Origin of the sequence: Bacillus cereus group sp. RP43, from assembly GCF_040459645.1 — a bacterium.
GTDB lineage: Bacteria > Bacillota > Bacilli > Bacillales > Bacillaceae_G > Bacillus_A > Bacillus_A mycoides_C.
The window spans coordinates 4,324,016-4,381,686 of sequence record NZ_JARVHQ010000001.1; the positions used below are offsets into that span (position 1 = coordinate 4,324,016).

The following is a 57,671-nucleotide window of genomic DNA, read 5'->3' on the forward strand; positions in this document are numbered from 1 at the left end:
CATGTCGAAACGTTTTGCATCTATTCCTGCAAGTAAGCTATCCCATTGCGTTTCTTTAAATACAGGTTTTACACCTAAACGTTTTGCAACTTCCTCTGCTAATTCAACGTCAAATCCAGTTAATTTATCGTTTGTATCGTGGAACGTAAATGGTGGATATGTACCTTCTGTACCAATTACAAGCTCACCGCTTTGTTTTATCTTCTGTAATGCGTCTTGACTAGCTGTATCTTTTTTCTCTTCTTTACCGCAGCCCGCTACAATCCCAATCGCTAAAGTAGTTACTGCAAGCACTGAAAATAATTTTTTCATGATAGTAGTCCTCCAAGTATTCTGATAGGAATTTAAAAACTATATTGATTGTATGCAATTTCGAACAATTTTTCAATGAAAATGTTCTTATTTAGTTTATCCTTTTTCTTCATAATCAAACAAAATGGCAAAACACTGCTACATACAAAAAATAAGTAACATTTTTAAATATAGCATTTATAAAGAAAAAGGTAAAACAATACTTACTTATTTATAAGTTTAAAAAAAGAACTTGCGAAAATCGCAAGTTCTTCTAAAAATTAAGCGCTCTGGTTTCCTTCCATTTGCGTTTTGTACATATCGTAATAACGCCCGCGCTTTTTCATTAATTCGTCATGAGAGCCTTTTTCCAAAATCGTTCCTCTATCAAGCACAATAATTTGATCAGCGCTCTTAATTGTTGAAAGGCGATGAGCGATAATAAACGTCGTTCGTCCTTTCTTCACAACTTCTAGTGCTTGTTGAATCATCGCTTCTGTCTCTGTATCAATGCTGGAAGTCGCTTCATCTAAAATTAAAATTGCCGGATCAAAAGCAAGTGCCCTAGCAAACGATATAAGCTGACGTTCTCCGGTTGAAAGTGTACTTCCTTTCTCCGTAATTTTTTCATCTATATTGTTCGCAAACCTTTCCGCACCAACATCACGTAACGCCTTTACAATGCGATCTTTTGAAATTTTTTCATTTTCTAAGCTTACATTGGATGCAACTGTCCCGCTAAATAAAAACGGATCTTGCAGTACAATCCCCATATGTTCACGAGTTGCTTGTTTCGGCATCTCTGTTACATCGTGACCATCAATCGTAAGCTTCCCTTTTTGAAATTCATAAAACTGAAAGAGCACATTCATAATGGAACTTTTTCCTGATCCAGTATGACCAACAAGTGCCACTGTCTCCCCTTGTTTCGCTTCAAAAGAAATATTTTTTAATACTTCATCTTTTCCATTATAAGAAAACGAAACATTATCGAATTTCACATTTCCGGTTAAGCGAGGCATACGTTCTTCTTCTACTGCCTCTCCTTTTTCCTCTAGCAATTCAAAGACACGCTCTGATGCAACACGCGCTTGCTCTAAGTTTGCAAGTTGGTTCACCATATTCGTAATTGGCGAGAATAATCTCGTTAAATAATCAACGAAAGCATATAGTATCCCTAGAGAAAGGATGCCAGAAGCACTTAATGAAGCACCACCGAAATACCAAATTACACCTGTAAAAGCGATATTTCTTAATACAGACACTAAATTATGCGAAGTTGCTGCATTTAAATTTAAAATTTTATTTTGATATTTAAAATAATCACCATTGAGTTCTTCAAATTCCTTCTTCGTTTCACGCTCTTGACGAAATGCTTGAATAATTGGCATCCCTTGAATCGATTCATTCACTGTTCCATTAATATCCGATAAACGAGAACGCATTTTATGATTGTATACAGACGCATACTTTCTATACATAATCGCCCAAATAATTAAAATTGGGATGATAAGTAAACATAGCGCCGCCAGTTTTACATCAAGTAAAAATAATGCAGCGAAAATCCCGATAATATAAATAATACTGGAAATGAATGTCGCAAGTACTGTTACATATAAATCACGAATTGCCTCTGTATCATTCGTTACCCGCGAAACAATTTTCCCTGCTGGTAAATGATCGAAATAACGAATTGGCAACGTTTGTATATGAGAAAAAACATCCTCCCTCATAATTTGAATAATTTTGTTTGCTGCCTTCTGTAAGAAGAACTGCTTTCCGTATGCAAATAATGATACGACTACTAATAAAGCGAAATATCCACCACCGAGTAGTAATAGTCGGTTTATTTCTGGTTTATAAAACGCAAATACTTCTTCTTTCGTTAAGGCTTTCGCTTTATACACTTGCACTGCCTTACCACTTTGTACTGTAAGCATATCCCCCTTAACAGAACGAGTTCCTTCAAGCGTTATTTTATTCGGTACAAAATAGTATTGAAAACCGACTTGAATTACTCGGACTTCTTTCCCTTTTCGCTCACCTTCCTCAAAGCGATCACTTCGCTTATAAAAGACGCCATTATATGAAACAGCATCCTCACTCTTCTCTGCTTCATACCAAGGTCTCTCTATTCCAACGATATGCTCATCAATCATCGTTTTTGCGACGAAAGGACCCGCGAGTTCTGCAATAACAAAAACAAATAGCATCGCCATCGCTGCAAAAATCGGACCTTTCACTTTCATCGCATATTGAAACAATCGTTTTGAAACACTCATATTTTCACCCCACTATCCGCGCTTTCACTTTCACCTTGTTGTCTGTCGAACTGTTCTGCATACCAGCCACCATTTCGAATGAGCGCTTCATGCGAACCTTCTTCAATAACTTCACCGTTATCCATAACGAGAATCCAATCCGCGTGCTGTACCGCTGACAAACGATGCGTCGTGATAATCGTCGTCTTCCCGCTTCTTTCTGTTCGTATATTTTCAATAATCGCCGCTTCAGTTCGAGCATCAACAGCTGATAAAGAATCGTCCAAAATTAAAATTTCTGGATTTTGAATAACAGCCCTTGCAATTGAAATCCTTTGCTTTTGTCCACCTGATAAAGAAACACCTTTCTCTCCAACGAGCGTTTCTAAACCTTCTGGTAAAAACTCTAAATCCTTTTTAAACGCAGCTATTTCGATCGCTTTTTCAAGCTCTTCTTCAGTCGCTTCTCTGTTTCCAAATAAAATATTTTCCTTCGCTGTTTTTGAGAACAAAATGTGTTCCTGAGGTACATACCCAATCCAGCCAAGTACGTTATCATTTGGAATTTTATCTAGCTTCACATCAGAAACTGCAATATCACCTTCCCCAAGTGGATATTGACGAAGAAGCTGACGAACAAGCGTCGTTTTCCCACTTCCTGTTTTCCCAACAACTCCAAGGGTCTCTCCTTGTTTTAATGAGAACGAAACATTTTTTAAATTTGTTTCAATTGATGAAGGATATGAAAAAGTAACGTTATCGAACTGAATGTAATCTGGCTCTTGTACAACCTTTGGATCTTTCGGATTCTTTACATCCGGTTCATAAGCTAACGTTTCATTTACACGATCTAACGAAGCATTTCCTCTTTGCATAACATTAATCAATTCCCCAATTGCAAACATTGGCCAAATCATCATCCCTAAATAGACGTTAAAAGAAACGAGCTCACCAAGTGTCACCTTTGATTGGAATACGAGATATGCACCGTACACTAAACCGATTAAATAACTAAGACCGACGAGCATTTTCACAGTCGGCTGGAATAATGCATCGATTCTTGCTACTCTCATATTTTTCTCGTATACGTCATCTCCTAAATGATGAAACCTTTCTTGATCAGCGTTCTCCTGTACGTATGCACGAATAACGCGTACACCCGCAATTGATTCAAGCACTTTATCGTTCATATCTCCGAACGCATCTTGCGCGACTGTAAATCGTTCATGCAATTTCTTTCCGTATATATTCATTGCAAACGCCATAATCGGAAGCGGTATAAGCGCAGCAAATGTTAGCTGCCAACTAATTGAAAAGCCCATCATACAAACGATTGTAAGCATATATAGACTAGAATCAACGAGTGTTAATATACCAAAACCAGCTGTCATGGAAATTGCTTTTAAATCATTTGTCGCTCTCGCCATTAAATCGCCAGTACGATTTTTTTGATAAAACGTCGGTGTCATCTTAAGTAAATGCCCCATAAATTTTGAACGCATCGTTTTCTCAAGTACGAACGCACCGCCAAATAGTTGGTGCTGCCAAATGAAAGTAAGTACATACCCACCAATTGTTACCCCAAGTAAAATAAAAATATATTGCATAATCGCCTCGTTCGTTAAGGCTCCTGTTTTAATATTATCAATTGTAACTCCTAATACTTTCGGAGGAATTACCTCTATCACGTTTACAATTAAAAGTACCCCAATTGCGATACTATACCTTTTCCAATGCTCTCTAAAAAACCAGCTTAACTTTAGTAATACTGAAAACAATATAACCTCTCCTTTCTCGTTCTCGTTTGATTCACATTTCTTTATCCGCTATCCAAACCCATCACATTTACATTTCGTAAGCCATACAATCTCATCACATTTTTCCACCTTCCAAATTCTGATTTTTTATAGTAACAAGGAAAATAAACAAAAAAAAGCATACCGCCGCTTGACGATATGCAATAGAATGCATAAAAGCGTACGTTACGATATACGCAACATACGCTTCTCATAAGACAAAAAGGTCCTATATATCCGCACGGGTTGCGTAATGATATGAATGTTTTCCGTCATTTAACAGAGCTAAGCCCATTACATTTACGATTACAATCATTACGCACACCCCCTTCATTTATTTTCCATTTATAATCTTACAACTTTATTGAGTATTCTGTCAATTATTTTTTTCGCTTTAGAATAAAATAATCTTTTATCACAAAAAATGAAAGTGATGCATTCTACTTATAATTCAGTTTGAAATAAGGGAATCTTCTGTAAGAAAGGGCATACAAAATAAAAAAATAATAAGAAATCGTTTTCACAAACATTTCATTTGAAAAATATTATCAAACCACCTACAATCACCTTATACTCACTCTTACAAGTTGCTATTTTAGGAGGACTAATCATGACAACTAGCAATACGTACAAATTTTATTTAAACGGAGAATGGAGAGAAAGCTCTTCTGGTCAAACAATCGAAATTCCATCTCCATACTTACACGAAGTAATTGGTCAAGTACAAGCAATTACTCGCGGAGAAGTAGATGAAGCAATTGCATCTGCAAAAGAAGCTCAAAAACCATGGGCTGATGCTTCTCTACAAGATCGCGCAAAATATTTATATAAATGGGCTGATGAGCTCGTAAATATGCAAGATGAAATTGCCGATATCATTATGAAAGAAGTCGGTAAAGGCTATAAAGATGCGCAAAAAGAAGTCGTTCGTACAGCTGACTTGATTCGTTACACAGTTGACGAAGCACTTCACATGCACGGAGAAAGCATGATGGGCGATAGCTTCCCTGGTGGATCTAAATCTAAACTTGCGATTATTCAGCGCGCACCACTTGGTGTTGTATTAGCAATCGCACCGTTTAACTACCCAGTAAACTTATCTGCTGCAAAACTTGCACCAGCACTTATTATGGGTAACGCTGTTATCTTCAAACCAGCAACTCAAGGTGCTATTAGCGGTATTAAAATGGTTGAAGCACTTCATAAAGCAGGCCTACCAAAAGGTCTTGTAAACGTAGCTACAGGACGCGGTTCTGTAATTGGTGACTACTTAGTAGAACATCCTGGCGTAAATATGGTATCGTTCACAGGTGGTACAAATACAGGTAAACATTTAGCGAAAAAAGCTGCAATGATTCCACTTGTATTAGAACTTGGTGGTAAAGACCCTGGTATCGTTTGTGAAGATGCAGACTTACAAGAAGCTGCAAAGCATATCGTAAGCGGTGCATTCTCTTACTCAGGTCAACGTTGTACAGCTATTAAGCGTGTACTTGTGCACGAAAATGTAGCAGATGAACTAGCAGGCTTATTAAAAGAGCAAGTAGCAGAACTATCAGTTGGATCTCCAGAACAAAACAGCACAATCGTTCCATTAATCGACGACAAATCTGCTGACTTCGTTCAAGGTTTAATTGACGATGCTGCTGAAAAAGGTGCAACAATCGTTATCGGTAACAAACGTGAGCGTAACTTAATTTACCCAACATTAATCGACCACGTAACAGAAGAAATGAAAGTTGCTTGGGAAGAGCCATTCGGCCCAATCCTTCCAATCATCCGTGTTTCTTCTGATGAACAAGCGATTGAAATTGCTAACAAATCAGAGTTCGGCTTACAAGCAAGTGTCTTCACAAAAGACATTAACAAAGCATTTGCAATTGCTAACAAGATCGACACTGGCTCTGTTCAAATTAACGGACGCACAGAGCGCGGCCCTGACCACTTCCCATTCATCGGTGTAAAAGGTTCAGGTATGGGCGCACAAGGTATTCGTAAGAGCCTTGAGTCTATGACTCGTCAAAAAGTAACTGTATTAAACTTAGTTTAATCTTATATGTAGAAGCTGATCTAGTTTTAGATCAGCTTCTTTTTATTTCACGAGTTGTTTTTCCATAGGTAAATTCACACATTCTACAGAAATTTGATACCCTAACCACCGCTCAGCAATATGTTCAAATGATGAGACAGAGCCTGTTGTAAAAAATCGATGCTTCGGATTAAGATTGTCAGACAAAATTCCTTTGTGCTGTAAAATTGTGCTTAACTCTATCGCTGTTTCTTCTGCAGAACTAATAATCGTCACAGCCTCTCCTAACTCCTTTTTTATATAGGACTCTAAAAGTGGATAATGCGTACACCCAAGAATTAACGTATCTATATCTTCTTTCGTTAATGGCAGTAAAGCCTGTTTCACTTGCTGCGTTACATATGCTGTATCTTCTAATTGATTTTCTACAACTGTAGCTAAAGTCGGACATGCATGACTATGCACTTCCAAATGTGTATCAAGCTCGTGTAATGCTTTTTCGTACATATTAGATTTTATCGTACCTACAGTTCCAATTACCCCGATTTTCCCTTTCTTTGTCACTTTAATTGCAGCTCTTGCTCCCGGATGTATAACGCCAATAACTGGAATGGAAAGTGCTCCTTGCAAATCAGTCAATGCAGCAGCTGCACCAGTATTACATGCTACAACTAGAGCTTTTAACGGAAACTGTTTGAGGAACTCAACCATTTCAAATATGAAAGATTGTACCTCCTCTACACTTCTTGGCCCATACGGACAACGCTCATTATCACCGATATAGTAAATGCTCTCTTTAGGCAATTGACGCATAATTTCACTCGCAACTGTTAATCCTCCAACCCCTGAATCTAGTACACCTATTACGGAATTTTGATTACATGCAGACATATACTTCATCCCCCTTCTCAATCTTCTAGCGCCGTAAACATTTATTATATTATGAAAATTTAAACATTGTACAATAATCCCTCTCCTTTTTAATCACGAACTCTTCTCTATAATCTGATTATTACTATATCCATTGACGTATAAAAATACATTTGTTACTCTTAAACATGTTAATTTAATACATAAATCCTCATTCGTATCTCGGTGAGGTAGAGGTTGCAATCATTAAGAGTATCATTTCAGGAGATGTAGTGGCATTGACGAATGAATGAGAAAGGAATGGTTGCCGAAGTAAGATGTGTCCACCATGCACGCTTGCTGGGTCTGCATTTAATAAGTGCAGAACTGTCACAAACGTTTCGTTTGTGGAGAGCTATCGAGAGGTATGTCGTGGGTTTCTTATAAGATAGAAAGCATGTAGCGGCAAATTACGTGCTTTTTTTGTTTTGTTTGGAACTTCTCTTCCCTACCGCGGAAGACATACATATCTCCTCGCTTGACTTGGTTATACTAACTTTGGAGGTATTTTCTATGCAACAAAAAAAATGGGGCTTTTGGGTACTAACAGCTTTCGTTGTCGGTAACATGGTTGGCGCTGGTATTTTCATGGTGCCAAGTACGTTAGCACAAACAGCAAGCCCGCTCGGTGTCACTTTAGCTTGGTTAACAACAGGGTTTGGTGTTTTAATGCTAGCTCTTGTTTTCGGTAATTTAGCAATTCGTCGTCCTGATTTAACGACAGGACCACAAAGTCATGCATATGCTTTATTCTCAACACCAAAAAGAAAGAAAATGGCTGGTTTCAGCATGGTGTGGGGATACTGGGTTGCAAACTGGGCAAGTAACGTTGCCATTATCACATCTTTTGCGGGATATTTATCACTCTTCTTCCCGATTATGAAAGATACACGTCTATTGTTTTCAATCGGCTCTTTCGATATAGAAGTTGGAAAACTAATTACATTTACTATTTGTTCTGTCTTACTATGGGGCACACATTTAATTTTAACAAACGGTGTAAGCGGAGCTGGGAAGCTAAACTTCTTAGCAACAACAACGAAAGTAACTGGATTCCTTCTATTCATTGTTGTTACGTTATTTGCGTTCGAGGCTTCAAAGTTTGGACAATGGTATACACCAATGATCGATAAAGAAGGTGTATCACACGGTCTCCTTTCACAAGTAAATTTAGCTGCTCTTACAACACTTTGGGCATTTATTGGGATTGAATCAGCCGTTCTTTTATCAAACCGAGCTACTTCTCCCAAAACGGTAAAACGGGCGACTGTTGCTGGTTTACTAATAACCGTTGCAATTTATTTAGGAATTACAATTTTAACAATGGGTGTACTTCACGTTGATAAATTACAAGCTTCTGAACGTCCATTAGCAGATGCATTAAACGCTGCAATGGGTCACGGCGGCGGGAAACTTATGGCATTACTTGCTCTTACTTCCCTATTCGGTTCAATATTAGGCTGGATTTTATTAAGCTCAGAAGTGCCTTATCAAGCAGCAAAAGAAGGTTTCTTCCCTTCCTTCTTCGCAAAAACAAACAAAAAAGGAAGTCCAATTCATTCACTACGATTAACAAACATTATGTCGCAAGTGTTCTTATTCTCAACATTATCAGGAACAATTGCGGAAGCTTATACATTCGTTATTACAGTGTCAACTTTAGCCTACCTCATTCCATATCTCGTTTCACCAATCTTCCAGTTAAAACTAGTCGCAACTGGTGAAACATACAAAAATGAAATGCGGGCAAGAATTATGGATGGTGTAGTCGCAGTTATCGCACTTTGCTATGCACTATGGGTTATTAAAACAGGCGCATCCGATATTAAAACATTCCTTCTCGGAATTGGTTTATTCGTAATTGGCTTTGCCTTCTATCCATTAATGAATCGTGATCAGAAAAAAAATAAAGAAAAGAAAAACGAGCAAGTTGCATAACGCAATTTGCTCGTTTTTTGCTTAATAAAACATATATAATAGAAAAAAGAGGTGAAAAACATGTCAATCGAATCACTATGGAGCTCTCGCTTTCAACAACATATTCAAAATGCCATCACATACTTTGCACGTATGATTAACGGTTTACTATATAGTTTCATCTTCGTCTCATGTGTAGGTGCATATTATTACGCCAAGTTTCTTAAAACGGATCCTTCTAAAGGAATATCTCTATTGCTTATTACAATCGTCTTAACAGTGATTATAACGAGATGCCCAATACGTACATTTATTCAAAAGCCCGATGCTGTCTATTTACTAGCACTAGAAGAGAAATTAACTTCTTATTTTAAAAAATCTCTTCTATATAATTACATCATTCAGCTTTTCCCATTATTATTTACGTTCCTTATTCTCGTACCACTTGCCATGCAATCATTACAATTGACTGTACCTTTTCTATGTACAATCTTTATCGTTTTAATGATTACGAAAGCTTGGAACATGTACATACACTGGATGTGGCGTGATAGTTATGAAAAAAACATATGGCTTATCATTCGTATTGCTTGTAACGCCCTTATCATTTACATGCTATTTTATACTGCAAATGTAATTGTATTAGGCGGATTACTCTTACTTCTTGCTTTCCTACTTCTATATACGAAGAAACAGCCCACAAAGCGAATACCGTGGGAATACATAATTGAGCAAGAAGAAAAAATGGACATACGCTTTTATCAATTCGCTAGCATCTTTACCGATGTTCCGCAGCTAAAAAAACAAGTAAACGGCAGAAAATGGCTTACAAATTGGATCGAACCTTTACTACATAAAAAACAAGCTACTTTCTTCTATTTACATACACTATCGTTTTTACGTGGGAATGATTATTTCGGTATATATATTCGCTTAAGTATTATCGGTTCCTTTATCGTATATTTCGTACCGAATCTATATGTAAAAGGTGCTACTACTTACATCGTCCTATACATGATCTCTATGCAGCTTCGTTCTCTGTGGAAATATTTTTCGGGAAATATTATCGTGGCATTATATCCAATTGATACTGAAGAACGAATGAGGCAATTTCTTAGCTTAATTTTCATATTGCTAAGTATTCAACTCATTGTATTTTCAAGTGTTATACTCATTGCTACAGGACAATTACTACATGCTTTGATTATTATGGTAATCGGTGTACTTTGGATAAGGTTTATTATTGTACCAAAAACGAAGAAACGCATTTCTTCATTTTAGAGAAAAAGAGGCTGCACATAACAGCCTCTTTTTCTCGTCCTAAAATTTCTAATCACTTTTCGTAGGCATTTCTCATATAGTGAAAATGACTATACAATTCCTACCCATACGTTAAATAATGATTTACACATATGTAAATAAAAATAGATGGGAGCCTTATTATGAACAATAATCCACCTTCAACGCCATCACACGATTCAGAAGAACATAGCCGTGAAATTTCACTGCAAACATTACGTGTCATCGGACTCATCGTCCTCATTAGTGGTTATATCCTCGTCGCTCTCTCAGAAGTAGGTGAACTGAAAAATTTATTAACTAATCCTAACGCTAATCCTGACTTAGCTGAAGTGGATCCGTTTTAAAAATGATATAAAAAGCGAGTCCCAGTATAACTGGTTCGCTTTTTATATAGTTTTATCCAATCTGAGAAACCTCCCTCTCATCCTCATACTTCTCTTTCCCTATCGCCTTCATAAATAATAAAATACTGCTCATACCAACTATGAAATAGAGCACACTCATTCCCCAAGAGGCAATAAATGAACCTAACATAACACCTAATGCACCATTCATTTTTGCCACTTGAAAAACCATTCCGTTAATCGCCATATAAGAACCTCGCGCCTCATTTGGCACCATATCTGCCATTATGGATTGACGAACCGGTACATACATCATCTCTCCTACAGTTTGGAAAAGCCCCGCAATTAATAAAATCCATAAGCTATTGCTCGTTCCGAGTATTGTAAATCCAATCGTGTAAATGAATAAACCTACATATAAAATTTTCAAATCGTTGAAGCTTTTCAGCATTTTAATAAGAAGCGCTGTACATAACACAACTAAAATTGTATTCTCTGCCGATATCCAGCTGAGCATTCGAATACCTGTTAAATCGAATGTAAAACCATTCCCGAAGAAAAAGTGCACCGTTTCAAATTCCTTCTGTAAACGTATCCCTAAATAATTATTAATTTGAAACTCTAACGATAGTGTACATATACTTGCTGCACAAAAAATTAAAAACGCTCGGTCTTTCATCACGATTTTATAACTATCCGCCATATCCTTTAATACGTTTTTCTTCTCTACAGTTTTTCGCGCCACATACACTTCTTCCATATATATAGCCATGACATATAAAGTAATGACCGCAACAGCCGTTAATACGATAAACAATTGTAATCTATAGTTTTCAAATAGTAATCCGCCAAATATCGCTCCAATTGCAATGGATAAGTTAATAGCCCAGTAGTTAATGCTGTACATGACCTTTCGATTTTCAGGTGTACTCACATCGATTAACATCGCCTCGGTTGCTGGATTCATAAGTCCAGATCCTAAACTGTTCACTAGCATAAATAAAAATGTTAACCACGGTGAATCTACATAATCTGAGTTCGCAATTCCCATACAAGCAATGGAAACGACTTGTATACTTTGGCCGATAATCATCACTTTTTTACGACCGAGTCGATCTCCAATATATCCACCGTATAAACCAATTACTAATGAAGCTATTACATTAATTAGTAGTAAAGCACCAGCCATGGCACTACCTAACTTTATTGAAAAATAAATTGCCATAAACGGAAAAATCATCGTTGATACCGCTCGTGTTAAAAACGAAGTTATAATTCTAATTTTTATATTTCGGTGCATACTCCAAAATCCCATTGTTTCCTCCTCCTTATGCTTATTCATTTTACTTTGAAAAAGAGGAAGAAAAAGGTTAGAATATTCTAAAGAGTTTCCCCTTTTATTATAGAAGGAAGTGTATACATATGAAAATTATGGACTATTACATTAGACTAAGGTTCCATGCACAAGATCAACAACATATACGAAATAGCTTACAAGAATTAGCGAATATTTTATATTGCAGTCCGAAAAACGTAAAAATTTTATTAAAGAAAATGAGTGCGGAGCAATTAATTCGCTGGACTCCAGGACGAGGACGCGGGAATAAAACGGAAATTATATTTGCGCATAGTTTCCTAGAAGCAATTGAATCCTATACAGATGAACTGTTAGCGCAAGAAAAATTAAAAGATGTCTTTCTTCTTTTAAAAGAGCCACTGCCTCCCGCACTTCATAAAAATATTGAAGGTAAACTCCATCATCATTTTGGCTATGAACCTTCAAATGATATGTATGATATATTAAAAATCCCCATATCACGAAAAGTAATGCCGCTAGATCCGGCTTTTGTGGCTGTCACAACAGAGAGCCATCTTACTAGTCAAATTTTTGATACGTTAGTCGTTTATAACGATGTTACTGAAAGAATGGAACCACACGTTGCGCATACGTGGGAATTAAGTGAAGACGGGCTTACGTGGACCTTTCATTTACGAAAAGATATACATTTTCATAACGAAACTGTTCTAACTTCTACAGATGTACAATTTTCATTTGAAAGACTAAAGCAAGTTCAATCTCCTTTCGAATGGTTAACAGAAGAAATTGTCCAAATTGAAACACCATCACCAATGCAAATTCGATTCCATTTAGCAAAACCGAATTTATTTTTCTTACATTATGTGAGTTCCATGCAACTTGCAATTTTACCGCGTGATGCTAGTATCCAGAATCATCACTACATAGGTACTGGACCTTTCAAACTTGCTCATTACTCTGAAGATAATATCGTACTTGAAGCTTTCACTCATTATTTTAAAGAGCGAGCTTTACTAGACCGTATTGAGTTTTGGCGTATTCCAGATCATGTACAAATCGATGCTGATTATGAACTACCTAATGAAGAGGAAAATGAAAGGCATGATATACAAATAGAAGAAATAGGTTGTATTTATGCTAGCTTCAACTTTACAAAACCCGGTCCCCACCATGACATTTACTTTCGTAAAGCTTGGAGAGAAATATATGACGTTGAAACGATACTTCGTAACATAGAAGGCAGACGAACAATTGCTGCATCGAGCTTTTTCCCTGAAAGAAGTCGCCAAGTTCCTAAAAGGTCCTACTCGCTTGAAAAAGCGAAAGAGTATTTAAAAAAGAGCACATATAATGGAGAAACAATCCATATATACTTCTTCGCATTTAAAGATAGTGCAAACGACGCACATTTCCTAAAAGAACGGTGTGAAAGTTTAGGTATACAAGTAGAACTTCACCCATTTCTCGTTTCAGATTATACGAATCGTTCTATCGATAAACACGCCAATATTATTTTAATGGGAGAAGTATTTGCTGCCGATCATGAAATTGCATTTTTAAATGTATTTAAAAATAAAAGTTGCTTCGTAAATCGGTTCATGGACCCGCACTATGCAAAACAAATTAATTGTTTACTTGATACCTTTTTATTAGAAGACAATAAAGAAAAACGGTATAAGCTCATGTATGAGATCGAAGAGTTTTTACAAGCAGAGCACATCATTTTATTTAACTATCACGTTTTAAAAAGAAAAACATATCCCTCTTCTCTAAAAAATGTAACAATTGATTCATTCGGTTGGGCAAATTTTGCGAAGTTATGGATACAGCCATCCCCGCATTAAAATGTGTAATTTTTTATAAAAGGAGAAGAACCATGAAAAGCAACCTAGAAAAAAGACTTTCCTTTCTATACACAGGTGAATTATTTTCAGTCATTACTTTTATTTTTACAAGCTACTTAATTAATTATGCTTATCCTACATTATATTTATATTCCCTATATTCTTTTTGGGTCTCATTTCTTCTTTTAGAGTTTCTCTTACTACAAGGAACGGTTTACTGGTATGTAAAGTGGAAAAGACTAAAAAAAGAAAAAACATCTGTTACGCCTATTTGGATCATTCAATATTTAAAAAGACTAAAAAAGATAAATATAGGATTGATTATCACAGGCCTTGGTATGTTTATTATTGATTTTTTAATTTGGTATCCCCATTTACCTTTAGGCGGGCTATCATTCGCCCTATTTATTTATGTTTTTGCATTATTTGAGTATATTAACTATTATCATATTCAGCTTTCATATGATAACACCTCTGATATTAAATATTTGATAAAATCAAAAAAACTAAAACAGTCCTGTATGAGTAAAGATTTTCAACGTATTTCATAAAATATTAGATTCCGCTTATGAAGACTTTAAACCAATAAGAATTAAGCCATTTTCACGAATGTAAAAGAAGGTATTACATCCTTAGTAATACCTTCTTTTACATTTTTAAAGAGGAACCTTCTTGCGCACAAAGATGCAAACTATTATTTAATTACTTCATCCAAATGATTTTTCAAGTTTAATAAGTATTGCTCTATATCCGGATTCTTCACCACATCATAACAAGCAAAACTCTTTAACGGACTCATACCGATAAACTTCTGCACACGGTGTAAATGGCTAAGCGTTGATTCTAGGCTTTCTCCTTCAAAGAACTTCGTCTTATCTCCGAATGCTTTTTCAGGTGCATTCCAAGTTGTAGAAAACATATACTTCTTCTCTTTTAATAAACCACCTGTTCCATATTCATCTGCACCTTTAAAGAACAAACCATATTCATATACTTCATCCATATACGTTTTAAATAATCCAGGAACACTAAACCAATAAATTGGTGTTTGATAAATCACAACATCAGCCCATAAAAACTTATCTTGTTCTTCTTTAATATTGTAGCCATCTTGAATCGTTGTTGTTTTCACATGATGATTCTCACTTAATACAGTTACCATATAATCAACTAACGTCCTATTTAATCGTCCTTCTTTCGTACCGTATTTTTCATGTCCATTTATAATAAAAATATTTTTCATCGCTTTTCTCTCCCCTATATGATCTACTCTTCAGCTATTAAGCCGAGTTGCTGTTTCAGCGTAAGATTATCTTCTAAATGCCAATCTTCCGTTATCTTTCCGTCTTTCACATGTAAAATATCAATTGCAAAAAAATTGATTTTCTTATCATTATGAGTTCCTGTAAAAGAAAGACGAGCCGTTACTTTATCACCAGCAACTAATAAATCTTCAATCTCGCAATGTATATCAGGAACGACTTTACGAAAATTTTGTGCCGCAAATTTTAATCCTTCAGTGCCTTGTGGGCGGCCTTTCGGCAACGTATTATCGAAGAAATTTCCCGTAACAGTCTGCGGAATAAGCTCCTCTTTACCTGTATCCCAAAATGCATAAAAACGCTGAGCTGCATGCACGATTTCTGTCGCCTCCTTTTTATTTAGTGAAGGATCAATTGTCATTGCTTTTGGCTGTGGCATTTCTTTTAATAACTGGATTTCCGTTTTTTGTTCCCCGCCGCATGCTACAAGAACAATACAAATGACAAAAAAACTAAGGAACATAAATAACTTTTTTATACTCATGGAAATCACCTCCTTCTCATATAAACCCTTTGTATTTCGTATTGCTATTGTATATGCACTAACTTCCTTTATGGAAGTAGTGATATTTTTTTCATATAGTTACCAAAAGTATAGTTTTGTGATACTATAAAGCAAATTCATTCAAAAAAATTTTATGGAGGCTAGTTCCATGAACAACATAGATCCAGTTGAATTAACGAAAGGCTTACCTGGTATACCTTGTCCTATCGCTAAAACGCTTGACGTAATTAGTACAAAATGGACGTTTTTAATCATTCGTGACCTTCTTATCGAAGGAACTTTACGCTTTAGTGATTTACAAAAATCAATGGATGGGATTAGTCCAAAAACTTTATCGCTTCGCCTAAAAGAATTGGAAACGCAAGGGATTATAACGCGAAAAGTATACCCAGAGGTTCCGCCTCGCGTAGAGTACACGTTAACGGATAAAGGAAAGCAATTAGAGGGGATATTTATTGAATTAAAGCGGTTTGGATTAAGTTTATAAACGAAAAGCCCCTTACCATAAAAATAGTAAGAGGCTTTTCGTTATTCACTACATTACTTCGCAAAACTTTGAGCTAGCTGTTTCTCTCTCCACATAAATGTAATGCCGAGACCAACGATTAAAACAACACCTGAAAATGCATATGGATAATTAATGTTTATATCAAATAATATTCCGCCCATCGCTGGTCCTGCAATATTCCCTAAACTCGTATACGTTGAGTTCATACCAGCAACGAATCCTTGCTCTTTACCAGCTGCTTTTGATAAAAATGTCGTTAAAGCTGGACGAAGTAAGTCAAATGCTAGGAAAATAAAACAAGTAACAAGGAGCACACTCCAATAATTAAAGACTATAGTTGAAACAAATGCTAACACTGCGCCTACAATTAAACATATTTGAATTAACACTTTTTCGCCGAATATGTCGACCAATTTGCCAAACATAAATACTTGCACAACTACCCCAAAGATTGAGCTAATTGTAATAATGGCAGCAATATCTTTCGGCGCGAAACCAAATTTATGATCAGAGAACAGGCTAAACACAGTTTCATATGCTGATAATCCAAATGCGAGTACAAATACAATAATAAATGCGATTGCATACATTGGATTTAATGATTTCTTTAAATCCCCGATAAAACTTGATTCTTTCGTATTAGCGGAAATCTCTGCAAGCTCCTCTTTCGTTAAAGGCTCTTTCAAAATAAAGATCGAAATCACACATGCTATAAAGGCAATCACTGCTGCCACAAAGAAAGGTACACGTATACCGTATTCTGCAATAAACCCGCCGATTCCAGGCCCTATAATAAATCCAGTGCTAATAGCTGCTGAAAGATAGCCCATCGCCTTTGGACGTTCCTGAATCGATGTAATATCCGCAACATATGCTGTAACACCCGGCATAATAAACGCAGCACTAATTCCGCCTAACACCCTTGCTACATAAAGCATCCACACATCTTTTCCTAATCCAAAAAGAAGCTCTGAAACACCAAAAATAAATAATCCAATGATTATCATTTTCTTCCTACCGTAAAGATCGACCCACCGGCCTGTAATAGGTGAAGTAATAAGCTGAGCCATTGCAAATACTGCAACGAGATAGCCCATCGTCTTTCCTGTTAAATTCATATCATTCATAAAGGACGGCATAACCGGAATAATTAACCCAATCCCTAAAAAAGCGATAAATATATTACTCAAAAGAATGATCAATACCATCTTTTGTTCTTTTATCGGTTTCTTCAATTTTTAACACCTCTTCCCGTAAGTTCCTCTCAAAAAATAACGCCCAAGAAGCTTTTTCTTTATCCTGCTATTTGTGGGCTACTACTGAGTGAAGATCACCCCACTCATTAGAATTTCACTCTATCCTTCCACACATACATAAATACAGGGTGAATGACTATCATTCAGTTTTTCGCAGAAATGAACCTACCTTTTCAGACAGGTTCATCTTACTATTTCTTTATATGTAGTGCATGTGTTAAAAAATCTAGTACTTCTGCCTTTTGCAAGCCCACTTGCTCGTCATCTTTATGATCATATAAATAAACTTGTTCCGCTGCTGATTCAACAAGAGCAATAAATAACTTCGCTGTTCTCTCTGCATGAACCGAATCACGAATTTCACCAGCTTCTTTTGCTTCACTTAAAAATTCACTTAGCCACATATAAAGAGGCTCATATACAGCTTCCCATTCTTTTATATGTTCAGTTGATGCAAGGCCCGCATACATTAATGCTTGTATTTCACGATATTCAGCTATAAAGTTAAATACCGCATCTATTACTTGCTCAACTTTACTTGAAAAAGGTGAATCGTTCTGTACTTTTTCTTTCACTGCAAGTATCATCTTCTCAACCATCACTTCTGCTATTGCAGGCATAACAGCTAACTTAGAAGGAAAATATAAATAGAACGTTCCTTGCGCAATGCCAGCCAATTTCACGATATCAGAAATCTTCGTTTTTTCAACGCCCTTTTCCTGAAATACTTCAATAGCTGCATAGACAATTCTTTCTTTTTTATTCATCATCTAAACCCTTTCACACGCGTATTGAATGACTGTCACTCATTTTATAAAATAACTAGCTGTACTGTCAATTATAGTGCACTTTTCATAATAAAAATCTCCCAACAAATCGTTAGGAGATTCAACTTTAATATCATTTTCTTATGAAAGAGCCTTTAATCCCGTAACTCCACATACGATAAGAGCTACACTAATCAAACGTGCCTTACTTTTCGATTCACCAAACAGAAACATATTTAATAAAACTGCGCCTGCTGTTCCAATGCCAATCCAAACCGCATAAGCCACACTTACTTGTAAGAACAAGAAAGATGTGTATAAAAATGCGAAGGAAGTTGCAAATCCACCTATATAAATCGCTCCATTTGCTAACGTCTTATCTTTACTATACATTTTAAGGCCTATCACACCGACTATTTCACTAATTGCAGCACAAAATACGAAAAACCAACCCATTTTTAAGCAGCTCCTTCCATAGCTTCTTCCACAGTCTCTGCTTTATTATCAGCCAATTTTAAACCGATAACGCCTGCTACAACCATCACAATGAAGAATAATTTTCCTAAACTAAAACTTCCACCGAAAAGAAAAACATCCATTAAGAAAGTTCCTACAGTACCAGCCCCAGCAAACACCGCATATACTGTCCCTGTCGCAAGATGTTCACACGCTTTAGAAAGGAAGTGAAAATCAACAGCGATAACTCCTACAATAATGACCCAATGCCACCAAGTATGAGCTGTATTAAAACCAAACACCCAAAAGACTTCAAAAATACATGTTAATATGACATATAACCAAGCTTTATTTTTCATATCTCTCACCTTCTATTACTTAATGACTGACCGTCAGTCATTTTTAATTAAAAAAATATAATCTCACGCTAACTACTATTTAAAAAAACAATATCATCCTCATTTATCCTTATATTTGTTCCGTTATTAAGCTAACTACATATAAAAGTTGCTTATCTACACCCTTTCACAGAAAAAATGACTGAATGTCATTCATAAATATTCTACATGACCAATTGATAAAGTGTCAACACCCGGATTCTATTAACCCAAAAATATTTTAAATTTCTTAAATTCACATGTATATTTCTTAATAATCTGTCAATAATGGTAGTAACAAAATATTTTCTCCATTCCCCCTTGGAGATCCCTTTGAATCGAGCAGTTGCTTTTAGCTAACTGCTCTTTTTTAATTTATCGGCACATTATAATAAAATACTCATAGATAAATTCCAAAACAAAGACCTGTACTCCCTTTTCAACATGCAACAAAGAACGAAATATTTTGTACGCTATTTACTTTCCAACGAGTCTTTGTATGCAATAATTTTATTTTCAAGCATCTTCTCTGTAATTACTAAGTTTTCTCTTTGAGTTTGAATGGATTTTTTATGATCTTCTAAAAGTTGTAAACGAGCTTCCATTGTGTGCTCCCCTTCTGTATATAATCTAGCGTATTCTCTTATTTTCGCTATCGGCATTTGTGTTTGTTTTAACTTCATTACAAACTGCAACCACTTTATATGTGACTCTGCATACAATCTATTCCCATTTGCATCGCGATTTGCAATTAATATATTCTCCTTTTCATAATAACGTAATGTATGTGTGCTCACTCCTAATAATTTAGCTACCTCGCTAATTGTGTACATAACCATACTCCCTCCGCACGCCATTTATTCTCATATATTTTACTGCCTTATCCAAATTATAAAAAACATTTGACTTAGAGTATACTCTAACAAATACAATCTAACCATAATAAATTAATTTAAATTTAGGAGGCTCTTATATGAAATATACTGTTATTACTGGTGCTAGTTCAGGAATTGGCTATGAATCCGCTTTAGCCTTTGCATCTCGCGGAAAAAATTTAATACTTGTAGCTCGAAGACAAGAAGAATTAGACGGATTAAAATTGAAAATTAACGAAATGCATCCAGAGTTGGATGTTGTCATTCGAAGAACTGATTTATCCGTCACTGAAAACGTTTATAAACTTTATGAAAGCCTACAAACTTTTCAAATTGAAACGTGGATTAACAACGCAGGTTTTGGTAATTTCGCCTCAATTGCTGAACAAAATTTAAACAAGATAGAAACGATGTTGCATGTAAATATAGAAGCACTAACAATACTATCTTCCCTTTTCGTTCGAGATTATTCAATGACCGAAGGAACACAGCTTATTAACGTTTCATCGGGCGGTGGATACACGATTGTTGCTAATGCTGTTACGTACTGTGCTACGAAGTTTTATGTAAGTGCATTTACAGAAGGGCTGTCTCACGAACTGAAAGAACAAGGGGCAAAAATGCAAGCAAAAGTTTTAGCTCCTGCTGCAACTGAAACAGAATTTGCGAAACGCTCATTTGACATTGATGAGTTCCAATACGATAATGTTGTACCGAAATTCCACACCGCAAAACAAATGGCACAATTTATGCTCGACCTTTATGATAACGATAAAGTTGTAGGGCTTGTCGACGGTTTTACGTATAACTATGAACTTAGAGATCCGCTTTATAATTTTGCAGTAAGACAAACGAATTCAAATTCTTAACAACTTCTCATTTCTGACTAAAATATAGATACCCACTATTTCTTAAATAATAGTGGGCCTTTTTTCTCTCTAAAAATTTCATCCAACATACCGTATCATCGCCACCTCATCACAATAATCAACTTTTGGACAATGTCTACAATCAATCCACACTTTTTCTGGTAATGCTTCTCTATTCACAAAATCAAACCCGCACTTTTGAAAAAATTCCGTTTCATATGTTAAAGAAATTACCCTGTTCACTTTTATCTTTGCCGCCTCATTCATTACATAATTCACTAACTTACGCCCTATCCCTTTTCCTGCATATGTATGCGAAACTACTAACGATCGTACTTCTGCAAGATCCTCTCCTAACACGTGTAAACCAGCAACTCCAACGACTTCCTCTCCTTCTTTCATAACATATAAACATTGTAAATATTGATAGAGAGACAAAAGAGAACGCGGCAAAACAACTCCTTCTTTTGCATACATTTCAATGAGATTATAAATTTCTTTCACATCACTTGTAACCGCATTAAAGATTTTCATATTATATCCCCTTGCCCCCAGAATTAATATTTATAACATTACATGAATTTTAATTCATAATTTCATATAATAATACCTCTCTCTTTTCTCTCCGTCAATCACTTTTCTGAATTTTATCCCGCATTAACGGGCAGTAAGACTCCCACCTCAAAATTCGGCTGAAGCAAAGAAGTTAGGTGGGAGATCAACTGCCCGTAAACGCCCGATTGGTGAAGACTAATAATCAGTGGGGGATGAACAAAACCCCCACTGATTAAAGTTTCACTTGATACAAACAAAAAACCAAGCAACTTAATCGATGCTCGGTTCCTCATTTCGTATCGGCAATACCGTCGAATATTTAATTTCACGAAGTGCTAAACTCGTCTGTATACGTGTAATACCAAGCTTATTCAGCTTTCTGATAAACTGCTCCAGTTCCTTACGATCACGATTTGCAACCTTTAATAAATAATCATACTCTCCTGTTAAACAGTGACATTCTAACACTTCCGGCATCGCTTCTAATTCTTTTTCCAACACTTCCAGCTTATCTGATTGATGAATATTCGTACTCATAAATATGAAGCATAGTAAATCAAAACCAAGCTTTTCTTGATTTAAAATTGCTACTTGCTTATCAATAAAACCTTCCCCATCTAACCTTTTTATTCTTGCATGCATAGCAGCCGGTGATAAATTAACGCGTCGTGCAAGCTCTGCATTACTTACTTGTGACTCCTTCTGCAATATATCTAAAATTTGTACATCTAAATCATCTAACACTTTAATAACAGATGACTCCATCAAAATCCCCCCTTTTTTCTTACCGATGATTATTCGAAAAAACACCTCACACCTTACACAAAACTGAACATCTTTCTATAAATTATATTTACAACAAAACATTTTATCGTTTTTTAACCATTATACAAAAGAATATATTACATAATAAAGAAAAATGCTAAAATTATTTATAATTCATATTAATTACGGCAAAGGGGATTTTGACATGCCTTATTTTTACGTCTTTTTACTATTATTAACGAGCTTACTATGGGGAGGGAATTTCGTCGTTGGGAAATCGCTCGTTGATCATGCATCACCAATGACACTGACAAGTTTAAGATGGATGATTGCCATTGTTTGTTTATTACCGATGGTATGGTTTAAAGAAAAAAAAATCATTCCGCCTCGTGCTGCAATACTTCCGTTAATACTTATGGGCATTTCAGGCGTTGCTCTTTTTAACATCTTTCAATTTTTAGCACTAGAAAAAACATCCGCAACGAATGTAGGTCTTATTTCTACATTGAACGCTATTTCGATTGCATTATTTTCTGTGCTATTTCTAAAAGAAAAAGTAAATACACTTCAAATTCTTTCTATGATTCTTTCATTTTTCGGGGTTATGCTCGTCCTTTTAAAAGGAAATTTCGCACTTTTATTTTCACTACATTTTAATAGCGGAGATTTATGGATGATGGCGGCAGTATGTATTTGGGGTATTTACTCTGTTTGCAGTAAATGGGCGACAAAAACAGTTACACCGCTAATGGCGACGTTATATTCTGGTATTTTCGGCGTCATTTTATTGCTTCCATTTAACATAGGCAACTTCACTGTTTCCAATATTAATTCTTCCTTCATAACATCACTTTTATATACAGGACTCGTTTCAACGGTCCTTTGTATGGTATTTTGGAACATTGGTGTACAGAAATTAGGAGCTACTACATCGGGTATTTTTCTAAATTTCAATCCAATTTTCACAGCTATTTTAGCATTTATTTTCCTTGGAGAAGAACTAACATGGATTCAAATTTTCGGGACAATTATCGTCGTTACAGGGTGCTATTTATTCTCTCATTTTAAAACTGTTTCTCCTCAGACGACTAGAGCTTTAGTACGAAAGCATTCTTAATGAAAAAGCATCGCCACCAGAGTGGCGATGTTTTTATTTACCTTTCATTTCTTTCACATACTGTTTTTCTTCTTCTGGCGATAAACGTTCTGTTGCCTTTCCGGTATCACCGCCTTGAATTTCCCACAAAAAGTTATGCTCCTCAACCGTCTGTGAAAAATCCCCTTTCTCCCAGCGCTCTAAAGTAGAAAGTAGCTTTGATTTATTTTTAAAATTTGTACTCCTTTCTACTGCTTCCTTCGCACTACGAATTTCCTTATTTGTCATTTCAATAAATCCCCATTTTTCAGAGGATTTCACTTTTTGATGTACCATCCTATGCATTGTAGAAATAATTTCATCTTCACTAGCTTGTTGCTTCCCTTCCTTTTCTTTCTTCCCTTGTTGCCCCGTTACATTTTGTGCTTTCAGACTTTTCTCTTCTTCTTCTATATAATTAAGAAGTTTCGTAACACCGAATACAGCTCCTATCGCAATTACAATCATTGTAATTGTCCCTATAATCCATTTTTTCATATTATGTATTCCCCATTCCCCTAATAATCACATAAACAAATGGAATCGCCTGCGCACAGCCGATTCCATTTGTTTCCTTATTTCATTTTAAACCTTCATCGCTTCTCGCACAATATAACTATCTACATATTGTTTGAATTTTATAATTTTTCTATTCTCTATTTGCCATACATGAACAAATTCTGCTTCAAACGCTTTTCCAGTTTCTTTATAAATCCCAGAATACACACCTTCAGCAACAATCATATCTTTCCCGTTTACTTCATGGTACGTATTTACACTCGCTTTATAATTATCCCATTCTGATCCTAAACGGCTAAATACATTTTCCATTATAGCTTCTACACCTATATACGTTCCGCCGTACGGGAAACCTTTTGCCTCTGTCCACTCTACTTTTTCAGAGAGAGCTTCCGCTAAATGTTTTGCATTCGAAGAAGCTGATCCTTCATATGTGCTTCGAATAATTTCTAAATTTGTTTTTTGTACCATTATTTTTTCACCCCAAATGCGTTTGCCGCTAAAACAAGTCCAATTTCTAACGCTTTAACGCGCGGGAATCGTTCCTTTATTGCCGTTTGAATTTCTTCACTTGAAGGATTTCCTGCAAGAACTTCATCAAATGCTACTAAATATTTACGAGTATGCTTAATCGCATCTGCTGTATTTGGTACGTCATAATCACGATGACCCGCTACAACAATTTCAGGGTGAAGATTTTCAAGTTCACTTAATGTTTCTAACCATTTATGACGAGCTTCAGCATCTGTTTCTAACGTCCATGCGAAAGTATTGTTATAAACGATATCGCCTGTAACAACGGCTTTTAATGATGGAATCCATACATAACTATTATTCGGTGTATCACCTTGCAAACCACCTTTAATGATTAAATCATTTCCCTCTAAAATCAATTTCTCTTCTGTTAATTCATCTGGAACAATTGGTTGATGAGGAACATTATGCCCAATAGATGGTTTCCACTGTTCCACTTTCTTCTCAAGTGTATTACGAATATCTTCAACAGTATTCCGTAACGCAACAATCTTTGCTTCTGGAAATGCTTCATGTAATACATTTAATCCAAAATAGTGATCTGGATGGAAATGAGTCACATAAATATGAGTTAAATTCTTTCCTGTTTCAATAATTTGAGCTGCTAAACGGTGCGCATCACTTAATAAAAATTGTGCATCGATAAGAATTGCATCTTTTTCTCCGTATACAATTGTGGATGTAACTTGAAATGCTTGCTCAGATCCTGTAAAAACCTCTAAATGTAATTTTGACATGTTATTTCCTCCACTTTTTATTTACTCTTTTATATTTCTTTATTCTTTAAGCTTTATCCTAGTTGTAACCAATTTAGTTACAACTAGGATAAAAAAATATATAAATCATTTTATCGTTAATCGACTTGATGTAATCATTATAGTTACACCAAGTCGTCAAGTCAACACTTAAAAAATGAAATTTACTTCGTTTTCATTACTTTCTCTTTTAAGAAACGATCTACATATCCTTCTGCTTTTACAACGAATAAATACGCACCCATTGATAATAATGCAAGATCTAATTCATATCCCGGATTCTTTCCATCTCCTAATAAGCCTGCTGCTCCATTTACCTTTACGATAGCTCCCGCTAAAATAAGAGCGAATAACAATCCTACATATCGTACGCCTAAACCGATAATTAATAATATACCACCAACTAATTCAACTGTTGCTATGCCGTATGCAAGACCACCTGGTAAGCCGATGCTTGTAAACCACCCTGCTACGTTATCGATACCTGATTGAAACTTTGCTAAACCGTGTGCAAAAAAAGTAACTCCTAACACGATACGAATAATTAAATTCCCAATATATTGATTCATTTTGAACTCTCCTTTTTGTTTTGTTATGGTGAACGTTTATTCACAAGACAAAACAATACGGTATTTCTTTTCATTCGTCAAATGCTTTTTTTAAAGAAAACAAAAAACATTATCCGTTTTACGAATAATGTCTTTTATAAAATAGCGCAAATTCAAGCTTTTACTCTATCACACAGAAAAAGTTGAAACTTTTTTCCAGCACCAATATAAGGCAATAACGGCACGTCCTCTTCCACAACCATTCCGACAACATTCACTTTCTCATCTACAGGTAAATCATTTACAACAACTTGCATTTCCCCAGCATATCTACCGTACAATTCATTATCAATTGTAATACTACCTTTCTTTCTTGAAATTGTATTCATCGGTTGTAATACAACTTTATTTCCTTCTCTTGATTCGACAGAGCGAATGACATCACGTGCTGGATCAAGCCGGTTCGTATGCACTCGTTCTAACAGTTGTACAGTTTCGCTATCATTTATAAATGATTGATATCGCACCGGAATAATCCCTCTACTCGCACTTGCTATTTCTTGTACACTTTCTAGACTCGCGCTTATGTCTCCAATTAGCACTTTGTCGACGTCACACTCTTGAACAAGTTCTAAATACGCTTCAAGTGAACGCATACTGCGATGTTTTTCTAAAGTTGGTAAGCCCTCATATAACGGACCACGTTTTTCCTCATCTCCTGGAATAAATGCCATCGTTTTTATTCCGCACTCATGTAAATATTGATTTTGCTTTTGTAAGAAGGATTTTGCTAGTCCTGTTTCTGGGCGCGGATAAAAATTATGCCACGCTTCTACATTCTCTACCCGTATCTTTTCAGCGATTAACTCTCCCCAGAAAGATTCTGTAATCGTACTCGCATTTAAAGCCACTTTCATCTTATGAGATACACGCGCTATTTCTTTTGGCGCAATGCCGTAATCCATTCGTAAACCAGTAATGCCCCATCCCAATAACGCTTCCGCATTTTCATATGTTATTCCTAAATGGTTTAACGATTTTGGAGAGACATCCACCATTAATTCCATTTCATTTTCGAGAGCCTGTTTCCCTAATGTTTGAATTAACTCTTTATACGTACCTGGGTCATCTTCCGGAATATGAAGTGATGTAAAAATAGACGAAAACCCGTTTTCCTTCGCTATTTTTAGCCACTCTTTTTGTTTGTCTACTTGCCCTTTTGAAAGATAAATTGAAACTCCTATCATATGAATCTCCCTTTCTATGAATAGAAAAAGAGAAAGGAATCCCTTTCTCTATATGTTTTCTGCCATTTCTTCTTTAAATCCGAAGAAGTACGTGAAGATAAATCCGAAAGTATACGCAATGACTAAACCTAAGAAATATAGTAAATATTTATTATCAGCAATTAACGGGATTAAAGATAATCCTGATACGCCAATTCCGAGTGAAGCCGTTTTCATAACTGCTTGGAATGCACCACCAACGGCCGCTCCTAAACAAGCGGTAATAAACGGTTTCCCAAGTGGTAATGTAACCCCGTATAATAATGGTTCGCCAATTCCTAAAAACCCAACTGGTAATCCACCTTTAATTACGTTACGAAGTCGTTTATTTTTTGTTTTTACATAAATCGCAATTGCTGCGCCCACTTGCCCAGCACCAGCCATCGCGAGTACTGGTAATAAAGGTGTTACGTGCGTTTGATTAATAAATTCCATATGAATCGGTGTTAAACCGTGGTGTAATCCGACCATAACGAGTGGTAAAAACGTTCCGGCTAGCACTGCTCCAGCAAATGCCCCACCAACATTTAAAATTGCGTTAATACCGCTCGTAATACCATCAGATAAGAACCCCGCTGCTGGCTGAATCACTAACATCGTTACTATGCTTACAGCTAATACAGTAATAAGCGGTGTTACAATAATATCAACTGCATTTGGCACTGCTTTTCGTACTCTTTTCTCAACTACAACCATAAGCCATGCTGCAAAAATAACTGCAAACAAGCCGCCCCGTCCAGGTACCATTGCTTCACCAAATAATTTCACATTTGCCATCGCCGGATTGAAAATTAAAATACCTGCAATTGCCCCAAGGACTGGTGTCCCGCCAAATTCTTTCGCTGTATTCCAACCGACTAAAATGCCTAAGAATGTAAAGATACCGCCACCAATAAGTAATAACATTTGTAACCATGTTGCATTCGGATCAGCACCTGCGTTTTTCGCGAAGTTAGCAACTCCGTTTATAATTCCCGACGCAACAAGACCTGGTATTAATGGAATAAAAATGCTACCTATTTTTCGTAAAAAGTTCTTCACTGGTGTATTATTTTTCTTCTTCATCTCTGACTTTATCTCTTGACCGATATCTTCAAGGTGATGATCTGCAACCTCACCAATTCGCAATCCTGTTAAAACTTCCATTTCAGCAGCTACTTTATTTACCGTTCCTGGGCCAACGACAACTTGAAGCGTTTCGTCTTCAATGACACCCATAACGCCTTCAACCTTTTTCAAAAGGTCCATATTCACTTTACCTTCATCATGAAGCGTTAATCTCAGTCTCGTCATACAATGAGCAATACCACGAATATTTTTTATTCCCCCAAGTTGCTCCGAAATTTCTTTGGCCATTCTCTCTTCTTTCTTCATAATAGAATCCCCCTCCCTATACTTTATAGCGCCTTCTTCACAAACCCTTTCGCTTCTTTTAGTTTTTCTTTTGCTTCCCCGTACTCACACTGTAGTAATACCATAACGATAGCAACTTTCACGTTACGATTTGCTTTTTCGTAATACTCTGCCGCTACTTCATAACTAACTCCTGTTGCTTCCACAATAATTCGTTTTGATCGTTCTACTAACTTTTCATTCGTAGATTGAACATCTACCATTAAGTTTTTATAGACTTTTCCGACACCAATCATTGACGCTGTTGAAATCATATTAAGCACTAATTTTTGCGCTGTACCAGCCTTCAAACGTGTTGAGCCTGTTAATATTTCTGCGCCTGTTTCTACTTCTACATTGATTTTTGCATACTTACTTATTTCAGCATTTTTATTACAAGAAATACTCGCCGTACTCGCTCCCACACTACTTGCGTATTTCAATCCGCCAATTACATAAGGTGTTCTACCACTTGCTGCAATTCCAATAACCGTATCTTTCTCGTTTAATCCAATACTTTTCAAATCTTCTTCTGCTAACTCTTCGCGATCTTCGGCACCTTCCACCGCCTTAGTAAACGCTTTCAATCCACCTGCTATAAATCCTTGCACCATTTTATCATCTGTTCCAAATGTAGGTGGACATTCAACCGCATCTAAAATACCTAAACGGCCACTCGTACCAGCCCCAATATAAATTAATCGGCCCTCTTCTTCAAAAGATTTAATAACAGTCTGTACAACCTTTTCAATTTGTTCTATCTCTTTTTCAACTGCTAACGCAACAGTTCGATCTTCTTCATTCATGCTTTGTAACACTTCTTTTATACTCATCTCATCTAGATTCGTCGTTTTCTCATTACGGTGTTCTGTCGATAAATTTTCTAACATATTGCCACCCTCTTCGAAATTATATTTCACACTTTTATTATAACTTTAAGAAATTAAAAATCAATAACCCTTTCTTATTTTATGAAATAAAATTTCACAACATGACATATTTGTGTCAAAGATAATAAAAAAAGATGAGTCCCCTCATCTTTTCTTCTACTTTAACTTCCGTAACCGCAAAGCTTCTTCTCTCGTCTCCATAAATTGATCTATCACATTATTACCAATACGGTTAAAAGTAATAACATATAAAGCATCAATCATATTTAGCTGCGTCATTCGTGAAGCAATACTCGCAATGCGATGGTCTTGCTCTACATCCGGCATACAAAGGCGAATATCTGCCGCTTTATATAAAGGAGATGATTGATCTAGCTTTGTAATCGCAATAACTGTAGCTCCTCGCTTCTTCGCATATTGCGCCATTTCAAGTACATCTTTCGTACGACCAGAAGTTGAAATCGCAACAAATATATCATCTTCTTTTAAATTCGTCACAAGCGGTAACATCATATGAAAATCAGATAGCATCATCGCAGTAAATCCAAGTCTAGTAAATTTATAAGCTCCGTCCATCGCCGGTGTAGCTGATCCACCAACACCGTAAAATATGATTTTATTAGCCTTTACAATACTATCTGCAGCCTTCTCTAGTTCCTTCTTATCTATCGCAGTCACACTCGCCTCAATTGCAGCTTTATTCACATATGTAACTTTATTAAACAAATCGTACGGTCCATCTTCTGTATTCATCACTGAAAAGTCGTTAATATTATAATCAACAATTGTTAATTCACGAACGAGTGCTATCTTAAATGCTTTAAAGCTTCCAATACCGATTGTTTTACAAAAACGTACAACACTCGCCTCACTCGATCCCGCATTTGTAGACACTTCTTTTGTCGTTAAATTTGGAACGATCTCTGCGTTCTCCATTATATACATGGCAACCTTCTTCTCAGCTGGTGAAAATTGATCCATATTATTTGCAATTTTAAATAGTAATGTTGAAGCTTTCACCATTTAACCTCCACTTCTCACGGTTGCGTTCTCTTATTTTCTCTTGCTTCAAGGAGGTAAAAACCATCATCGCCAGGAGGATGAAACACATTTACAATGCGATTTCCTTTTTGATAAACAGTTCTTTCCCCTTCTGTCCACTTCTTTTCCCAACCGTTCATCCAAATCGCAACATTAGGTAAAAAAGCAGTATATTTCACCTTTTGATCGTACTCACCATCTGCTTCTTCTGAAAAAATAGAAACCGGAAAATCTTTCACTTTTGATTCTTTCCATGCAGTAAATGGTATGCACAATAAAAGGAGTATAATTACACCTATAACCTTCTCCTTAGTAATCTTCACACATTTCTCTCCTCGCCCTAGCATATACGTAGATTTTACCATAATTACAAACCATTCACGCTACATGACTATTGCTTTTTGCGATAAAAAAAGAGCTTACCTACATCAGATAAGCCCTTCCTCCCTATACAAAATACTTCTTCAAAAGTGGCGGCGTAATAATTGTTGTCAATATAACAACAATGACAATAGCTGTGAAATTTTCTTTCGCTAATAAATTTGCCGTAAGTCCATTTGCTGCGATAATAAGCGCTACTTCCCCGCGCGACACCATCCCCGCACCGATACTAATAGAAGATTGTAAGTTAAATCCTGTTAGTCTTGCTCCTAAACCTGATCCAATTAACTTTGTGAAAATTGCGATGAGCGTCATAATGATAATGAACCAAAGCTGACTTCCGATACCTTGAAATGTAATTTCCATTCCAATACTTACGAAGAAAACTGGTACAAATATCGCATACGCAATCGGTTCAATTTTATGTTCTACTTCATGCTTGTACTCTGTTTGCGAAATCGCAATCCCTGCTGCAAAAGCTCCAATAATACCTGCGATTCCCATCATTTCACTGTAATACGAAAAAGAGAAACAAATAATAAGAGCTGCACTAATTAATGCTTCCGATACACGAAGTGGGACAAGCATTTTCATAATCCACGGAACAACTTTCCATGCGATAAAAACGATACTTACAAAGAAAATAATTTTCTTTGCAATAACAAGTGTTATATTCACATCTTGCGTTCCTAAAAAGCTCATTACAAATGCTAATAAAATAACGACTATCACATCATCAAATACAGCAGCACCTAAAATCGTTGTACTTTCTCTCGTATTCATCTTCCCTAAATCTCTTAGCGTTTGCACCGTAATACTAACCGATGTTGCACAAAGTAATAATCCTAAAAAAATAGCATGAGATTGTATTAATCCAAACAATAATCCCGTTACATATCCACCGATAAAAGGAAAAATAATTCCACCAGCTGCTACTGCAAACGACGATTTCAAATTCCGATTTAACTCTTCTAAATCTGTTTCAAGTCCCGCCATAAACATAAGTAGCAAAACACCAATCTCGCTAAGCTCATCAATAAGTTCTGAACTATTAATAATACCTAGCATCGCAGGACCGATAATAATACCAACAATTAATTTACCAAGTACAGAAGGCTGACCGAGTCTAACGCTAATATCACCAGCTAATTTCGTACAAAGTAAAATGACGACAAGTTCAAAATAAAATAACATAGCATCTTCTCCTACTATATAAAATAAATCTTTTTGTTAACCCGCATCCATTTCCGCACATAGTTTCCCCTATTCATCCGCATTTTATTTGTTAAAGTTTTATTTGACAAAATATTCTGAATTATAATAAAGTTAATCCAGAAACTTTAAAAAACTACATACCATAACTGTACCTCCATTTACTTACGTACTCTTTTCTAATGGGCTCATACTATATTCGCAGTTATGGAAATGAAAAACGGGGGGAGAGTCCAAAATGAAGTCATTATTACGAAAAAAACCGCTCAGTACTGAATCACCAAAGCAACTAGATAGAACATTAACTGCACTCGATTTAACGTTTTTAGGAATCGGCGCCGTAATTGGAACAGGGATTTTTGTATTAACAGGTATTGTCGCAGCAAAACATTCTGGTCCTGGTATTATGCTATCATTCCTTATCGCTGCATTTACTTGTGCTTGTGTAGCCTTTTGTTATGCTGAATTTGCTTCTTCTATACCTGTCTCAGGAAGTGTGTATACTTACGCATATATGACAGTCGGAGAAGTCGTCGCCTTCATCGTCGGATGGTGTTTAATGCTCGAATATTTACTTGCCGTTGCAGCTGTAGCTGTTGGGTGGTCTGGTTATTTACAATCTTTACTACAAGGATTTAACATACACCTTCCCGCCATAATCGCCTCGGCCCCCGGCACTGGAAAAGGTGGTATCATCGATTTACCAGCTGTCTGTATTTTACTTCTTATTACTGGCCTTTTAAGTTTCGGTATACGTGAAAGTGCACGCATTAATAATATTATGGTTCTTATTAAACTAGCTGTTATCATTGCTTTTATCGTTGCAGGCGCAAAATATGTAAAGCCTGAAAATTGGACACCGTTCATTCCATTCGGATACGACGGTATTATTACTGGAGCTGCCACTGTATTCTTCGCCTTTTTAGGGTTTGATGCAATCGCAACTGCGGCAGAAGAAACGAAAAAACCACAGCGTGATTTACCAATTGGCATTATTGGTTCCCTTCTTATTTGTACTGTTTTATACATGATCGTATCTTTCGTTTTAACAGGCATGGTTCCTTATACACAATTAGATGTTTCTGATCCAGTCGCATTTGCATTGCATTTCGTTGGTGAAGATACAATTGCAGGATTACTCGCTGTTGGTGCGATGACTGGAATGACAACCGTTCTCTTAGTCGTTATGTATGGACAAGTTCGTGTTTCATATGCGATGAGCCGCGACGGTTTACTTCCAAAAGCGTTAGCACGCGTAAATAAAAAAGTGAAAATCCCTTTATTAAATACGTGGATTACTGGCGTTGTTGCCGCTTTATTAGCAGGACTTTTAGACCTACATTTACTCGCGAATTTAGTAAACATCGGTACATTAACAGCCTTCACATTCGTTTGCTTTGCTGTACTTATTTTACGAAAGACACATCCTGACTTAAAGCGCGGATTCCGTACTCCTTTCGTACCTGTACTACCAGTTGTCGCAATTCTTTGCTGTTTATATTTAATGATCAATTTGTCTAAAACGACATGGATTAGCTTTGCAGTTTGGCTTATAGTCGGCTTATGCTTCTATTTCTTCTACTCTAGAAAACATAGTCATTTAGCTACTGAAAAAACAAATGATGAGACGAAAAAAGCATAACAAAATAGCTCGCCGATGAAACGGCGAGCTATTTTCATGTTTTATCCCGATTGGTGAGGGCTAATAATCAATGGGGGATGAACACCCCCCACTGATTAAAGTTTCACCTTATTATATTTTTGCTTTAACGATTGTAAAATGGTGAATATACAGATGCAAGCTGTAAATCATGCCCAATTCCCTATCAGTGTAGCGTATTAAAAAACTCCAATACCTGCAAATAATAGGAAAATAATGACCTGATATATGAGCTTCTACTTTTGCATAGCCTCCCCCTTTACTTCGTCTCCTTCTTTTTTTTCTTCCACGCATTTACACTATCAAAGAAGAAATTAATAAATAACGTGCCTAAACCCGCTAATAAGAAAGTCATTAAAAATAGAATCCATATACTTTTATCTTTTAATAAATAATATCCTACAAGGAGCACAACGGCGATCCATACATATTCAAGAATTCTTTTTAGCTTTTTCTGTTCCAAATTATTCGCTCCCTCTTTCTATACTACTTTTAGTATAACAAAAAAGAAGCCTATCATGATAAGCTTCTTTTTCTTATAACTTACTTGTTGATACTTTTTTCAACGAGTGAGATCGCATATTCTATCGTACGATTCATCGTTTCTACCTGTGCATCTTTTACTTTCACATCTTTTAATACAGCTTCTGCAACTGTAATTTTTTGACTCAATGATCTCACTGAACCGTCTGTTACATTTGCATCTTGTGCTTTTTTCACTACTGCTTTTGCAGATTCAATATTGATTTGTAATTTTTCTTTCGGTGTTTTTGGTTGCTCTTCTGCTACTTTAGATTGTAGAAAGGTTACATTAGCTGTTTTTAATTCGTTATACGTTTGTACAATTTGTTCTCCAGTACTTCCTACATTTTCAAACGCTTGCTTTGCAGTGTTATAGCTTTTCTCTAGTTCTTGAAATGCTTCCTTTGAGTACTGACCTGGCTTCTCACCAAATTCATACGTACCAGCTAACACTTCTTTTACTTTTCCTAGCTCTTCATATAACGCGTTTACTTGCTCTAACTTCGTACGATTAAAAAACTCATTGTACGCTGCTAATACTTCTGAAGAACTTAATGCTTTACTATATAATTTTGCTAACGCAATTTGTCCATTTAACGGAATACCGCCATTTCCGTTGCTATCTGGATCTGCACCAAGTGCAAATGGCACGTTCGGATGATACACTTTCCCACTAGCTGGCTGACTATTTACTTTTTTACCATCTACATAAATTGCTATTTCACTTCCGTTATACGTTCCTGTTAAATGATATGTTTTGTTTGCTTCTAACTGAACGCCAACACGTTTATAACTACCACCAATATGAGCCCACAATTCAACATTTCCACTTCCTGTAGACTCAAAACCAATTCCACCGCTCTCTGTATTTTGCAAAATACCTTGTCCACGAATTTCATTCATTGAAAATACAGTTTCTAACGTAAATGCATTTGCTACTTTTTCTTTTTGGGCTGCTGAAAACGGCAGATAACCAAATGTATTTGCTTTTCCGTTTAACTTCATAACATTCTTTTTCAATGCTTTATCATATTCAATATTCACATTGCCCTTCACATTACCTTTTGTACCAAATGGTGAATTATCTTTAAATGTACCATCTGCAAAGTTCACATCGAAAACATCAGCTTTTGGTACTTTTACATTCGGATCAATATTATCTTTTTTCGTAGTAACTTCTGCCGTTAACGGCTGTACGCTTTCATTGCCAAATGAATCAATTGCAACGACTTCAAGCGTATATGTTTTCCCTCCATCTAATCCCGCAAGCGTAAACGTAAGGTCTTTTGGCACTGGGTCACGGTAAAACTCTGAGAACGCTAATAGCTTATTTTTAATCTCACCTGTTTGTTTATCCTTTGCTTGTACGCGATAAGAATGAACAAGCAGATTATCCAACGCTTGCGGGAATGTTACTGTTGCCGCATTTTCTGTTACATTTGATACAGCAAGCTTTGCATCCTTAGCAAAATAAGGCTTTTCTTTATCACGATCTTCTACATGTGTAAATGTGTCTTTCTTTGCTGGTAATTTAATTTTCCAAGGTTCGCCTGTCCAAGAATTTGTATGGAAATCACGGCGATTAATCGTTACTTCTTCTTCATCTACTTCTACTAATAAACCTTGGCTTAATGTACTAGCTCCTGGCGGGATATTTCCTTGTACTTTCCCACCTTCAACCTCCATATAACTTACTGAAGATGTACCAACTGATGTAAAGTCTTTTTGATGAATTGATCTCGGATCATCTAACGGATAATGCGAATGACCTGAAAACGTAATAACTTGCGGATATTCTTTTAATACCTCATTAATTTTCGCACTATCTTTCGTTCCCCACTCTTGGCTACCATACACTGTATCTTTTATATGTTGATGTAAAAATACGAAAATCGGCTTTTCTGGATCATCCTTTTGCGCTTTTGCCATTTCTTCTTTTAACCAATTAATTTGCTTGTCTGAATAATATCCATGAGTTGTCCCATCTTCCGGAGACATAACAAGGAAGTGATACCCTTTCACCACTTTATGATAATAAATCGATTCCATTCCTGTTTTTTCTAAGAAACGCTTCTGCGCTCCCTCTACAGATAAGCCGTTCCAATAATCATGATTACCAAGAGAATTCATTCGTACCGCATCTTTATTTGCATTTTCATTATACACTTGCATGAAGCGATCATATTGTTGTACCGATCCTGAATCAGTAAAATCTCCTACAATTACAAATGCATCTTGTTTTGGAGCAAGTGTATTAAACTGTTCAATCGCTCTTTTCCAGCGAAACGTATCATCCGTTCCACTGTTTTTAATATGTACATCACTTACAACTGGAAAAACTAACTTCTTCTCACTCTGCACCTTTTCTTGTTTCTTCTCTTCCGCTTTGACTGATGTACTCCACGGAAATGATACAAACGCCAATACAAAAATCATTAATAATCCAATAAGGCCTTTTACTTTTCTTAAAGCAGTTCTGTCCACGTGAATCCTCCTCATAATAATTGATTCATTACAAGGGCTATTGTAACGAAAACATATTAACTCCGTTTAAATGATAAATTAATTTTATTAGACTTTTGTAAATATACAGTTAATTAATTATTAACTCCAATATTACTTGTATTATTGTAAACAACCACATTTTGTCTGAAAGAGTATGATCATTCTTTTCTAATGTCCCTTTACATATAATCTTTTCTATATAATAAAAACTACTATAAGGTTTTAAGCTTATTAGACAATCATAATTTTTAATTTTTCCGGCCATTCTTAACACATCGGCCATGCTTTTACATTTAATAATAGTAAAAGAAAAACTTGCAAAGGAGGGGTTCGTTTGAAAAATAAAAAAAATATCGGCTGTTTCGCTCCTTTATCTATCATTTGCCCAGACCCTTGCCCACCGCCCCCTCCTCCAAATCCAAATTGCGAGCTAGTAACAAATGAATTTGCTGGGAACTTCCTCATAACTAATGACACCATTCTCTCTACTAAAAATGCATCACAATCGATGATACTGTGGCAAAGTGATGGGATACTCCTTATATCAGGTAATGTCTCGGTTTACAATAGTACTAGTAGCACCGAAGTAATTACAATTCAAATCGTCGGAGCAGTAACCAATATTTTCACTGTATTTCCTGGTAATACAATATCTTATATGGGTAAAGATTTTCAATCCGTCAGTATTATTAATATACAAAGTAAGCCTTCTCTATATTTAGAAGGCAAGTACTGTTGCCAATTTACATGTTGCTTATAAAATAAATATTTCATTACTCCCTCTATTCAAAAAAGCATACCATTTAAGGTATGCCTTTTTATGAAATTGAGTAACGTACTGTAATACAAAACTCTCCTTGATTAACAGTCGTTCCCGTCGTTGTAATTCGAACAGTAGTAAAGTGCCTCACTGTGAAAGTACCACTACTTTGCGGTTGTACAGTAATCGTATCGACTACTGTAGCACCTACTAAAAAATCCACTGTAATCGGATTTGCACCTGTATCATATTTTACATAACCTGAACCGTATATTTCTTGTGTAAGATTATTCGTATAGACAATTTGAGTACCCGCACCTGTAATTGACCAGTCTGCACATACTTGATCTTGCACAAGTGTTTTATTAGAACAACAAGACAAACTGGAACTTCTCATTCCCATTTCAACCCTCTCCTATTCTTCTACGAAAGTGAATAGCGTGTCGTAATACAAAATTCTCCCTGATACGTTCCAGCAGGTGTTGCAGGTAACACAACTTGTATACTATCAAAGCGGCGATACGTAAAAGCAATACTCGTTCCTGGGTTTAATGTTTGTGTATCAATTGTAGCCCCAGCAGAATCAAGTGCTTCTACAGTAATCGGGCCTGGTCCAACATCATATTTAACAAAACCAGTACCAATTACGTTTTGGTTAATATTATTTGTATAGAGAACATTATCAATTGCTGTTGCAACTACAGTAGCAGACCACGGACTACACACTTTATCTTGCACATAATTTTTATCTGGACAGCAAGTTAATGCTGACCCTGAGCACTCACAAGACATAGTTGTTTCCCCTCTCTCTTTTATATTCCCTATATGTGTATGTCCTTCAGAGTCTTTTGCCTGTACTATTCATCTATTTCCAAAAATAAGCACATCATAATTTAAAGTAAAACTCCCACCTCAATACTTTGCTTTACAGCTAAGTTTTGAGGTGGGAATCTTACTGCCCGTTAATGCGAAATAAACTAAATAGATTCAGTTTTGTTTCGTTTTTTCATAAATTTATAGATAAAGATACTAGCCACGATAAGAAGAACGCCTCCTAATATCGGTAACATATATTGTCCAACAACATCCGCCGCTTTTTCCCAATGCGGACCTAATTTCATTCCAAAATAAATATACAAAGTCGTTAACGGGAACATTGCTACAAATGTATATATGCTAAATTTCCATATGTTCATTTTTGCCATACCACACGGTACAGAAATAAGTGTTCGAACTCCTGGTACGAAGCGTCCAACAAATGCCACAACTGGACCATACTTCGCAAAGAAATCATCTGCTTTTTGAATTTGTTCTTCTTTAATAAAGAAGTATTTCCCGTATTTTATTAATAGAGGGCGACCACCGTAATAACCGAGTGCATATAACGTTAACGGTCCTGTAGTTCCGCCAATTGTCCCTGCTAATACAGCTAGCCAAAAATTCATATCTCCCTCATATACCCAATACCCAACCATGGGCAAAACTACTTCCGCTGGAATAAATTCAAACGTTAATGCTAACACAACTCCAAAATAAGAAAACTGCTTTAAAAACTCGATTATATCTAAAATAATTTGCTCCATATTTTCAACTCCTATCCTACGTTTACGTTATGCTTTTCTTGTAATTGCACTGGTGCCATCTTTACAATTCGATTCAAAATAAATAACACAATTCCAATATCATCTAAAATACCGATAAACGGTAGGAAGTCTGGAATTAAATCGAGCGGCATCGCTACATAACCAACTAAAAAAGCAATAGATAAAATTTTCTTCTTTATTGAAACCTCTTTTGAAGTAAAAAAGTCAAATAGGAATGGAACAAACTTGCGGACATGAAATACAACTCTTAATCTACTAAAAAGTTTTTTCATTTTCTATCTCCTCTCTTTGTATACAAAAAGGACCCTACCAAATATGGTAAGGGTCCTAAAAAGACAATAAGGGGCCTTTACCATTGCTGGTAAAGGTCTCACTAACAACGAATCGTTGCCAATAAAGCCGAGGGTTTCTCCCTGTAATGACGACTTTACTGTAATAAGTTACTCCCCTTTATATACACAATTTTATACAATCACATTAAGATATTTGGAGGGGCTTGTCAATATTTTTTTCATAATGAAACCTGTTCACATACTTCTATCACTGTTACAATTTGTCTGCTTAATCTTCCCTACAATCTATTTTTAAAGCGGATTACATTTCGGTATCTCTAACCCTGAGGATTGTGCTAACTTCAATAAATAGTAACACTCCTCCCTCGCCATATGATCCGCCATCCTGGCTGATAATGAACTTAATATTTGCTCAGACAACTCTAATTCTTCTACTTCTCGAAGGAAATGCGAGAATAACTTTAGCTCTAGTGAAACGTCTTTTGTAAACTTCTTCAGAGCTGGAAAATGTTTCAGTTCTGCCCGTAAATAACCTGTCATTTCAACTGCTTTTAAATAAAATTGTTCAAAATGTTTAGCAAACAAATCACTTTTCTCCTTCAATCCTTTTTCCACAACATCTAATCCGCCTGAAATAGAACCAGCATGCCCTGCTGCATCCGTTAACCACGCGAGATGATAGTGTAGTTCATGAAAAACGGGCGGGACTTCTCCCCTCCCTAAGTATTCTAATACTGTTATATATTCCTCCACTTCATTTACCATATGATTAATAAAAGTCGGAGTAAAATGAATCACAATTTTACCTTCCAATTGCTTTTGTATAATATTTAATTTAAATGCTCGAATCTCCTCTGCAGCTTGTTCTGCATCTTTTGAAAATGCAATAAAATTTACAGTATGAATTTCATTTAAAAAGTTCGTGAATTTTTCTACAAAATAGGTGGCTTTCTGTATATCTTCTTTCTCCTGTGGAGCTAAAGCATCTAGTAAAAACTGAGCATGATCCCCGAGAACTTTGAGCCAAAATTTATGTTCAAACAGTGCGCTTTCTTCATACATTCTATCCACGCTATCCCCCCTATGGTTACTCATGCCTCTGATGAAATTTGAAGCTTATAGCAATCTGGATCATAAAGAGTAATTACCACCCCATCCGCATGCTGTTCTTCCGCAAAAGATATTTTGTAAAACTGTAATTTTCTCTTTACTTTTTCCATATCAGAAATTGAAAAGGTTATTAATTCACACGAAGAATTAGCAACCTTCTCTCGCCCTCGTAAATTCCGATTTACTACAAAACAAATTCTCGTTAAACCAACGTCATACCAAACACCTGTTACATGTAGTTGAGGTCTCTCCTTGCTTGGCCTAAAGCCTAAAATCCCTTCATAAAAATACAATGTTTCCTTTAAATTTTTTGATTCTAATACGATACATGTTGTAATGCCTTCCATCCTCAACTCCCCCTGTCTCTATTAGTTTTTTATATGAGTCATAAATGACAATTATGTACGAATACAATACATAATAATGGATGTTTCATTTATAAAGGAGGGTTGTAACATGGATAAATTCATGAAATCCTACATACCTTATCATGGTCCAAACGATCCTTGTCCTCCAATTGGAAAGAAATATTACTCAACTCCCCCCCACTTATATATGGGTTTTCAACCAACTAATTTACCCCAATTCACACCAAAGGAAGCTTTAAGAAAAGGGACTTTATGGCCTGCTTTTTATGATTATTATGAAAATCCTTACAAAAAAGGAAGGTGAATAAAAACGTGACACAAACATTGCCTGATGAATATTACAAATGGATTGAAGAACTGCAAGAATTAGACTTTGTATTAGTTGAACTTACTCTCTATTTAGATACGCATCCCGACGATACTGCAGCTATAAATCAATTCAACGATTTTTCTTATAAACGAAGAGTATTAAAACAAAAAATTGAAGAAAGATACGGACCACTTCAGCAGTTTGGAAACAGTTATTCTAACGCCCCATGGGAATGGAGCAAAGGACCGTGGCCATGGCAAATATAAAGGAGAGAAACTATGTGGATTTATGAAAAAAAATTACAATATCCTGTTAAAGTGAGTACTTGTAATCCAGCACTCGCAAAATTATTAGTTGAACAGTACGGTGGTGCGGACGGTGAATTAGCCGCTGCTCTTCGCTACTTAAATCAACGTTATACAATTCCTGATAAAGTCGTTGGCTTACTAACCGATATTGGTACAGAAGAGTTCGCACATTTAGAAATGATTGCTACAATGATTTATAAATTAACAAAAGATGCAACACCTGAACAAATGAAAGCTGCCGGATTAGACGCGCATTATGCGAATCATGACAGCGCCTTGTTTTACCATAATGCAGGTGGTGTTCCTTTTACTGCCACTTACATTCAAGCGAAAGGAGATCCTATCGCAGATTTATACGAGGATATTGCAGCTGAAGAAAAAGCACGAGCGACTTATCAATGGCTAATTGATTTATCAGACGATCCCGATATAAATGATAGCTTACGCTTTTTACGCGAACGAGAAATCGTCCATTCTCAACGTTTCCGAGAAGCTGTAGAAATTTTAAAAGAAGAACGTGATAGGCAAATTTATTTTTAACACACGTATCCTAGCGATATGTGTTTTTTTACGTTAAAAGTGAATTTCTTCCTGCATTAACATATAAATAGTATATTTATTCAATTTTACGCATTATTTTAAAATATTTTTAAAATTCCCTCTTGCTTTCTAGTCATCAGACCTTTAAAATAATAACAGTTAATCGACAAATTATTTGAATTTTCGACAAAAAAACGCTCATTAGGAGGCTTTTCTTTATATGCGTACAACTTTAAAACCAGCGCAAATACTTTCGATTAGTTTATTACTATTCGCAGTTTTCTTCGGTGCTGGTAATATGATTTTCCCGCCTCTTCTCGGTCTTTCTTCCGGAGAAAATATGTGGGTTTCCATTACAGGATTTATTATTACAGATGTCGGTTTATCTTTACTAGCTATCATCGCTGTTGCCCTTGCTGGTGGTAGTTTTAATACTTTAGCGAGCCGTGTTCACCCAAAATTCGCAGCAGTATTCGCTATCATTATTTATCTTTCAATCGGCCCACTATTTGTTATTCCACGAACTGGAACTGTGTCTTACGAAATTGGAATCGCACCACTCTTCCCGGACCAATGGTATTCTATGTTAGTCTTTAGTGCTATTTTCTTTACAGTCGTCTACTTCTTATCATTAAATCCATCCAAATTAGTAGATCATATCGGAAAAATATTAACGCCAATTTTACTTGGAATTATTGCAATTATGGCAACAAAAGCAATTCTTTCACCAGGATCATTCGCAGAACCTATCGGTGACTATAAAGAAATTCCATTTTTCAAAGGATTTCTCGAAGGCTTTTTAACATTAGATGCAATCGGAGCTCTCGTATTATCAACAATTGTTGTAAATGCAATTCGTCAAAACGGTATACACGATAAGAAATCCATTGCAAAATATACAATTATTTGCGGAAGCATTGCTGCCCTTTTCTTAACAATTGTTTATTTCTTACTCGGTTATATTGGCGCTTCAAACGGAAACTTAGGACAATTCGAAAATGGCGGTCAGCTATTAGCAACTGTTATGTATCAATTCTTTGGGACAAGCGGTAATGTTTTATTAAGTATCGCAATTATCTTTGCTTGTTTAACGACTGCAATCGGTGTTGTAAGTGCATTCGCCAACTATTTCACAACAGTACTAACAAATATTTCATATAAGAAGCTTGTACTATACGTTTGTATCTTTAGCTTCGTTATTTCAAACTTAGGATTAAGTTTATTAATCAAAATTACATTACCCGTATTAATCATTTTGTACCCAATTACAATCATTTTAATTTTCGTATCATTTATCGATAAATATACGAAACGTAAACCTTCTGTCTATATCGGAGCGATGATTGCAGCATTCATTATTAGCTGTATTCATGCACTTGATAATGTGGGAATGATACCAAGTTTTATCGCTAATATCGTACACACAATTCCTTTTTATAACTTAGGAATCGGCTGGATCGTTCCAGCAATAATTGGTGGTATAATCGGATACTTTATTCCTCAAACAGCAGCTGAAGGTGAAGTTTCTACAAAATAAAGAAGAAGTAAGCATTGATTATGCTTGCTTCTTCTTTATTTTCAAATCGTATGTTTAAAAGTAAATAATTCTTCTTTTGACTGCACAGCAGGTTGTTCCTTTTCTACATCTGTCTTCTTTATCACTCCGCCTAACCTTACTTTCATCATCGCTTCTTCTATGCTTTTTACAATCATATTTCCTGAAAAAATAGTAAGTCCGAAAAATGTAATTGGGACGAGAGGAATCCATGGATGCACTGTTAAAGATCTAAAGTATACTCCAATTAAACCTGACCATTCATGCGTGTAAGAGTCTATTTCTTCTACCGGTCCTAAAAACTTAACAGTTCCGCCAAAGAATACTTCCAGTAACCCTAAGTGGAGTAAAATAGTAAGAGTCTGCGTAAATTGCTGAAGAAATACAAGTATAAACGTCATATAGAGATGCGGAAAAAGATGCTTTATAACAATGTGTCTTCTTGATCCACCTAATATACACGCAGCCTCAATGAATTCTTCGGTTCTCAATTTACGAACTTCCTTCGCAACATACAGTGCAATAACTGGCATCACAAGCATTACAAGTAATACAACTTGAAACGAAGCCCTTTCAAAAAAAGTTGTTGTTTCCTCTCCACTTCCAAAGGTATTCACAGATTGGAGAAAGAAATACGCAATCATAACTGTTGGAATAACTGTAAAACTATCAAAAAAAGCCTCAATTTTTGAAAACCCTCTTTTTATGTACGTTCCGAGTACAACACCAAAAAATACACCTATTACCATTCTAAGTGCCGCAATTAAAATAGATATACCAATCGTCCACTTCGCGCCTTCAATGACTAAATGTAACAGGTCATATCCTTTCCGGTCTGTCCCGAGTAAAAATTGTAATGAAGGTGAAAACGGTGGTACTTCTGGATTTCCAGCCGCGTCATATTGCAGTGTAACTTGTCTAATGTGCCCACCATTCCATATCGTATTTCCGATGCTCAAAAGAACTAATATGAGAAGAAACCCAATGCTTATCCAAAATCTTTTATCGCGTTTTATATACGTCCACATATTATAATCTCTCCTTCATCGCAGCTGGAATGAGATAATGAAACAATTTGAATAAAATAAAAATCGGAATATAAATAAGCAGTACACTAACGATGAAAACCTCAACCCTAATACCCTCATAAGATTTCAAAAACATAAAAATACCACCCGTATTAAAAATCCATTCTATAATATATAAATTGGATAACATAAAAAAGATATTCGTTTTCGCAAAGAAAAGTGTACTAAGTAACACATTTCGTAAAATATGACGATTTAAAATATGAAAGCGATTCAGTCCTTTCGCCTTAGCAAATAGTACATAATCTTTTTCTAACTCATTTTCAAAACGAAGCACTAACATTTTTACAAACATAATCGTAGTCGGTATAGTCAAACAAAATATTGGCAATCCTCTAATCGACTCGCCTCCGATTGACGCAATTTGAAAAGGTAAAAAACCTGTTTGTTTAAAAAACCATATAACTAAAATTTGTGAGCCTAAAATAAGAAGAATGTCTGGAATGGATTCTAGGAAGATGAGAAATGATTTAATTCGATGTTGTATACGCGGTGAACTACTCATAATCACATAAACAATACAAAATGCTACAAATAATGAAATAAAAAAAGCAGCTAAAAAAATAACAATCGTTTCTTTATAATGGATGAACAACTGCGGAAATAAAAATTTATCTCTCATATATTGCAAATTGGAGATATCCATTAAGTTCACAAACACTTCTTTTAAACTCTTTATGTACTTTGATGCATTCAGCTCAAACCCATAAAATAATTTCGGCAGTGCCCCTAAACAAATAATACCCAAAATCGAAATAATAAATTGAATCGTCACTTCCATCCCATTCAGAAAAACTTTTTTGACCACGTTTTCCCTTCTCTCTATATATAATTTACCCTCTAATTTTATTCTTAATTTTCTGAATTGTAAATATTTATAAAACAAAAAAATCACTAGGTTATGATCCTAGTGATTCTTTATGCGCATGCCCTTCTCTTTTCGCAAACGGCATATACAAAATAAAACATCCCATAAGCGCTGCAATTTCTAATGAAATAATATAGTAAGGATGCGGCCCTAACATATCGAGTAATGAAGCTGTTTCTGGCTTATGAGCTAAAAACATATAATTACCACCCGTTTTGTAATTCACAAACGAAACGATAGGAATTAAAATGTTTAAAAATATCATCGTGCGCTTAATAGATTGTAATGTTGGACGATATCCTTCCACCCAAGTCATAAAGAGCGGTGCCCAAATGAGCAATATATGTGCGATAAAAAACTCAATGAAACGAAAATGCGGAAAAGCATATTGCACGTTTGGCGTTAAAATGGCTTGTGACGCACCAATAATTCCTGTAAAAAACACAATCTCATATATTCGATAACTTTTCGTTACAATCATAATCGACGCTAACAACAAACTTATCGTACATAACTCAAATGGTAATGAAGTGCCTAGCTCAAAAATACCCACTTCCCATTCCCACATATGAAGCCCAATCTCACTCCCTATAAATAGAAATGCAATCGCATATCGAACCGTTATATTCCACTCACTTTGACGTAATACATCTTGGTATTGATACAGAAAAACTATCCCCACCAACATAATAAATAATATAATGGCATGTTGTCTTGAGTATGGAATAAATGGTTTTGATGGATATGCACTAAAATAAGCTTCCATCTTCCTTCCTCCTCTCCTTCATACAATATTATTGTAAGAAAGAAACAACGAGTCAATTCATTTGCTTAAAGTATAAGTTTCACTAGTACAAACTCAAAATTACATTTACATATCCATACCTTACAAAACTGTAAGGTTATTGTAAGCTAAAACGATTTGTCATATTCTTCACCTCTTCTATACTTAATGTAGATACTAAAACGAACGAAAAGGTGATAAATAGATGAAGAAGAAAAATAAAGTGTTAATTACTAGTGTAGTAGCAATCGGAATTGCAGCTGGATCATATTTTGCTTTTGCTGGCGGTAGTTCAGAAGTAGCAATGGCATATGGCGGTTATAAAGTTACCGAAAAACAAATTGAAAATGCACAAAAATTTGGCGGCGAAGTTATTCCAAATGGAATTGAAACAATTTCATTCGATCCAACAAAAGGTACGTATGAATTAGCTGTTAAAAAAGGTGATGAAGTGAAAAAAGGTCAGCTTCTATTTAAATATAATGACCCTACTGCTAAACAAGGTGTAACGGAAGCAGAAATGCAAAAGAAAATCGCACAAAAAGAAGTGACATTGTATCAAAAACAAATTGATGCAGCGAAGCAAAAATTACAAAAAGATAAAAATGCAGGCCTTCCTCAAGAAGCATTAAAAGCATCAGAAATTGAAGTGCAACAATTAGAATCTCAACTTGAAATGAAAAAATTTGAAGTAGAAAAAGCTGATGAAATGATTAAAGCAGCAAAAGAAAAGTTAAACACACTTTCTGTAACGAGTCCTACTGATGGCGTAATTGATGACATCGTGAAAACTGCTGATGAGAAAACAGGTATGAGCGGCATTACACTTCGTCACGCTGGTCCATTTAAAGTAAAAGGTCAACTTTCTGAATATGAGCTTGCTAGTATGAAAGTTGGGCAAGAAGTAACTGTTTCATCAAAAACTGTCGCTGGTAAGACTTGGACAGGAAAAGTAACAGAAATCGGCTCTACACCATTAAAGAGCATGGACGAAAATAAAACTGTTTCTAATTATCAATTCACTGTCACATTAGATAATAGTGAAGAACTACAAAACGGCTTCCACGTATACGTAACAAGTAAATCTGGCGAAGCCACTGGTACAATCGTTCCAAAAAGCAGCATCGTGAAAAAAGGTGACAAAAATGTTGTCTTCGTTGTAAAAGATGGAAAAGCGAAAGAACAAGCTGTTACTGTTGAGTTCGAGACAGATAGCGAAGCAAAAGTTTCTGGAGTGAAAAAAGGAGAGCAAATTATCTCTAAACCTGAAAAAGACTTAAAAGATGGTATGGAGGTTGTCGTTGAATGATTAACTTAAAAAGCATCACGAAATCCTTCCAAAACGGTGCAGAATCCGTTCAAATATTACACGGAATTGACGTAACACTGAACCAAGGAGAATTCACTTCTATTATGGGACCATCTGGTTCTGGTAAATCAACATTAATGAACATTATCGGTTGCTTAGATAAACCAACGACAGGTACGTACGAACTAGCTGGTCAAAACATTTCAAACATGTCTGAGACAGAACTTGCACACGTTCGTAATAAAGAGATCGGGTTCATATTCCAAAACTTCATGTTATTACCGAGACTTACAGCACTTCAAAATGTAGAGCTACCTCTTATTTACGCTGGAGTCGATAAAAAAGAAAGACGCGAACGCTCATTAGCTGCTTTAACAAAAGTAGGTTTAGCTGATCGTGCTACTCACTTACCAAACGAATTGTCAGGTGGACAAAAGCAGCGTGTTGCCGTTGCCCGTGCAATCGTAAATAACCCGAAATTCATTTTAGCCGATGAACCAACGGGTGCACTTGATACGAAAACAAGTACACAAATTATGGACCTCTTTTACGAATTAAACAAACAAGGCTCAACAATCATTATGATTACCCATGACCGTGAAATCGGGGAAGCTGCAGCACGTCAAATTGTAATTCGTGACGGAAATATCGTCCAAGATTGGAGAGGTTAATTTTGAACACGAGTGAAAATATACGCATGGCCCTTTCCTCTATCTTTGCTCATAAAATGCGTTCTATATTAACGATGTTAGGTATTATTATCGGTATTAGTGCCATTATTACTATCATTTCAATGGGTGATGGTACAAATGCAAAGTTTAAAAAAGAGTTAGGCCAAGGAAAAGATACTGAAGTAACGATTTACTACAACAACCCTGATTACGGAACTGATAGTGCCAAAATTACAGCTGATATGTTAAAACGTCTTCAAACTGTTCCTGGCGTTAAAGATGTTTATCCAGATGTAAGTATGAAAGTAAAAGCATCTTCTGGTTCAAAAGATGTCTCTCTTGATTTAAAAGGTGGAACAGGTGCCTTCATGACAGATGCGAAAATAAAATTAGTTCACGGTCGTGAATTAAATGATAGTGAATTAAAGCAAGCAATCCCTGCTGTTATTTTAAATGAAGAAGCTTTCAACAAATTATTTAATGGTTGGGAATCAAATTTATATACTGATATAAAAGGAAAGCCATATAAAGTAGTCGGTGTGTATGAAGCAAAAAATGATTTCGGAATGGCTATGTCAGAAGGTTATACATCACTTGAAAACGCTCCTGTAATCTCAGGAGTAACTGAGTATGACTCTGTAAGATTAATATTAACTTCGCCAGCAGAACGTAAAAGTGTAGAAAAACAAGCTGCTTCTGTTTTAAACGAAATGAAAGCTCCTAAATTTGAGCATAAATTTGAAGCTCAAGATATGGGTGAGTTTACGAAGCAATTAGACGAATCAATCGGTATGATGAAAATGGTATTCGGTGGTATCGCTGCTATTTCTTTACTTGTTGGTGGTATCGGTGTAATGAACATCATGCTTGTATCTGTAACAGAACGTACACGTGAGATTGGTATTCGTAAAGCACTTGGTGCAACGCGCGGTAAAGTATTAACGCAATTCTTAATTGAATCTTGTATTTTAACAGGACTCGGTGGTTTCATCGGATTCATGCTCGGTATATTCTTCGCTTGGATCGTCTCAATCTTTGCCGGATGGCCACTCGTTATCTCAAAAGAACTTGGACTTCTTTCAGTAGGTATCTCAATGCTAATCGGTATTGCATTCGGTTTACTACCAGCTAACAAAGCTGCAAAACTTGATCCAATTGAATGTTTACGATATGAGTAAATAAAAACGTAGGAGTTTACACTCCTACGTTTTTTATTTTGTTGAAGGCAAATGCAATTTTATCGACGTTTTGACAAAAATAAGAACCTCTAACTTCTATTATATAAAGTGAAACTATACTCAGTGGGAGTTTTGTTCATCCCCCACTGAGTATTAGCCTTCACCAATCGGGCGTTTACGGGCAGTTAGTCTCCCACCTAACTTCTTCGCTCCAGCCAAATTTTGAGGTGGGAGTTTTACTGCCCACAAATAGCGGGATAATTCTACTGCTATTTGTGAACCAATTCATAACGATATCGTCCCTTTAAATCATGTTTCTTCTATTATATGTGTTTCATGTTACGAATATCTTTTTATCATTTAAACTTTCATTTCGCTTTACAGCTATCAAGCAATCCTATTATTGCAAAAATAATATGTAAAAGAACAAATTCAAGGCGTAATTTTTTCCATACTACAACTTATTTTGTAACAATTATATCTCTATTTCATTAAAATTCACCCTATATATATGACTTCATACACAAAAACATTATATTTTCATAACTATATTGCGATTTAAACAGTTAAATACCCCTTTTCCGTAACGTTACAGAAACACCAATGTAACATTTCTGATATATTGTTAATCTATTAGTAATTAAAATACTGTTGATTTTATGAACCATATGTTCTAATCCCCCAAAAAACGCAAAGAAAACGTTATCAGGATATTAATGGAATTATTACAGAGTATTAACGCCTCATTACGAATGCTTTGTAGTTTTGTGTTTTCCGCAAATAAGAAAATAATGGTTGCTATAATGAGGTCAACGAAAAACAAATGCAATGGAGGCTATTATGAAAAAATTTATGGGTATAGCAACAGCAGCGGTTTTTGGTCTTGGGATTTTCACAACATCTGCTAAAGCAGAAACGATTGTAACAACTGATGTACTAAATGTACGAGAAAACCCAACTACTGAATCAAAAGTTGTCGGAAAGTTATTAGATGGATATAAAGTTAACGTTTTACATACAGAAAACGGATGGTCAAAAGTTAAATTAAATAGTGGTAAAGAAGCTTTCATAAGCGCTGACTACACTAAAGATTCTTACTACGTAACAGCAAACGTATTAAACGTACGTGCTGGAGCGAATACAGATTCAGCGATTCTTGGTAAATTGAAAAAAGATGATGTAATCGAAACAACACACCAAGTACAAAATGATTGGATTCAATTTGAATATAACGGTCAAACAGCTTATGTACACGTTCCTTACTTAACAGGGAAAGCGCCAGTTAAAGTTCAGCCAGTAGTTAAAGCTGAAAAAGTAACTAACGTTCAAGATACTGCTAAAGTTCGTGAAGCAGTTAAAGCCGGGGAATTAGCTGAAACTCAAGCAAAGGCTAAAGCTCAAGAAGCAACTAAAGCTCGTGAAGCAGCTGAAGCTCAGGCAGAAGTTAAAGCTCAAGAAGCAGCTAAAGCTCGTGAAGCGGCTAAAGCTCAAGAAGCAGCTAAAGCTCAGGCAGAAGCTGAAGCTCAAGCAGCGGCTAAAGCTCAAGAAGCAGCTAAGGCTCGTGAAGAGGCTAAAGCTCAGGCAGAAGCTGAAGCTCAAGCAGCGGCTAAAGCTCAAGAAGCAGCTAAAGCTCGTGAAGCAGCTAAAGCTCAGGCAGAAGCTGAAGCTCAAGCAGCGGCTAAAGCTCAAGAGGCAGCTGAAGCTCGTGAAGCAGCTAAGGCTCAAGAGGCAGCTAAAGCTCGTGAAGCAGCTAAGGCTCAAGAGGCAGCTAAAGCTCGTGAAGCGGCTAAAGCTCAAAAACCAGCTACACAACAACCTGTTGCAAAAGAAACTGAGAAAAACACACAATCTTCTTCTCGTGAGTTACGCGTTGTAGCAACAGCTTACACAGCAGATCCACTTGAAAATGGTTACAAAGCAGGAGACCAAGTAAAATCAGCTATGGGTCATAACTTAACAGCTAATCCAAACATGAAACTAATTGCCGTTGATCCAAGTGTCATTCCATTAGGTTCAAAAGTATGGGTTGAAGGTTACGGAGTAGCAATCGCTGGTGATACTGGTGGAGCTATTAAAGGAAATAAAATTGATGTTTTAATGCCAGATAAAGGTACATCAAGTAACTGGGGACGCCAAACAGTTACAGTGAAAATTTTAAACTAATTATAAAAAAGGAGTTAGTCTCATTATTGAGGCTAACTCTTTTTTTATGATTCTTACATTCTTTCTTTCTCCTTCTCCCCCGTCCAAGTTAAATATATCTCTTTGCATTCTATATACGATAGACTACTATTTCAACAGAAAAAAGAGGATGCCATAGCATCCTCTCCTGCCCTTCCCTATTCCACACAAGTAAACTGTGTCCAAGCTCCTACATAATCTAGTAAGAATAACTCTTCTTCTGCAATTGTACCGACAATATTTTTCCGTTCATCTATCGGCATTTCTTTCAGAATGATTTGTAGTTCACCTTTATACTTTCCGAATAAGTTGTTACCAATTACAACTTGCCCTCTTTCCTGTAGTACACTTTCGCGCACTGGGAAGTCATAATCTTTGTACTTTTTACGTACTTCTGTAGAACGTACCATATATTCTGTTATGTCGCCGCGTCTTACGTGTAATTCTTGCAGTGTTGCTCTTTTCTCTACTTCAGTCGCTTCCTCTATGAATTGTACTTTCAGCTGTAACATGTAACGATTTAAGTTTCCTAGTTTCTCTAATTCTTCTTCGCTCGCATAAGCATTTCCGATAATAACATCATCAATAAGCCCTGTCGCCCACAAATGTTTCGCTTGTACTTCAATTGGTAAATTACGATGCTCTTCTAACGTACATAATCCGTCATTAATATCCCATGGACCAATGTCAGCTGCATGCGATGTAATAAAGGCTGCACTGCGAATACCATGCTTTTTAAAACGTTCACTACAGCGAATGAAATAATCATACGGAAGACCAGTGAATTTTTGCGGATAAAAATTATGACAACCAATTAAAGCTGATTTATTCGCTTGATGCGAAAGGATATTTTCTAAATAGGCAATATCGTTACTTACATTTAGCTCAATTTTTAAGCCGTATGGATTATTCGTCATTTTCGCTTCTGTTAACCCGTCAAACCCTACATCTAAACGAATTCCATCCGCACCTAACTCTGCAAAGAACGATAGATCACTATAACTAATACCAAGTTGATCGAATACAGCTGGAGCTACATCTAAAATAACTTCCATATTGTTATCTTTTGCGTGATTAATAATTTCTTTAAATTCAGCTACAATTTCCTCTTTTGGACGATTAACAGATAGTAAACAAGTGAATATTCTTGAAAAACCGTGACGTGCCGCTGCGGAAATGTATGCCCTATCTTTTTCTTTCGTTGAATGCTCTGGATAAAGTGAAATTCCTAATTTACGCTCCATGCTTTTGCATCTCCTTCACACGTTGTATTAATGCCATACTCGTAAATCTATATTTTGCAGATAAACATGTTGCACATAAAATCGTTGGTACGATGATAAAGAATGGTGATTGTAAACTAAATGCCACATAAGCTCCCATTGAACACCCGATAAATAATATCGACACAAGTAGTAAAACTAATAACGATTTACTTTGTACCCATTTTGAATAATGCGCAATGCACTGCCCCACTACGAATGTAATTAAGATGATAATTGCTCCGAGCATTCTGCCTTCTCCTCTCCTGCTAATTGTTGTTTCTCATACATTTTGAAGAATGGATAGTAAATAACGAATGAGATAACAAAGTTAACAAGTACAAGTACACCGGCCATAATTGTCCAGTCCGTACTAATAATTGCTGCAATTGGTGCCAACATCGTAAATGGCAGTTTCGCCATCATGAGCGGAATCATACCTGAAACAACTGCGAAATATGATACTGTCGTTGTAACTAACGGTGTAATAACGAATGGAATAATTAAGATCGGGTTCATTACAATTGGTGCCCCGAAAATAATTGGTTCGTTAATATTGAATAAACCTGGTACGAATGATAATCTACCTAATTCTTTTAGGAACTTAGATTTAGAGAACATAAACATAATAACTAAAGCTAACGTTGAGCCTGATCCACCAATCCATACGAACCATTGAATAAATTGCTCTGTAAATAAGTTCGGTAACTGATGTGCGTTTCCTGTAGCGGTGAACACTTCCATATTTTCAAGAATTGCTGAATCCCACATTGGACGAATGATTGGTCCTAAAATCGCTGGACCATGTATACCGAACGACCAGAAGAATACGATTAGGAATACTGTTAATAAACCACCGAATAAATTATTCCCTACTAATACTGACTTTAATGGTGCAATTAAATATGTGATTGTTGTATTTACATCAAATTTCAAACCGTAACGAATACCCCAGAATAAAAGAATAACTACTAAAGTTGGAATTAATGCTGCAAACGAGTTTGCAACTGCTGGTGGTACACTGTCTGGTAATTTAATCGAGATATTATGCTTAATCATGAAATGATAAATTTCTACGGCAATTAATGCTGTAACAATTGCGCCGAATAAAGACGTTGCACTTAATGTTCCTACTGAAATATATCTACCCGCATCAATAACACCTGGCACAGCTTTCGTGATTTGAATTGGTTCAACTGATGCTAGTAAAAAGGCGAGTACAGATAATAATCCTGCACTTAATTGATTGAGCTGATAAAAATTCGCGAGCGAAGCCCCTACTCCAAATGCTGCGTATAATGCCATTAGTCCTACTGTAAATCGGAATGGAATATCTAAAATATGGCGAAATGGTGCAATCCACTCCATATATGCATCAATTGGTAAGTTTAAAAAGATAACGAAAAATGATCCGACGATCGTTAATGGTAATGTAGAAATAACCCCGTTTCGAATTGCTAATAAATGTCGCTGTCCCGCAATCTTTTGCGTCGTTGGCATAATCTTCTGTTCCATAAAACTCATAAACCCATTCATCAATAGCCCTCCCTTTGTTCAATATAGCTAAAAGTTATAACATTATAATGTTTATGTTTAAAAAAATATAATTACGCTAAAACTAATTCTTCTGCCTGCTTAAGTACTTTCAAACCGTCACACATGCCATAATCTCGTTGGTTTATAATAGCAACTGGTATATCATATGAATTTGCAAGAAACTCTACGGCCGGAAATAAATATTTCACTTGCGGACCGATTAAAACGACATCGGCTTCCTTAATTTCAAGCTTCACAAGTTCGGAATCAACTGCCTTAATTTTATAATCCTTCCCTTGTTTCTTTGCCTCTTCTTGCATTTTTCTTACAACCATACTCGTTGACATGCCTGCTGCACAACATAATAAAATGTACATATTATACTGTCACTTTCTCTTCCACTCGTTTATGAAGAGTAATAAATTCCTCAGCAAGTTCTTTCACTGTAATGGCATTCATTAAATGATCTTGTGCATGCACTAATAATAAACTTATTTCTGCATGATTTCCTCTTGCTTCCTCTTGAATTAAATCCGTTTGAATACGATGAGCGGATGATATTTCCTCACTAGCAAGTTCCATCTTTTCACTCGCATTCTGAAAATCTCCTTTTCTTGCAAAAGCAATCGCTTCAAGTGCCGCGCTTCTAGCGTTGCCACCATGTAAAATTAACGCAAATGGAGTTTGCATATCAGTCATTTTAAATTCCTCCAAGCTATGTTTTTTCTATATTTTTATCTTATTATGAAAACGCATACAATTAAACATAAAAAACTTCCGTTATGTAACGGAAGTTTTTATATACTTTTCTTATAAAGATAATAATATCTCTTGGAAATCTTCAATTACTTCAGCCTGAGTTAATTTCTCTATCGTATTCTGACTAGACATAATATCATATAAAAAATCATAAAGCTTTTGTAAATCTTCATTATTATTGCGCTTCACACTAAATAAAATAATAACTTGTACTTTCTTATCTCCCCAGTCAATAGCTTTATCAAGCGTACAAAACATCAAAAATGTTTGTTCACTTAATAACTGCATCGGATGTGGAATCGCAACTAAATTCCCAACCGCTGTAGGAGATGTGTGTTCTCTTTCTATAACAGAAGCATAAAAGTTTGCAGGTACATAACTTTTCGCAGCAGCTTTCTCACATAAAAACTGGATAACCTCTTCTTTCGTAGAAGCACTACGATTTAAGAAGATCAAATCTTCCTTAATATATTGCTGCACACTATTATTCACATGCGTAAATAACTGCTGACCAATCGATTTAATTTCTTTATCATCAAATATTGAATTTACTTTTATAACTGGCACAGGCAAACCACTCGGTATATGAATCGTACTAATAATACAATCTATTTTATCCTTATAAAGTTCTTCTACCTTCAATTGATAATAGCCTGTAATACCTACAATCTCTAATTTATCTCGGAACTGTGATAGAATTTTATATTTCAGTAGCTGTGCACTCCCTTGACCAGTCGCACAAACTAATAAACATCTTTTCTTTTGATTATTTTCTTGTAAACGGCTCATCGCCCCTCCAAAGTGAATGGCAATATAACCAATTTCACTCTCTGGAATGGATTCACCCGTATATTCACCAATTATATCTCCAACGAGAACTGCAATTTCAAAAGCATATGGATAATTTTTTTTCACTTCTGCTAAAAGAGGATTTCTCGTATTTAATTTATACTTCAAACGATTTAATAACGTTTTTAAATGAACACCAAAACCAAATAATAATTCTTCATCATAATAAAAAGTAAGATTCCGTTCTTCCGCTACTTTGAAAAGAATATGTTGCATGAATGCATATACGTCTTTCCCTAATAGCTCTTCCACATTTTCAAAACGCTCTCTTGCTGTAACAGCTGTACTTAATAAATGCATCGTCACATATAAAATTTCTTCTTCTGGAAATTGAAGTTTTAGCTCTTCCCCTAAATTCCCTAAAATCAGTTTCGCAATTTTATATTCTTTCTTTATTATAAGTTCAGATCCCTCTACATGCAGTGCTTGAATGTAATGATCATCCCTGCATCTCTTTAAAGCAATCGCAATATGAATTGATAAATTATCAATTTCTATATCTGATAAATATATCGTTCCTCCCTCGATATACTTTAGTATAACTGAGCGGATGAGAGAAATATGGGGTAACGATAAATATGTGTCCGTCTGCTCATAGTTCTCATGAAATGGAGTATGTTCATAACGCGGTAAACCATATTGTGATAAACAAGAACGAATATTAAATTCTTCTCCCACAATACGTATACCATAATATGGTCTTTTTTCAATTTGTAACTCATAGCGACTACAAATATCCGTAACATCCTTCATAATTAAGTTTACAGTAGATTTACTCACATAAATCTCTTCCGCTATCTGTGAAAGCTTCACATACCCATCTGTCATTAAAATACGTTGTAAAATATATGCTACTCTTTCTTCATTAGAAGTTGGAATTTTTTCCGTTTGTTTTTGAAATAAGCTCATGCAAAAATCTTCAAATTTCTTAGTTTTCATAATTTCCAGTTCGTACCCATTTCCTCTTTGTGATTCGATTTTCGCCCCATGTTCTTCCAATATATCATTTAATAACTTTATATCTTTTTGAATCGTCTTCGTCGATACATGTAACCGATTTGCTAGAAAGGCCCTATTCAACATTGATTTCTCTTCTAAAAACTCCTCTAAAATGGAAATTAATCGCTGATGCACTTTTGTCATAGCTCTTCCTCTCGCTCTTTATATAAAAGGGAAAAAGCCACTAAAATCAGTAGTTTTTTCCCTTTATCCCACTATTTGCGGGCAGTAAAACTCCCACCTCGAAATCCGGCTGGAGCAAAGAAGTTAGGTGGGAGTCAGGCTGCCCATAAAAGCCCACATTAATTATTTCTTTAGTGTAAATCCAAACTTATCCCAGGCTTGTAAATAATCTAATAAGAAAATTTCTTCCTCTATAACTCGGCCAACTACATTTGTTTTCCCCGTATTCACCATATCTTTTAAGGCAAGTTGTAATTCACCTTTATATTGACCGTATTGTTCATTATCAATTAAGATATCGCCTCGTTTAATTTCACGCGTATTATGAGGTTTGAACTCTTCTTTTTTATATTTCACACGACTTTGTGTAGAACGAATCATATATTCAGATACATCTCCGCGATAAAAATGCGGTTCGTCTAACACAATAATTCTTTCTAACTCTGTTGTTGTTTCATAAATTTCTATATCAAAAGTTTGCTTGTCTTTATTTAACTCACCAAGCGCCTC

General features: G+C 35.8%; 60 protein-coding genes, 1 pseudogene and 1 riboswitch (2 of these 62 running past the window's edge). Of the genes and pseudogenes, 19 read left to right on the plus strand and 42 right to left on the minus strand.

Translation table 11 applies throughout. The features are described from left to right. The 3 genes from QCI75_RS22505 to QCI75_RS22515 form a co-directional block, all read right to left on the minus strand. Window positions 1-312, minus strand: partial view of an amino acid ABC transporter substrate-binding protein gene (locus QCI75_RS22505; RefSeq protein WP_000732862.1) — the beginning only. It extends 486 nt beyond the left edge of the window; the window shows 312 of its 798 coding nt (coding positions 1-312); it begins with the start codon at window positions 310-312; its stop codon lies beyond the left edge, outside the window. A 260-nt stretch (window positions 313-572) separates the two neighbouring features. Beyond that, on the minus strand, window positions 573-2,573 hold the full coding sequence (locus QCI75_RS22510) for an ABC transporter ATP-binding protein (RefSeq protein ID WP_353761217.1): 2,001 nt from the start codon (window positions 2,571-2,573) through the stop codon (window positions 573-575). Beyond that, window positions 2,570-4,330, minus strand: a complete 1,761-nt coding sequence (locus QCI75_RS22515; RefSeq protein ID WP_144508317.1) for an ABC transporter ATP-binding protein — start codon at window positions 4,328-4,330, stop codon at window positions 2,570-2,572. Before QCI75_RS22515 ends, QCI75_RS22510 begins: the two co-directional genes overlap by 4 nt. A gap of 628 nt (window positions 4,331-4,958) precedes the next feature. Here QCI75_RS22515 and gapN point away from each other — a divergent pair. Beyond that, on the plus strand, window positions 4,959-6,398 hold the full coding sequence (gapN, locus tag QCI75_RS22520; protein WP_144508315.1) for an NADP-dependent glyceraldehyde-3-phosphate dehydrogenase: 1,440 nt from the start codon (window positions 4,959-4,961) through the stop codon (window positions 6,396-6,398). A gap of 42 nt (window positions 6,399-6,440) precedes the next feature. On the opposite strand, the gene racE is transcribed toward gapN, so the two are convergent. Then, window positions 6,441-7,268, minus strand: coding sequence for a glutamate racemase (gene racE / locus QCI75_RS22525; RefSeq protein WP_353761218.1), 828 nt, complete (start codon window positions 7,266-7,268; stop codon window positions 6,441-6,443). 202 nt (window positions 7,269-7,470) lie between these two features. Beyond that, a riboswitch (Lysine riboswitch) is annotated at window positions 7,471-7,652 on the plus strand. A 147-nt stretch (window positions 7,653-7,799) separates the two neighbouring features. Here racE and QCI75_RS22530 point away from each other — a divergent pair. The 3 genes from QCI75_RS22530 (at window position 7,800) to QCI75_RS22540 (ending at window position 10,849) form a co-directional block, all read left to right on the plus strand. Next, the gene (locus QCI75_RS22530; protein WP_144508311.1) at window positions 7,800-9,224 is read left to right on the plus strand and encodes an amino acid permease; all 1,425 of its coding nucleotides are present in this window, start codon (window positions 7,800-7,802) and stop codon (window positions 9,222-9,224) included. A gap of 60 nt (window positions 9,225-9,284) precedes the next feature. Then, window positions 9,285-10,484: an ABC transporter permease gene (locus tag QCI75_RS22535; protein WP_353761220.1), complete on the plus strand. Its 1,200-nt coding sequence runs from the start codon at window positions 9,285-9,287 to the stop codon at window positions 10,482-10,484. 161 nt (window positions 10,485-10,645) lie between these two features. After that, window positions 10,646-10,849, plus strand: coding sequence for a hypothetical protein (locus QCI75_RS22540; protein ID WP_002063968.1), 204 nt, complete (start codon window positions 10,646-10,648; stop codon window positions 10,847-10,849). Window positions 10,850-10,901: 52 nt separating this feature from the next. On the opposite strand, the gene QCI75_RS22545 is transcribed toward QCI75_RS22540, so the two are convergent. Next, a complete protein-coding gene (locus tag QCI75_RS22545) occupies window positions 10,902-12,164 on the minus strand; it encodes an MDR family MFS transporter (protein ID WP_144508307.1) in 1,263 nt (420 codons plus the stop codon). Between the two features lie 107 nt (window positions 12,165-12,271). On the opposite strand from QCI75_RS22545, the gene QCI75_RS22550 reads away from it, so the two are divergent. Beyond that, entirely contained in the window at window positions 12,272-14,011 is a 1,740-nt protein-coding gene (locus tag QCI75_RS22550) for an SgrR family transcriptional regulator (RefSeq protein ID WP_144508305.1), read from the plus strand. Between the two features lie 32 nt (window positions 14,012-14,043). Further along, window positions 14,044-14,562, plus strand: a complete 519-nt coding sequence (locus QCI75_RS22555; RefSeq protein WP_144508303.1) for a general stress protein — start codon at window positions 14,044-14,046, stop codon at window positions 14,560-14,562. Window positions 14,563-14,705: 143 nt separating this feature from the next. On the opposite strand, the gene QCI75_RS22560 is transcribed toward QCI75_RS22555, so the two are convergent. Then, window positions 14,706-15,254 carry an NAD(P)H-dependent oxidoreductase gene (locus QCI75_RS22560; protein WP_353761221.1) on the minus strand — a complete coding sequence of 183 codons (549 nt, stop codon included), beginning with the start codon at window positions 15,252-15,254 and terminating at the stop codon, window positions 14,706-14,708. A 23-nt stretch (window positions 15,255-15,277) separates the two neighbouring features. Continuing rightward, window positions 15,278-15,817: an ester cyclase gene (locus QCI75_RS22565; protein WP_144508784.1), complete on the minus strand. Its 540-nt coding sequence runs from the start codon at window positions 15,815-15,817 to the stop codon at window positions 15,278-15,280. A gap of 169 nt (window positions 15,818-15,986) precedes the next feature. Between QCI75_RS22565 and QCI75_RS22570 the strand changes: the two genes are divergently transcribed. Then, complete coding sequence (locus tag QCI75_RS22570) at window positions 15,987-16,325, plus strand: winged helix-turn-helix transcriptional regulator (RefSeq protein WP_144508785.1); 339 nt, start codon at window positions 15,987-15,989, stop codon at window positions 16,323-16,325. Between the two features lie 53 nt (window positions 16,326-16,378). Here the strand turns inward: QCI75_RS22570 and QCI75_RS22575 are convergent, their stop codons facing one another. The 5 genes from QCI75_RS22575 to QCI75_RS22595 form a co-directional block, all read right to left on the minus strand. Further along, window positions 16,379-17,581, minus strand: a complete 1,203-nt coding sequence (locus QCI75_RS22575) for an MFS transporter (RefSeq protein ID WP_144508786.1) — start codon at window positions 17,579-17,581, stop codon at window positions 16,379-16,381. 212 nt (window positions 17,582-17,793) lie between these two features. Beyond that, window positions 17,794-18,372 carry a TetR/AcrR family transcriptional regulator gene (locus QCI75_RS22580; protein WP_144508787.1) on the minus strand — a complete coding sequence of 193 codons (579 nt, stop codon included), beginning with the start codon at window positions 18,370-18,372 and terminating at the stop codon, window positions 17,794-17,796. Between the two features lie 138 nt (window positions 18,373-18,510). Further along, window positions 18,511-18,825: a DMT family transporter gene (locus tag QCI75_RS22585; RefSeq protein ID WP_000539672.1), complete on the minus strand. Its 315-nt coding sequence runs from the start codon at window positions 18,823-18,825 to the stop codon at window positions 18,511-18,513. Window positions 18,826-18,827: 2 nt separating this feature from the next. Beyond that, window positions 18,828-19,184, minus strand: a complete 357-nt coding sequence (locus QCI75_RS22590; protein ID WP_144508788.1) for a DMT family transporter — start codon at window positions 19,182-19,184, stop codon at window positions 18,828-18,830. A gap of 491 nt (window positions 19,185-19,675) precedes the next feature. Then, a complete protein-coding gene (locus tag QCI75_RS22595) occupies window positions 19,676-20,035 on the minus strand; it encodes a MerR family transcriptional regulator (protein WP_144508789.1) in 360 nt (119 codons plus the stop codon). A 140-nt stretch (window positions 20,036-20,175) separates the two neighbouring features. Here QCI75_RS22595 and QCI75_RS22600 point away from each other — a divergent pair, with 140 nt between their 5' ends. After that, window positions 20,176-20,946, plus strand: coding sequence for an SDR family NAD(P)-dependent oxidoreductase (locus QCI75_RS22600; RefSeq protein ID WP_144508790.1), 771 nt, complete (start codon window positions 20,176-20,178; stop codon window positions 20,944-20,946). A gap of 78 nt (window positions 20,947-21,024) precedes the next feature. Here the strand turns inward: QCI75_RS22600 and QCI75_RS22605 are convergent, their stop codons facing one another. Both QCI75_RS22605 and QCI75_RS22610 read right to left on the minus strand, forming a co-directional pair. Then, on the minus strand, window positions 21,025-21,480 hold the full coding sequence (locus QCI75_RS22605; protein ID WP_144506964.1) for an N-acetyltransferase: 456 nt from the start codon (window positions 21,478-21,480) through the stop codon (window positions 21,025-21,027). Window positions 21,481-21,771: 291 nt separating this feature from the next. After that, a complete protein-coding gene (locus tag QCI75_RS22610) occupies window positions 21,772-22,266 on the minus strand; it encodes an Lrp/AsnC family transcriptional regulator (protein ID WP_000446106.1) in 495 nt (164 codons plus the stop codon). 205 nt (window positions 22,267-22,471) lie between these two features. On the opposite strand from QCI75_RS22610, the gene QCI75_RS22615 reads away from it, so the two are divergent. Then, on the plus strand, window positions 22,472-23,383 hold the full coding sequence (locus QCI75_RS22615) for a DMT family transporter (protein ID WP_144506965.1): 912 nt from the start codon (window positions 22,472-22,474) through the stop codon (window positions 23,381-23,383). A 33-nt stretch (window positions 23,384-23,416) separates the two neighbouring features. Here QCI75_RS22615 and QCI75_RS22620 read toward each other — a convergent pair whose 3' ends face one another. The 10 genes from QCI75_RS22620 to QCI75_RS22665 form a co-directional block, all read right to left on the minus strand. Continuing rightward, entirely contained in the window at window positions 23,417-23,899 is a 483-nt protein-coding gene (locus QCI75_RS22620; protein WP_144506966.1) for a PRK06770 family protein, read from the minus strand. 87 nt (window positions 23,900-23,986) lie between these two features. Next, window positions 23,987-24,391: a nuclear transport factor 2 family protein gene (locus tag QCI75_RS22625; protein ID WP_353761224.1), complete on the minus strand. Its 405-nt coding sequence runs from the start codon at window positions 24,389-24,391 to the stop codon at window positions 23,987-23,989. Beyond that, on the minus strand, window positions 24,391-25,191 hold the full coding sequence (locus QCI75_RS22630) for an MBL fold metallo-hydrolase (RefSeq protein WP_353761225.1): 801 nt from the start codon (window positions 25,189-25,191) through the stop codon (window positions 24,391-24,393). Before QCI75_RS22630 ends, QCI75_RS22625 begins: the two co-directional genes overlap by 1 nt. Before the next feature lie 182 nt (window positions 25,192-25,373). After that, window positions 25,374-25,778 carry a DoxX family protein gene (locus QCI75_RS22635; RefSeq protein ID WP_001077742.1) on the minus strand — a complete coding sequence of 135 codons (405 nt, stop codon included), beginning with the start codon at window positions 25,776-25,778 and terminating at the stop codon, window positions 25,374-25,376. A gap of 152 nt (window positions 25,779-25,930) precedes the next feature. After that, window positions 25,931-27,004, minus strand: a complete 1,074-nt coding sequence (locus QCI75_RS22640) for a DUF871 domain-containing protein (RefSeq protein ID WP_353761228.1) — start codon at window positions 27,002-27,004, stop codon at window positions 25,931-25,933. A gap of 48 nt (window positions 27,005-27,052) precedes the next feature. Beyond that, on the minus strand, window positions 27,053-28,417 hold the full coding sequence (locus tag QCI75_RS22645) for a PTS transporter subunit EIIC (protein WP_144506970.1): 1,365 nt from the start codon (window positions 28,415-28,417) through the stop codon (window positions 27,053-27,055). A 23-nt stretch (window positions 28,418-28,440) separates the two neighbouring features. Then, window positions 28,441-29,325, minus strand: a complete 885-nt coding sequence (murQ, locus tag QCI75_RS22650) for an N-acetylmuramic acid 6-phosphate etherase (protein WP_144506971.1) — start codon at window positions 29,323-29,325, stop codon at window positions 28,441-28,443. Window positions 29,326-29,481: 156 nt separating this feature from the next. Next, window positions 29,482-30,345 carry a MurR/RpiR family transcriptional regulator gene (locus tag QCI75_RS22655; protein ID WP_144506972.1) on the minus strand — a complete coding sequence of 288 codons (864 nt, stop codon included), beginning with the start codon at window positions 30,343-30,345 and terminating at the stop codon, window positions 29,482-29,484. A 17-nt stretch (window positions 30,346-30,362) separates the two neighbouring features. Next, window positions 30,363-30,689: an outer surface protein gene (locus QCI75_RS22660; protein WP_144506973.1), complete on the minus strand. Its 327-nt coding sequence runs from the start codon at window positions 30,687-30,689 to the stop codon at window positions 30,363-30,365. A gap of 124 nt (window positions 30,690-30,813) precedes the next feature. After that, entirely contained in the window at window positions 30,814-31,941 is a 1,128-nt protein-coding gene (locus QCI75_RS22665) for a cation:proton antiporter (protein WP_144506974.1), read from the minus strand. Window positions 31,942-32,197: 256 nt separating this feature from the next. On the opposite strand from QCI75_RS22665, the gene bcaP reads away from it, so the two are divergent. Continuing rightward, complete coding sequence (bcaP, locus tag QCI75_RS22670) at window positions 32,198-33,601, plus strand: branched-chain amino acid transporter BcaP (RefSeq protein ID WP_144506975.1); 1,404 nt, start codon at window positions 32,198-32,200, stop codon at window positions 33,599-33,601. A gap of 277 nt (window positions 33,602-33,878) precedes the next feature. On the opposite strand, the gene QCI75_RS22675 is transcribed toward bcaP, so the two are convergent. Both QCI75_RS22675 and QCI75_RS22680 read right to left on the minus strand, forming a co-directional pair. Continuing rightward, entirely contained in the window at window positions 33,879-34,082 is a 204-nt protein-coding gene (locus QCI75_RS22675; protein ID WP_000435799.1) for a hypothetical protein, read from the minus strand. Window positions 34,083-34,162: 80 nt separating this feature from the next. Then, complete coding sequence (locus tag QCI75_RS22680; protein WP_353761229.1) at window positions 34,163-36,625, minus strand: LamG-like jellyroll fold domain-containing protein; 2,463 nt, start codon at window positions 36,623-36,625, stop codon at window positions 34,163-34,165. 355 nt (window positions 36,626-36,980) lie between these two features. Between QCI75_RS22680 and QCI75_RS22685 the strand changes: the two genes are divergently transcribed. Continuing rightward, the gene (locus QCI75_RS22685; RefSeq protein ID WP_353761230.1) at window positions 36,981-37,406 is read left to right on the plus strand and encodes an S-Ena type endospore appendage; all 426 of its coding nucleotides are present in this window, start codon (window positions 36,981-36,983) and stop codon (window positions 37,404-37,406) included. Window positions 37,407-37,464: 58 nt separating this feature from the next. Here the strand turns inward: QCI75_RS22685 and QCI75_RS22690 are convergent, their stop codons facing one another. The 6 genes from QCI75_RS22690 to QCI75_RS22715 form a co-directional block, all read right to left on the minus strand. Next, window positions 37,465-37,809, minus strand: coding sequence for a DUF3992 domain-containing protein (locus QCI75_RS22690; protein WP_002169096.1), 345 nt, complete (start codon window positions 37,807-37,809; stop codon window positions 37,465-37,467). A 20-nt stretch (window positions 37,810-37,829) separates the two neighbouring features. Further along, on the minus strand, window positions 37,830-38,198 hold the full coding sequence (locus QCI75_RS22695) for a DUF3992 domain-containing protein (protein ID WP_002116435.1): 369 nt from the start codon (window positions 38,196-38,198) through the stop codon (window positions 37,830-37,832). Window positions 38,199-38,383: 185 nt separating this feature from the next. Then, window positions 38,384-38,989, minus strand: coding sequence for a DedA family protein (locus tag QCI75_RS22700; RefSeq protein ID WP_353761231.1), 606 nt, complete (start codon window positions 38,987-38,989; stop codon window positions 38,384-38,386). Window positions 38,990-39,000: 11 nt separating this feature from the next. Beyond that, window positions 39,001-39,282, minus strand: coding sequence for a YkvA family protein (locus QCI75_RS22705; RefSeq protein ID WP_002134573.1), 282 nt, complete (start codon window positions 39,280-39,282; stop codon window positions 39,001-39,003). A 312-nt stretch (window positions 39,283-39,594) separates the two neighbouring features. After that, window positions 39,595-40,374: a DUF2935 domain-containing protein gene (locus QCI75_RS22710; protein ID WP_000375642.1), complete on the minus strand. Its 780-nt coding sequence runs from the start codon at window positions 40,372-40,374 to the stop codon at window positions 39,595-39,597. Window positions 40,375-40,394: 20 nt separating this feature from the next. Then, on the minus strand, window positions 40,395-40,760 hold the full coding sequence (locus tag QCI75_RS22715; RefSeq protein ID WP_144506980.1) for a VOC family protein: 366 nt from the start codon (window positions 40,758-40,760) through the stop codon (window positions 40,395-40,397). Window positions 40,761-40,869: 109 nt separating this feature from the next. Between QCI75_RS22715 and QCI75_RS22720 the strand changes: the two genes are divergently transcribed. The 4 genes from QCI75_RS22720 to brnQ2 all read left to right on the plus strand — a co-directional run bounded on the left by QCI75_RS22720 (window position 40,870) and on the right by brnQ2 (window position 43,476). Next, window positions 40,870-41,085, plus strand: a complete 216-nt coding sequence (locus QCI75_RS22720) for a spore coat associated protein CotJA (protein WP_000357172.1) — start codon at window positions 40,870-40,872, stop codon at window positions 41,083-41,085. Between the two features lie 8 nt (window positions 41,086-41,093). Then, window positions 41,094-41,357: a spore coat protein CotJB gene (locus tag QCI75_RS22725; protein ID WP_000194952.1), complete on the plus strand. Its 264-nt coding sequence runs from the start codon at window positions 41,094-41,096 to the stop codon at window positions 41,355-41,357. A 12-nt stretch (window positions 41,358-41,369) separates the two neighbouring features. Beyond that, complete coding sequence (gene cotJC, locus QCI75_RS22730) at window positions 41,370-41,939, plus strand: spore coat protein CotJC (RefSeq protein ID WP_002010774.1); 570 nt, start codon at window positions 41,370-41,372, stop codon at window positions 41,937-41,939. A gap of 220 nt (window positions 41,940-42,159) precedes the next feature. Beyond that, window positions 42,160-43,476, plus strand: a complete 1,317-nt coding sequence (gene brnQ2, locus QCI75_RS22735; protein WP_353761232.1) for a branched-chain amino acid transport system II carrier protein BrnQ2 — start codon at window positions 42,160-42,162, stop codon at window positions 43,474-43,476. A gap of 41 nt (window positions 43,477-43,517) precedes the next feature. On the opposite strand, the gene QCI75_RS22740 is transcribed toward brnQ2, so the two are convergent. The 3 genes from QCI75_RS22740 to QCI75_RS22750 all read right to left on the minus strand — a co-directional run bounded on the left by QCI75_RS22740 (window position 43,518) and on the right by QCI75_RS22750 (window position 46,216). Then, on the minus strand, window positions 43,518-44,522 hold the full coding sequence (locus QCI75_RS22740) for an ABC transporter permease (RefSeq protein WP_002125431.1): 1,005 nt from the start codon (window positions 44,520-44,522) through the stop codon (window positions 43,518-43,520). A gap of 1 nt (window position 44,523) precedes the next feature. Then, window positions 44,524-45,390, minus strand: coding sequence for an ABC transporter permease subunit (locus QCI75_RS22745; RefSeq protein WP_353761233.1), 867 nt, complete (start codon window positions 45,388-45,390; stop codon window positions 44,524-44,526). Between the two features lie 91 nt (window positions 45,391-45,481). Continuing rightward, on the minus strand, window positions 45,482-46,216 hold the full coding sequence (locus QCI75_RS22750; RefSeq protein WP_353761234.1) for a YwaF family protein: 735 nt from the start codon (window positions 46,214-46,216) through the stop codon (window positions 45,482-45,484). A gap of 223 nt (window positions 46,217-46,439) precedes the next feature. On the opposite strand from QCI75_RS22750, the gene QCI75_RS22755 reads away from it, so the two are divergent. The 4 genes and pseudogenes from QCI75_RS22755 (at window position 46,440) to entC (ending at window position 51,555) form a co-directional block, all read left to right on the plus strand. After that, window positions 46,440-47,543, plus strand: coding sequence for an efflux RND transporter periplasmic adaptor subunit (locus tag QCI75_RS22755; protein WP_144508366.1), 1,104 nt, complete (start codon window positions 46,440-46,442; stop codon window positions 47,541-47,543). Further along, window positions 47,540-48,214, plus strand: coding sequence for an ABC transporter ATP-binding protein (locus QCI75_RS22760; RefSeq protein ID WP_002159177.1), 675 nt, complete (start codon window positions 47,540-47,542; stop codon window positions 48,212-48,214). The genes QCI75_RS22755 and QCI75_RS22760 overlap by 4 nt, the downstream gene beginning before the upstream one ends. Window positions 48,215-48,240: 26 nt before the next feature. Then, complete coding sequence (locus QCI75_RS22765; protein WP_002063918.1) at window positions 48,241-49,392, plus strand: ABC transporter permease; 1,152 nt, start codon at window positions 48,241-48,243, stop codon at window positions 49,390-49,392. A gap of 716 nt (window positions 49,393-50,108) precedes the next feature. Then, a pseudogene (gene entC / locus QCI75_RS22770) lies at window positions 50,109-51,555 on the plus strand (cell wall-binding protein EntC). Window positions 51,556-51,731: 176 nt separating this feature from the next. Here the strand turns inward: entC and QCI75_RS22775 are convergent. From QCI75_RS22775 to QCI75_RS22805, 7 genes are all read right to left on the minus strand, one after another. Next, entirely contained in the window at window positions 51,732-52,817 is a 1,086-nt protein-coding gene (locus tag QCI75_RS22775; protein WP_353761235.1) for a DUF871 domain-containing protein, read from the minus strand. Next, a complete protein-coding gene (locus QCI75_RS22780; protein WP_144508364.1) occupies window positions 52,807-53,085 on the minus strand; it encodes a hypothetical protein in 279 nt (92 codons plus the stop codon). Before QCI75_RS22780 ends, QCI75_RS22775 begins: the two co-directional genes overlap by 11 nt. Then, complete coding sequence (locus tag QCI75_RS22785; protein WP_002159182.1) at window positions 53,061-54,371, minus strand: PTS sugar transporter subunit IIC; 1,311 nt, start codon at window positions 54,369-54,371, stop codon at window positions 53,061-53,063. Before QCI75_RS22785 ends, QCI75_RS22780 begins: the two co-directional genes overlap by 25 nt. Before the next feature lie 71 nt (window positions 54,372-54,442). Continuing rightward, complete coding sequence (locus QCI75_RS22790; protein WP_016128753.1) at window positions 54,443-54,748, minus strand: PTS sugar transporter subunit IIB; 306 nt, start codon at window positions 54,746-54,748, stop codon at window positions 54,443-54,445. Window position 54,749: 1 nt separating this feature from the next. Then, entirely contained in the window at window positions 54,750-55,070 is a 321-nt protein-coding gene (locus QCI75_RS22795) for a PTS lactose/cellobiose transporter subunit IIA (RefSeq protein WP_353761236.1), read from the minus strand. A gap of 111 nt (window positions 55,071-55,181) precedes the next feature. Continuing rightward, on the minus strand, window positions 55,182-57,122 hold the full coding sequence (locus QCI75_RS22800) for a BglG family transcription antiterminator (RefSeq protein WP_353761238.1): 1,941 nt from the start codon (window positions 57,120-57,122) through the stop codon (window positions 55,182-55,184). Window positions 57,123-57,284: 162 nt separating this feature from the next. Continuing rightward, window positions 57,285-57,671: the final stretch of a DUF871 domain-containing protein gene (locus tag QCI75_RS22805; RefSeq protein ID WP_353761239.1), read on the minus strand. It continues 702 nt past the right edge of the window; only the last 387 of its 1,089 coding nucleotides appear in the window; the start codon falls outside the window, past its right edge; its stop codon occupies window positions 57,285-57,287.

Bases quoted from the DNA above. Each gene is read 5' to 3' on its own strand.
- QCI75_RS22510 (WP_353761217.1), bottom strand. From the start codon at position 2,573: ATGAGTGTTTCAAAACGATTGTTTCAATATGCGATGAAAGTGAAAGGT.
- gapN (WP_144508315.1), top strand. From the start codon at position 4,959: ATGACAACTAGCAATACGTACAAATTTTATTTAAACGGAGAATGGAGA.
- racE (WP_353761218.1), bottom strand. From the start codon at position 7,268: ATGTCTGCATGTAATCAAAATTCCGTAATAGGTGTACTAGATTCAGGG.
- QCI75_RS22530 (WP_144508311.1), top strand. From the start codon at position 7,800: ATGCAACAAAAAAAATGGGGCTTTTGGGTACTAACAGCTTTCGTTGTC.
- QCI75_RS22535 (WP_353761220.1), top strand. From the start codon at position 9,285: ATGTCAATCGAATCACTATGGAGCTCTCGCTTTCAACAACATATTCAA.
- QCI75_RS22540 (WP_002063968.1), top strand. From the start codon at position 10,646: ATGAACAATAATCCACCTTCAACGCCATCACACGATTCAGAAGAACAT.
- QCI75_RS22545 (WP_144508307.1), bottom strand. From the start codon at position 12,164: ATGGGATTTTGGAGTATGCACCGAAATATAAAAATTAGAATTATAACT.
- QCI75_RS22550 (WP_144508305.1), top strand. From the start codon at position 12,272: ATGAAAATTATGGACTATTACATTAGACTAAGGTTCCATGCACAAGAT.
- QCI75_RS22555 (WP_144508303.1), top strand. From the start codon at position 14,044: ATGAAAAGCAACCTAGAAAAAAGACTTTCCTTTCTATACACAGGTGAA.
- QCI75_RS22560 (WP_353761221.1), bottom strand. From the start codon at position 15,254: ATGAAAAATATTTTTATTATAAATGGACATGAAAAATACGGTACGAAA.
- QCI75_RS22565 (WP_144508784.1), bottom strand. From the start codon at position 15,817: ATGAGTATAAAAAAGTTATTTATGTTCCTTAGTTTTTTTGTCATTTGT.
- QCI75_RS22570 (WP_144508785.1), top strand. From the start codon at position 15,987: ATGAACAACATAGATCCAGTTGAATTAACGAAAGGCTTACCTGGTATA.
- QCI75_RS22580 (WP_144508787.1), bottom strand. From the start codon at position 18,372: ATGATGAATAAAAAAGAAAGAATTGTCTATGCAGCTATTGAAGTATTT.
- QCI75_RS22585 (WP_000539672.1), bottom strand. From the start codon at position 18,825: ATGGGTTGGTTTTTCGTATTTTGTGCTGCAATTAGTGAAATAGTCGGT.
- QCI75_RS22590 (WP_144508788.1), bottom strand. From the start codon at position 19,184: ATGAAAAATAAAGCTTGGTTATATGTCATATTAACATGTATTTTTGAA.
- QCI75_RS22595 (WP_144508789.1), bottom strand. From the start codon at position 20,035: ATGTACACAATTAGCGAGGTAGCTAAATTATTAGGAGTGAGCACACAT.
- QCI75_RS22600 (WP_144508790.1), top strand. From the start codon at position 20,176: ATGAAATATACTGTTATTACTGGTGCTAGTTCAGGAATTGGCTATGAA.
- QCI75_RS22605 (WP_144506964.1), bottom strand. From the start codon at position 21,480: ATGAAAATCTTTAATGCGGTTACAAGTGATGTGAAAGAAATTTATAAT.
- QCI75_RS22610 (WP_000446106.1), bottom strand. From the start codon at position 22,266: ATGGAGTCATCTGTTATTAAAGTGTTAGATGATTTAGATGTACAAATT.
- QCI75_RS22615 (WP_144506965.1), top strand. From the start codon at position 22,472: ATGCCTTATTTTTACGTCTTTTTACTATTATTAACGAGCTTACTATGG.
- QCI75_RS22620 (WP_144506966.1), bottom strand. From the start codon at position 23,899: ATGAAAAAATGGATTATAGGGACAATTACAATGATTGTAATTGCGATA.
- QCI75_RS22625 (WP_353761224.1), bottom strand. From the start codon at position 24,391: ATGGTACAAAAAACAAATTTAGAAATTATTCGAAGCACATATGAAGGA.
- QCI75_RS22630 (WP_353761225.1), bottom strand. From the start codon at position 25,191: ATGTCAAAATTACATTTAGAGGTTTTTACAGGATCTGAGCAAGCATTT.
- QCI75_RS22635 (WP_001077742.1), bottom strand. From the start codon at position 25,778: ATGAATCAATATATTGGGAATTTAATTATTCGTATCGTGTTAGGAGTT.
- QCI75_RS22640 (WP_353761228.1), bottom strand. From the start codon at position 27,004: ATGATAGGAGTTTCAATTTATCTTTCAAAAGGGCAAGTAGACAAACAA.
- QCI75_RS22645 (WP_144506970.1), bottom strand. From the start codon at position 28,417: ATGAAGAAAGAAGAGAGAATGGCCAAAGAAATTTCGGAGCAACTTGGG.
- murQ (WP_144506971.1), bottom strand. From the start codon at position 29,325: ATGTTAGAAAATTTATCGACAGAACACCGTAATGAGAAAACGACGAAT.
- QCI75_RS22665 (WP_144506974.1), bottom strand. From the start codon at position 31,941: ATGTTATTTTATTTTGAACTTGTCGTCATTTTACTTTGTACGAAATTA.
- bcaP (WP_144506975.1), top strand. From the start codon at position 32,198: ATGAAGTCATTATTACGAAAAAAACCGCTCAGTACTGAATCACCAAAG.
- QCI75_RS22690 (WP_002169096.1), bottom strand. From the start codon at position 37,809: ATGGGAATGAGAAGTTCCAGTTTGTCTTGTTGTTCTAATAAAACACTT.
- QCI75_RS22695 (WP_002116435.1), bottom strand. From the start codon at position 38,198: ATGTCTTGTGAGTGCTCAGGGTCAGCATTAACTTGCTGTCCAGATAAA.
- QCI75_RS22700 (WP_353761231.1), bottom strand. From the start codon at position 38,989: ATGGAGCAAATTATTTTAGATATAATCGAGTTTTTAAAGCAGTTTTCT.
- QCI75_RS22705 (WP_002134573.1), bottom strand. From the start codon at position 39,282: ATGAAAAAACTTTTTAGTAGATTAAGAGTTGTATTTCATGTCCGCAAG.
- QCI75_RS22715 (WP_144506980.1), bottom strand. From the start codon at position 40,760: ATGGAAGGCATTACAACATGTATCGTATTAGAATCAAAAAATTTAAAG.
- QCI75_RS22720 (WP_000357172.1), top strand. From the start codon at position 40,870: ATGGATAAATTCATGAAATCCTACATACCTTATCATGGTCCAAACGAT.
- cotJC (WP_002010774.1), top strand. From the start codon at position 41,370: ATGTGGATTTATGAAAAAAAATTACAATATCCTGTTAAAGTGAGTACT.
- brnQ2 (WP_353761232.1), top strand. From the start codon at position 42,160: ATGCGTACAACTTTAAAACCAGCGCAAATACTTTCGATTAGTTTATTA.
- QCI75_RS22740 (WP_002125431.1), bottom strand. From the start codon at position 44,522: ATGTGGACGTATATAAAACGCGATAAAAGATTTTGGATAAGCATTGGG.
- QCI75_RS22750 (WP_353761234.1), bottom strand. From the start codon at position 46,216: ATGGAAGCTTATTTTAGTGCATATCCATCAAAACCATTTATTCCATAC.
- QCI75_RS22755 (WP_144508366.1), top strand. From the start codon at position 46,440: ATGAAGAAGAAAAATAAAGTGTTAATTACTAGTGTAGTAGCAATCGGA.
- QCI75_RS22760 (WP_002159177.1), top strand. From the start codon at position 47,540: ATGATTAACTTAAAAAGCATCACGAAATCCTTCCAAAACGGTGCAGAA.
- QCI75_RS22765 (WP_002063918.1), top strand. From the start codon at position 48,241: ATGGCCCTTTCCTCTATCTTTGCTCATAAAATGCGTTCTATATTAACG.
- QCI75_RS22775 (WP_353761235.1), bottom strand. From the start codon at position 52,817: ATGGAGCGTAAATTAGGAATTTCACTTTATCCAGAGCATTCAACGAAA.
- QCI75_RS22780 (WP_144508364.1), bottom strand. From the start codon at position 53,085: ATGCTCGGAGCAATTATCATCTTAATTACATTCGTAGTGGGGCAGTGC.
- QCI75_RS22785 (WP_002159182.1), bottom strand. From the start codon at position 54,371: ATGAATGGGTTTATGAGTTTTATGGAACAGAAGATTATGCCAACGACG.
- QCI75_RS22790 (WP_016128753.1), bottom strand. From the start codon at position 54,748: ATGTACATTTTATTATGTTGTGCAGCAGGCATGTCAACGAGTATGGTT.
- QCI75_RS22795 (WP_353761236.1), bottom strand. From the start codon at position 55,070: ATGACTGATATGCAAACTCCATTTGCGTTAATTTTACATGGTGGCAAC.
- QCI75_RS22800 (WP_353761238.1), bottom strand. From the start codon at position 57,122: ATGACAAAAGTGCATCAGCGATTAATTTCCATTTTAGAGGAGTTTTTA.